The organism is Streptomyces sp. NPDC017676 (genome assembly GCF_044329325.1).
In the GTDB taxonomy this organism is placed as follows: Bacteria; Actinomycetota; Actinomycetes; order Streptomycetales; family Streptomycetaceae; genus Streptomyces.
In genome coordinates, this window is the sequence record NZ_JBIRJA010000034.1 from 1 (window position 1) to 49,494 (window position 49,494).

38 protein-coding genes, 1 tRNA gene, 1 rRNA gene and 1 pseudogene are annotated in these 49,494 nt (G+C 71.8%); 24 read left to right on the forward strand and 17 right to left on the reverse strand.

Annotated features, from left to right (window positions below; all coding sequences use genetic code 11):
- The 3 genes from rrf to ACH4LD_RS41195 all read left to right on the forward strand — a co-directional run.
- Window positions 1–86 (forward strand): 5S ribosomal RNA (gene rrf, locus ACH4LD_RS41185); the annotation flags it as partial.
- Between the two features lie 114 nt (window positions 87–200).
- Complete coding sequence (locus ACH4LD_RS41190; RefSeq protein ID WP_398059358.1) at window positions 201–863, forward strand: DegT/DnrJ/EryC1/StrS family aminotransferase; 663 nt, start codon at window positions 201–203, stop codon at window positions 861–863.
- Window positions 864–947: 84 nt separating this feature from the next.
- Window positions 948–1,023: transfer RNA gene (locus tag ACH4LD_RS41195), tRNA-Thr, on the forward strand.
- Between the two features lie 44 nt (window positions 1,024–1,067).
- Here ACH4LD_RS41195 and ACH4LD_RS41200 read toward each other — a convergent pair.
- Window positions 1,068–3,827, reverse strand: a complete 2,760-nt coding sequence (locus ACH4LD_RS41200) for a SpoIIE family protein phosphatase (protein ID WP_398059352.1) — start codon at window positions 3,825–3,827, stop codon at window positions 1,068–1,070.
- Between the two features lie 409 nt (window positions 3,828–4,236).
- On the opposite strand from ACH4LD_RS41200, the gene ACH4LD_RS41205 reads away from it, so the two are divergent.
- The 10 genes from ACH4LD_RS41205 to ACH4LD_RS41250 all read left to right on the forward strand — a co-directional run bounded on the left by ACH4LD_RS41205 (window position 4,237) and on the right by ACH4LD_RS41250 (window position 19,439).
- Window positions 4,237–9,696, forward strand: coding sequence for a HAMP domain-containing protein (locus tag ACH4LD_RS41205; RefSeq protein WP_398059350.1), 5,460 nt, complete (start codon window positions 4,237–4,239; stop codon window positions 9,694–9,696).
- A gap of 294 nt (window positions 9,697–9,990) precedes the next feature.
- Window positions 9,991–10,671 (forward strand): two-component system response regulator, encoded by a 681-nt coding sequence (locus ACH4LD_RS41210; RefSeq protein ID WP_189814158.1) that lies wholly within the window; start codon window positions 9,991–9,993, stop codon window positions 10,669–10,671.
- 139 nt (window positions 10,672–10,810) lie between these two features.
- Window positions 10,811–13,561, forward strand: a complete 2,751-nt coding sequence (locus ACH4LD_RS41215) for a DNA translocase FtsK (protein WP_398059348.1) — start codon at window positions 10,811–10,813, stop codon at window positions 13,559–13,561.
- A gap of 285 nt (window positions 13,562–13,846) precedes the next feature.
- Window positions 13,847–14,692, forward strand: a complete 846-nt coding sequence (locus tag ACH4LD_RS41220; RefSeq protein WP_398059346.1) for a helix-turn-helix domain-containing protein — start codon at window positions 13,847–13,849, stop codon at window positions 14,690–14,692.
- A 95-nt stretch (window positions 14,693–14,787) separates the two neighbouring features.
- The gene (gene rimO / locus ACH4LD_RS41225; RefSeq protein WP_103817566.1) at window positions 14,788–16,260 is read left to right on the forward strand and encodes a 30S ribosomal protein S12 methylthiotransferase RimO; all 1,473 of its coding nucleotides are present in this window, start codon (window positions 14,788–14,790) and stop codon (window positions 16,258–16,260) included.
- Window positions 16,257–17,027 (forward strand): CDP-diacylglycerol--glycerol-3-phosphate 3-phosphatidyltransferase, encoded by a 771-nt coding sequence (gene pgsA, locus ACH4LD_RS41230; protein WP_398059344.1) that lies wholly within the window; start codon window positions 16,257–16,259, stop codon window positions 17,025–17,027. Before rimO ends, pgsA begins: the two co-directional genes overlap by 4 nt.
- Complete coding sequence (locus ACH4LD_RS41235) at window positions 17,024–17,569, forward strand: CinA family protein (RefSeq protein ID WP_398059342.1); 546 nt, start codon at window positions 17,024–17,026, stop codon at window positions 17,567–17,569. The genes pgsA and ACH4LD_RS41235 overlap by 4 nt, the downstream gene beginning before the upstream one ends.
- A gap of 109 nt (window positions 17,570–17,678) precedes the next feature.
- Window positions 17,679–18,053, forward strand: coding sequence for a helix-turn-helix domain-containing protein (locus ACH4LD_RS41240; protein ID WP_014675397.1), 375 nt, complete (start codon window positions 17,679–17,681; stop codon window positions 18,051–18,053).
- 280 nt (window positions 18,054–18,333) lie between these two features.
- Window positions 18,334–18,804: a Dps family protein gene (locus ACH4LD_RS41245; RefSeq protein WP_398059340.1), complete on the forward strand. Its 471-nt coding sequence runs from the start codon at window positions 18,334–18,336 to the stop codon at window positions 18,802–18,804.
- Window positions 18,805–19,160: 356 nt separating this feature from the next.
- On the forward strand, window positions 19,161–19,439 hold the full coding sequence (locus tag ACH4LD_RS41250) for a hypothetical protein (RefSeq protein WP_398059338.1): 279 nt from the start codon (window positions 19,161–19,163) through the stop codon (window positions 19,437–19,439).
- 23 nt (window positions 19,440–19,462) lie between these two features.
- On the opposite strand, the gene ACH4LD_RS41255 is transcribed toward ACH4LD_RS41250, so the two are convergent.
- Window positions 19,463–20,308 carry a DNA-formamidopyrimidine glycosylase family protein gene (locus ACH4LD_RS41255; RefSeq protein WP_398059336.1) on the reverse strand — a complete coding sequence of 282 codons (846 nt, stop codon included), beginning with the start codon at window positions 20,306–20,308 and terminating at the stop codon, window positions 19,463–19,465.
- Window positions 20,309–20,462: 154 nt separating this feature from the next.
- The gene (locus ACH4LD_RS41260) at window positions 20,463–25,520 is read right to left on the reverse strand and encodes an ATP-dependent helicase (protein ID WP_398059334.1); all 5,058 of its coding nucleotides are present in this window, start codon (window positions 25,518–25,520) and stop codon (window positions 20,463–20,465) included.
- A gap of 426 nt (window positions 25,521–25,946) precedes the next feature.
- On the opposite strand from ACH4LD_RS41260, the gene ACH4LD_RS41265 reads away from it, so the two are divergent.
- Genes ACH4LD_RS41265 through ACH4LD_RS41275 form a run of 3 tightly spaced genes read left to right on the forward strand, consistent with a single transcriptional unit; the run spans window position 25,947 to window position 27,924 of the window.
- On the forward strand, window positions 25,947–26,840 hold the full coding sequence (locus tag ACH4LD_RS41265) for an AraC family transcriptional regulator (RefSeq protein WP_398059332.1): 894 nt from the start codon (window positions 25,947–25,949) through the stop codon (window positions 26,838–26,840).
- Between the two features lie 23 nt (window positions 26,841–26,863).
- Window positions 26,864–27,619 (forward strand): AzlC family ABC transporter permease, encoded by a 756-nt coding sequence (locus ACH4LD_RS41270; protein WP_398059330.1) that lies wholly within the window; start codon window positions 26,864–26,866, stop codon window positions 27,617–27,619.
- Complete coding sequence (locus ACH4LD_RS41275) at window positions 27,616–27,924, forward strand: AzlD domain-containing protein (RefSeq protein ID WP_398059328.1); 309 nt, start codon at window positions 27,616–27,618, stop codon at window positions 27,922–27,924. Before ACH4LD_RS41270 ends, ACH4LD_RS41275 begins: the two co-directional genes overlap by 4 nt.
- A gap of 117 nt (window positions 27,925–28,041) precedes the next feature.
- On the opposite strand, the gene ACH4LD_RS41280 is transcribed toward ACH4LD_RS41275, so the two are convergent.
- Window positions 28,042–28,986: a hypothetical protein gene (locus ACH4LD_RS41280; protein WP_398059326.1), complete on the reverse strand. Its 945-nt coding sequence runs from the start codon at window positions 28,984–28,986 to the stop codon at window positions 28,042–28,044.
- A gap of 80 nt (window positions 28,987–29,066) precedes the next feature.
- Here ACH4LD_RS41280 and ACH4LD_RS41285 point away from each other — a divergent pair, with 80 nt between their 5' ends.
- Together ACH4LD_RS41285 and ACH4LD_RS41290 are read left to right on the forward strand one after the other, a co-directional pair.
- Window positions 29,067–29,261 carry a DUF3046 domain-containing protein gene (locus tag ACH4LD_RS41285; RefSeq protein ID WP_398059324.1) on the forward strand — a complete coding sequence of 65 codons (195 nt, stop codon included), beginning with the start codon at window positions 29,067–29,069 and terminating at the stop codon, window positions 29,259–29,261.
- Between the two features lie 135 nt (window positions 29,262–29,396).
- Window positions 29,397–30,647: an AI-2E family transporter gene (locus tag ACH4LD_RS41290; protein WP_398059356.1), complete on the forward strand. Its 1,251-nt coding sequence runs from the start codon at window positions 29,397–29,399 to the stop codon at window positions 30,645–30,647.
- A gap of 277 nt (window positions 30,648–30,924) precedes the next feature.
- Here ACH4LD_RS41290 and ACH4LD_RS41295 read toward each other — a convergent pair whose 3' ends face one another.
- Window positions 30,925–31,422 carry a hypothetical protein gene (locus ACH4LD_RS41295; RefSeq protein WP_398059322.1) on the reverse strand — a complete coding sequence of 166 codons (498 nt, stop codon included), beginning with the start codon at window positions 31,420–31,422 and terminating at the stop codon, window positions 30,925–30,927.
- 281 nt (window positions 31,423–31,703) lie between these two features.
- On the opposite strand from ACH4LD_RS41295, the gene recA reads away from it, so the two are divergent.
- The 3 genes from recA (at window position 31,704) to ACH4LD_RS41310 (ending at window position 36,532) form a co-directional block, all read left to right on the forward strand.
- A complete protein-coding gene (gene recA, locus ACH4LD_RS41300) occupies window positions 31,704–32,834 on the forward strand; it encodes a recombinase RecA (RefSeq protein ID WP_132792516.1) in 1,131 nt (376 codons plus the stop codon).
- Between the two features lie 3 nt (window positions 32,835–32,837).
- The gene (gene recX, locus ACH4LD_RS41305) at window positions 32,838–33,749 is read left to right on the forward strand and encodes a recombination regulator RecX (RefSeq protein ID WP_398059320.1); all 912 of its coding nucleotides are present in this window, start codon (window positions 32,838–32,840) and stop codon (window positions 33,747–33,749) included.
- 254 nt (window positions 33,750–34,003) lie between these two features.
- Window positions 34,004–36,532: an FtsX-like permease family protein gene (locus tag ACH4LD_RS41310; RefSeq protein ID WP_398059318.1), complete on the forward strand. Its 2,529-nt coding sequence runs from the start codon at window positions 34,004–34,006 to the stop codon at window positions 36,530–36,532.
- Between the two features lie 104 nt (window positions 36,533–36,636).
- On the opposite strand, the gene ACH4LD_RS41315 is transcribed toward ACH4LD_RS41310, so the two are convergent.
- The 8 genes from ACH4LD_RS41315 to ACH4LD_RS41350 form a co-directional block, all read right to left on the reverse strand.
- Window positions 36,637–37,077 carry a rhodanese-like domain-containing protein gene (locus ACH4LD_RS41315; RefSeq protein ID WP_398059316.1) on the reverse strand — a complete coding sequence of 147 codons (441 nt, stop codon included), beginning with the start codon at window positions 37,075–37,077 and terminating at the stop codon, window positions 36,637–36,639.
- Window positions 37,074–37,625 carry a cysteine dioxygenase gene (locus ACH4LD_RS41320; RefSeq protein ID WP_398059314.1) on the reverse strand — a complete coding sequence of 184 codons (552 nt, stop codon included), beginning with the start codon at window positions 37,623–37,625 and terminating at the stop codon, window positions 37,074–37,076. Before ACH4LD_RS41320 ends, ACH4LD_RS41315 begins: the two co-directional genes overlap by 4 nt.
- A 69-nt stretch (window positions 37,626–37,694) precedes the next feature.
- Window positions 37,695–37,742, reverse strand: a complete 48-nt coding sequence (locus ACH4LD_RS41325) for a hypothetical protein (protein WP_309506048.1) — start codon at window positions 37,740–37,742, stop codon at window positions 37,695–37,697.
- Window positions 37,743–37,941: 199 nt separating this feature from the next.
- Window positions 37,942–39,600, reverse strand: a complete 1,659-nt coding sequence (locus ACH4LD_RS41330) for an FAD-dependent monooxygenase (protein WP_398059312.1) — start codon at window positions 39,598–39,600, stop codon at window positions 37,942–37,944.
- Between the two features lie 177 nt (window positions 39,601–39,777).
- Window positions 39,778–40,671 (reverse strand): amino acid ABC transporter permease, encoded by an 894-nt coding sequence (locus ACH4LD_RS41335; RefSeq protein ID WP_132792534.1) that lies wholly within the window; start codon window positions 40,669–40,671, stop codon window positions 39,778–39,780.
- Window positions 40,668–41,333 (reverse strand): amino acid ABC transporter permease, encoded by a 666-nt coding sequence (locus ACH4LD_RS41340; protein ID WP_398059310.1) that lies wholly within the window; start codon window positions 41,331–41,333, stop codon window positions 40,668–40,670. Before ACH4LD_RS41340 ends, ACH4LD_RS41335 begins: the two co-directional genes overlap by 4 nt.
- A gap of 75 nt (window positions 41,334–41,408) precedes the next feature.
- Window positions 41,409–42,248 carry a glutamate ABC transporter substrate-binding protein gene (locus tag ACH4LD_RS41345; protein WP_132792540.1) on the reverse strand — a complete coding sequence of 280 codons (840 nt, stop codon included), beginning with the start codon at window positions 42,246–42,248 and terminating at the stop codon, window positions 41,409–41,411.
- 136 nt (window positions 42,249–42,384) lie between these two features.
- Window positions 42,385–43,161: an amino acid ABC transporter ATP-binding protein gene (locus ACH4LD_RS41350; RefSeq protein ID WP_398059308.1), complete on the reverse strand. Its 777-nt coding sequence runs from the start codon at window positions 43,159–43,161 to the stop codon at window positions 42,385–42,387.
- A gap of 290 nt (window positions 43,162–43,451) precedes the next feature.
- On the opposite strand from ACH4LD_RS41350, the gene ACH4LD_RS41355 reads away from it, so the two are divergent.
- Both ACH4LD_RS41355 and ACH4LD_RS41360 read left to right on the forward strand, forming a co-directional pair.
- Window positions 43,452–44,138 (forward strand): response regulator transcription factor, encoded by a 687-nt coding sequence (locus ACH4LD_RS41355; protein WP_398059354.1) that lies wholly within the window; start codon window positions 43,452–43,454, stop codon window positions 44,136–44,138.
- 9 nt (window positions 44,139–44,147) lie between these two features.
- The gene (locus ACH4LD_RS41360) at window positions 44,148–45,578 is read left to right on the forward strand and encodes a sensor histidine kinase (protein WP_398059306.1); all 1,431 of its coding nucleotides are present in this window, start codon (window positions 44,148–44,150) and stop codon (window positions 45,576–45,578) included.
- 34 nt (window positions 45,579–45,612) lie between these two features.
- Here the strand turns inward: ACH4LD_RS41360 and ACH4LD_RS41365 are convergent, their stop codons facing one another.
- Window positions 45,613–46,611 (reverse strand): TAXI family TRAP transporter solute-binding subunit, encoded by a 999-nt coding sequence (locus ACH4LD_RS41365; protein WP_398059305.1) that lies wholly within the window; start codon window positions 46,609–46,611, stop codon window positions 45,613–45,615.
- Window positions 46,612–46,739: 128 nt separating this feature from the next.
- Here ACH4LD_RS41365 and ACH4LD_RS41370 point away from each other — a divergent pair, with 128 nt between their 5' ends.
- Window positions 46,740–47,171 carry a MazG nucleotide pyrophosphohydrolase domain-containing protein gene (locus tag ACH4LD_RS41370; protein ID WP_132792552.1) on the forward strand — a complete coding sequence of 144 codons (432 nt, stop codon included), beginning with the start codon at window positions 46,740–46,742 and terminating at the stop codon, window positions 47,169–47,171.
- Between the two features lie 182 nt (window positions 47,172–47,353).
- Here ACH4LD_RS41370 and ACH4LD_RS41375 read toward each other — a convergent pair whose 3' ends face one another.
- The 3 genes and pseudogenes from ACH4LD_RS41375 to ACH4LD_RS41385 all read right to left on the reverse strand — a co-directional run.
- Window positions 47,354–47,797, reverse strand: a complete 444-nt coding sequence (locus ACH4LD_RS41375; protein ID WP_398059303.1) for a MarR family winged helix-turn-helix transcriptional regulator — start codon at window positions 47,795–47,797, stop codon at window positions 47,354–47,356.
- A gap of 104 nt (window positions 47,798–47,901) precedes the next feature.
- Window positions 47,902–48,261, reverse strand: coding sequence for a DUF6204 family protein (locus ACH4LD_RS41380; protein ID WP_398059302.1), 360 nt, complete (start codon window positions 48,259–48,261; stop codon window positions 47,902–47,904).
- A gap of 244 nt (window positions 48,262–48,505) precedes the next feature.
- Window positions 48,506–49,494: pseudogene (locus tag ACH4LD_RS41385) on the reverse strand (RICIN domain-containing protein); the annotation flags it as partial.

Here is a 49,494-nt window from a genome sequence, read left to right on the forward strand (position 1 = left end):
GTTACATTCCGAACCCGGAAGCTAAGCCTCACAGCGCCGATGGTACTGCAGGGGGGACCCTGTGGGAGAGTAGGACACCGCCGAACAATTCTTGAAAAGGTCGGATCCTGAACTTCGGTTCGGGGTCCGGCCTTTTTCTGTTGTGCGTAACGTGTCGTTCACGTTGCGAGCCCAGCATCCCAGACATGGGAACTGCAGCAATGCTCAGGGCCGCCGGCGTAGGAGTCGGTGACGAGGTCGTCGTACCGGCCTTCGGGAACGTCGAGGTCGCGGAGGCCGTGACCCTGGCGGGCGCGCTCCCGGTGTTCGCGGACATAGATCCCGTGACCTACTGCCTCGACCCGGACGCGGTCGAGGTGGCCGTAACCGCACGTACGGCCGCGGTGGTTGTCGTCCACCGCTTCGGACGGCGGGCCGACATCGGTCGGTTGCACGCGCTCGGGCAGCGGCACGGACTGCTGGTGCTGGAGCAGGGCGAGTCGGAGGCGCCGTACGACGAGATAGCGCAGCGCAGGCAGCGGGCGGCTTATCTCGACGCCAAGTTGAAGGGCGTACGGACGCCGGACGGCGGGGACGGGCACACCTATCAGCAGTACGTTGTGCGGGTTCCGGGGAACGGCCGGCCGGACCGGGACGCTTTCGCGCGGGCCGTCCGGGCCAAGGGAGTCGAGTGCCGGGTGCCGGTGAAGACGCCCGTGCACCGGCTGCCGGAGTTCCGTCGGTGCGTGTCGTTGCCGCAGACCGAACTCGCCGCCGACGAGACGCTCGCGCTGCCCGTGGACGCCGGGCTCACCAAGCGGGAGATGCACCGCATAGTGTCCGCCTGCAACGCCCTGGGCGGTCTGCTTCAGCCCGCCTTCTGACCGGGCAGCGCACGAATTTGGGAACTCGGGCCTGCTCGGGGTACAGTTTCTTCGTCGCCGCGAGGGAAACCTCGAAAACGACAGGCCCCTATAGCTCAGTCGGCAGAGCGTCTCCATGGTAAGGAGAAGGTCAACGGTTCGATTCCGTTTGGGGGCTCCAGCAAAAAGGCCCCACCCTTCCGGGTGGGGCCTTTTCGTGTTTCCTCAGACCTCCTTGTGGATTCCCGGCACGCGCATCGCCAGAATGGCCATGTCGTCGGACGGGGCGTCGGAGGCGAAACGCTCGACCGCGCGCATGATGCGTGCCGCGACCGCGCCCGCCGTCAGACCCGTGCACGTCGTGAGGACGTCGGCGAGGCCGTCGTCACCCAGCATGCGCGAGCCCTCCCGGCGTTCGGTGACGCCGTCCGTGACGCAGAGCAGCACGTCACCCGGGTCGAGGGTGACCGTCTCCTCGTACAGCTCCAGGTCCTCGATGACGCCCAGCAGCGGCTGGGGTTCGGCCGCGGCCGTCACCGTGCCGTCCTGGCGCAGGCGCAGCGGGAGCGGGTGGCCGGCGCAGACCACCTTCAGCTCGGCGCTGCCGTCCTCCTGGGGGCGCATCTCGCCGTAGAGGAGGGTCAGGAAGCGGCTGCGGTCGCCCTCGTCGAGGATCGCGGAGTTCAGGCGCTCCAGCACGGCCGGGCCGGACAGGCCCTCGCGGGCCAGCAGGCGCAGGGCGTGCCGGGCCAGGCCGGTGACCGCCGCCGCGTTGGGGCCCGTACCGCAGACGTCGCCGATGGCGAAGCCGTACGCGTCGTCGCCGATGGGGAAGAGGTCGTAGAAGTCACCGCCGACCTCGTTGCCCTCGCCGGCCGCGCGGTAGATGACCTCGACCTCGACGCCGTCGATCTGCGGCAGGCCCGGTGGGAGCAGGCTGCGCTGGAGGGACTGGCTGATGGCCGTGCGTTCGGAGTACAGGCGGGCGTTGTCCAGGGCGAGGGCGGCCCGGCGGCTCAAGTCCTCGGCGAGTTCCAGGATTTCCTGGCGGAAGTGCTCGTCGGTCGGTTTGCCGAGGGTCAGCATGCCGATGACGCGGTTGCGGGCGACGAGCGGCAGGACGACCGTCTCCCCGCCGACCGCGGAGGCTGTCGCGAGCGTCGGGCCGATGCCGGAGGCGATCTGGTGCGTGGGGCCGCCGGCCAGGCCCAGGCTGCGCATGGAGGTGCGCAGGGCGGCCTGGTGGGCGACCTCGCCGGGGGCCGTCCACACGCGGGCGCCGGGCGTCGGCACCGGATCCGGCGGGGGGACCTTCGACAGCAGGGACTTGATGCCGTCGATGAGTTCCTCGTCCTCGTGCAGGACGTACGACAGGTACGGCTCGGAGGCCTGGTCGGCGATCGTGTAGACCGCGCACCAGGTGGCCAGCGTCGGGACCGTCATCTGCGCCATCAGGGCGAGGGTCTGGTCGCGGTCCAGGGTGCCGGCCAGCAGGTCGGAGGCCTCGACCAGGAAGCTCAGGGAGCCGCGGCGCAGCCGTTCCAGTTCGCCGAGGCGGGCCGACTCGACGGCGAGAGCGATGCGGTCGGCGGCGAACTGGAGGCGCAGCGCCTCCTCGTTGGTGTATCGGCCGGGTGCCTCCGCCGCGACGCCGAGGGAGCCGGTGAGGCGGCCCTCGACCTTGAGCGGGACGGTGACGACGGAGCGCATGCCGGTTCCGGCGAGCAGGGGTACGGCCCCGGGGACGGCGGCGAGGTCGTCGTGGACGGCGGGCATGCGGGCGGAGCCGTAGCGGCCGGGGCCCGCTTCGACGGGCACGCGCGCGAAGCGCTGCCGGGCGGAGGGCAGACCGGTGGAGGCGCGGACCTCCAGTTCCGTCTCGTCGTCGGTGGCGAGCAGGAGGAACGCGGAGTCGCCGTCGAGCATGTCGCGGGCGCGTTCCACCGTGCGCTGGAGGAGGCCGTCGAGGTCGTCCGGGGCGGGGGAGCCGATGAACACCTCGAAGGGGTCCGTGCTCTGCCCGTCGGCGGACGGGGCCGGGTCGGTGGCCGGGACGCGGGAGGGGGTCTGCAGGACGGCGCGCTCGTGGTCGCGGACTAGGAGGCAGACGGTGGAGGGTTCGCCGCCGGTGTCGCGGACCCGGAGGTGGGAGGCGTACACCTGGGCCACACGGCCGTCGGCGCCGCGGATGCCGTAGGTGCCCTCCCAGCGGGAGAGCTGGAGGGCCTCGGCGATGCCGGTGCCGGTGCCCGGGGTGTGCGGCCAGGCGGCCAGGTCGGTGAGGGGCTTGCCGATGACGTCGGACGCCGGGTAGCCGAACAGCTCCTCGGCGTCCTCGTTCCAGGCGCTGATGCCGCCCTTCCGGTCGACCTGGAGGACGGCGACGCGGACGCGGCCGTCGGCCAGCGGGAGGAGGTCGGGGGGCAGGGCCGGGCCGGCGGTGCGGGTGCCGACCGGGCGCTCGGGCAGGTTGAGCTGGAACCAGACGTTCTTGTGGGTGGGGGTGTAGTCCACGCCCCAGCGGGTGGCCAGGGCCGCGCAGAGCTGGAGGCCGCGGCCGCCTTCGCGGTCGGGGCTGCTCATGGCGACGGCGGAGCTCTGGAGGGGGACCTCGCGCTCCGGGTAGCGGTCGGAGACCTCGATGCGCACGCCGTCCTCGGTGCGCAGGCACAGCACCTCCGCGTGCGTGCCCGCGTGGACGACGGCGTTGGTCACCAGTTCGCTGGTGAGGACGACCGCGTCGTCGACGATGTCGGCGAACCCCCAGCCCTGGAGGGTGTCGCGGACGAAGGACCGGGCGGTCGCGACCGATCGTCCGACGGGCTCGAAACTGGCAGCCGCGCGCGCGGTGATCACAGAACTCCTCGGCCGGTTGTCGACATGCGGGGCTGCGTGGCCGGCCGGCTCGCTCCGCTGTTGCGGCATCAGCTCGCCCGTCGGCTGTGGCTCCGGGGGCTGCCCCCCGGGGATCAGTCCGGTGGTCATGGTGTCCGGCCGCCCCTCCGATGCCCGCTCGTACTCGTGCCACCGCCCAGACCGGTCAAACCGGTGCGGCTGGACAGCCGCATGCAAGGTTACTTACCTTCGCGGTCCTGGCGGATGCCGGTCGCCGGTGTTTACGCCCCCAGGGTGTGCGGACGATGTGCGAAGCTGCCGAACTGTTATGGCCTGGTTCGGCCGGGGTGAAACACTGGGCAGGCTTCTGACGAAGGTCGGGCCTGGCCGCGTGGGTTCCGTGCAGGGCGGGCAGCAGCTCCTGGTGTGGCCGGATCTCGTCTGGCAGGAATACGCAGCAGTAACCGGTACGCGGAAGTAACCGGTATGCCGATGACCGGCAGCCGGGCCGAAGCGGCCGAGCACAGCAGTGACGGTCTACCCCTCCGGGAGGGACACAGTGGAGTCTGGCGCGGCGACGCGAGGCACGAGGACGCGCGCGAAAGGCGAACCGTCCCTGGGCAGGAGCGGCGGCACCACCACGGTGGACACGGCTGCCCTGAACCGGCTGCTGGCGGCCCTCGTGTCGATGCGCGACGGGAACTTCCGCAAGCGGCTCACGGTCTCCGGTGACGGCGTGATGTCGGAGATCGCGGCCGTCTTCAACGAGGTGGCCGACCGGAATCTGCATCTGACCGGTGAGCTGTCGCGGGTGCGGCGCATGGTGGGGCGTGAGGGAAAACTCACGGAGCGGCTGGAGACGGGAGCCTGTGAGGGCTCGTGGGCGACGGCCATCGACAACTCCAACGCGCTGGTGGACGACCTGGTCCGGCCGGTCTCGGAGGTCAGCCGGGTGCTCACGGCGGTCGCCGAGGGTGATCTGTCGCCGCGGATGGAGCTGCGGACGCAGGCGCCGGACGGCGGTACGGGGCATCCGTTGCGGGGCGAGTTCCTGAAGGTCGGCCGGACCGTCAACAACCTGGTCGACCAGTTGTCGACGTTCACGGACGAGGTCACGCGCGTGGCCAGCGAGGTCGGCACCGAGGGCAAGCTCGGCGGCCAGGCCCGGGTGCGCGGTATGTCCGGTTCGTGGAAGGACCTGACCGAGTCCGTCAACACGATGGCGGACCGGCTGACCGCCCAGGTGCGGGACATCGCCCTGGTGACCACGGCGGTGGCCAAGGGCGACCTGTCCCGGAAGGTGACCGTCCATGTCGCCGGCGAGATGCTGGAGCTGAAGAACACCGTCAACACGATGGTGGACCAGCTCTCGGCGTTCTCCTCCGAGGTCACGCGGGTGGCCCGCGAGGTGGGCACGGAGGGCATCCTGGGCGGCCGGGCCCAGGTGCCCGAGGTGGCCGGCGTGTGGAAGGAGCTGACGGACTCCGTCAACACGATGGCGGGCAACCTGACCGCGCAGGTGCGGGGGATCTCCCAGGTGACGACCGCCGTGGCCAACGGTGATCTGTCGCAGAAGGTGACCGTCCCCGCGCGCGGGGAGGTCGCGCAGCTCGCCGAGACGATCAACCAGATGACCGAGACGCTGCGGATCTTCGCGGACGAGGTCACGCGGGTGGCGAACGAGGTCGGCGCGGAGGGGCGGCTCGGCGGGCAGGCGAACGTGCCGGGCGCGGCGGGTACGTGGAAGGACCTGACGGACTCCGTCAACACGGTGTTCCGGAACCTGACCACCCAGGTGCGGGACATCGCTGCGGTGACGACCGCGGTGGCCAGCGGTGATCTCTCGCAGAAGGTCACCGTGGACGTGGCCGGCGAGATGCTGGAGCTGAAGAACACCGTCAACGGGATGGTGGACCAGCTGTCGGCGTTCGGTGCCGAGGTGACGCGGGTCGCGCGGGAGATCGGTGTCGAGGGTGAGCTGGGCGGCCAGGCGCAGGTGCCGGGGGCGGCCGGTACGTGGAAGGACCTGACGGACTCCGTCAACACCGCGTTCCGCAACCTCACCGGGCAGGTGCGCAACATCGCCCAGGTGACCACGGCGGTGGCCAACGGCGACCTGTCGCAGAAGGTCACCGTGGACGTGTCCGGTGAGATGCTCCAGCTGAAGAACACCGTCAACACGATGGTGGACCAGCTGTCGAGCTTCGCCGACCAGGTCACGCGGATGGCCCGGGACGTGGGTACGGAGGGCCGGCTGGGCGGTCAGGCCCGGGTGGACGGCGTCTCCGGTACCTGGAAGGAGTTGACGGACTCCGTCAACTTCATGGCCGGCAACCTGACGTCCCAGGTGCGGCAGATCGCCCAGGTGACGACGGCCGTGGCGCGCGGTGACCTGTCGCAGAAGATCGACGTCGACGCGCGGGGCGAGATCCTTGAGCTGAAGAACACGATCAACACGATGGTCGATCAGCTGTCCGCCTTCGCCGACCAGGTGACCCGCGTCGCGCGGGACGTGGGTACGGAGGGCCGCCTGGGCGGGCAGGCGCAGGTGCCCGGTGTGGCCGGTGTGTGGCGGGACCTGACCGACTCCGTGAACGGCATGGCCGGCAACCTCACGGCCCAGGTGCGCAACATCGCGCAGGTCGCCACCGCCGTGGCGCGCGGTGACCTGTCCCAGAAGATCACCGTGGACGCGCGCGGGGAGATCCTGGAGCTGAAGAACACCCTGAACACGATGGTGGACCAGCTGTCGTCGTTCGCCCAGGAGGTCACGCGCGTGGCGCGTGAGGTGGGCACGGAGGGCATGCTCGGCGGTCAGGCAGAGGTGCAGGGAGTCTCCGGCACCTGGAAGGACCTCACGCAGTCCGTGAACTTCATGGCGAACAACCTGACGATCCAGGTGCGCAACATCGCCGAGGTGACGACGGCGGTCGCCAAGGGCGACCTGTCCAAGAAGATCACCGTTGACGCGAAGGGCGAGATCCTTGAGCTCGTCACGACGGTCAACACGATGGTGGACCAGCTGTCCAGCTTCGCCGAGCAGGTGACCAGGGTGGCCCGCGAGGTGGGCACCGAGGGCATCCTGGGCGGCCAGGCGCACGTACCGGGTGTCACGGGCATCTGGAAGGACCTCAGCAACAACGTCAACCTGATGGCCAACAACCTGACGATGCAGGTGCGGAACATCTCGCAGGTGGCCGCGGCCGTCGCCAACGGTGACCTGACGCGGCAGGTGACGATCGAGGCGCGCGGTGAGGTCGCGCAGCTCGCCGACACCATCAACACCATGGTGAAGACGCTGAGTTCGTTCGCCGACCAGGTCACCAAGGTGGCCCGCGAGGTGGGCACGGACGGCATCCTGGGCGGTCAGGCGCACGTGCCGGGTGTGGCCGGTACCTGGAAGGACCTCACCGAGTCCGTGAACCAGATGGCGTCCAACCTGACCGGTCAGGTACGCAACATCGCCATGGTGACCACGGCCATCGCCAAGGGTGACCTGACGAAGAAGATCGACATTGACGCCCGCGGCGAGATCCTCGAACTCAAGACGACGATCAACACGATGGTCGACCAGCTGTCCAGCTTCGCCGAGGAGGTCACCCGGGTGGCCCGTGAGGTGGGTACGGAAGGGCAGCTGGGCGGTCAGGCACGCGTGCGTGACGTCGACGGCACCTGGCGGGACCTCACCGAGTCCGTGAACGAGATGGCCGGGAACCTGACCCGGCAGGTGCGGGCCATCGCGCGCGTGGCGACCGCGGTGACCCGCGGCGACCTGAACCTGAAGATCGACGTGGACGCGTCCGGCGAGATCCAGGAGCTCCAGGACTACATCAACAAGATGATCGCCAACCTGCGTGACACCACGATCGCCAACAAGGAGCAGGACTGGCTCAAGGGCAACCTGGCCCGGATCTCGGCCCTCATGCAGGGCCGCCGGGACCTGGAGGACGTCGCCTCGCTGATCATGAGTGAGCTGACGCCGGTGGTGTCCGCGCAGCACGGCGCGTTCTTCGTGGCGATGCCGCTCATGGAGGGCAAGGGCGTCGGAAACGGCGAGGACGACTACGAGCTGCGGATGCTCGGCTCGTACGGCTACTCGATGGGCTCCATGCCGACGTCGTTCCGGCCCGGTGAGGCGCTGGTCGGCACGGCCGCGCAGGAGAAGCGCACGATCCTGGTGTCGGACGCGCCGAGCGGCTACCTGAAGATCTCCTCGGGGCTCGGCGAGGCGCCGCCCGCGCAGGTCATCGTGTTGCCGGTGCTGTTCGAGGGCAAGGTGCTCGGTGTGATCGAGCTGGCGTCCTTCACGCCGTTCACGCAGATCCAGAAGGACTTCCTCAACCAGATCGCCGAGATGATCGCGACCAGCGTCAACACCATCTCGGTCAACACCAAGACCGAACAGCTGCTCAAGCAGTCGCAGGAGCTGACCGAGCAGCTGCGGGAGCGGTCGGCCGAGCTGGAGAACCGGCAGAAGGCGCTCCAGGCCTCGAATGCCGAACTGGAGGAGAAGGCCGAGCTGCTGGCCCGGCAGAACCGGGACATCGAGGTGAAGAACACCGAGATCGAGGAGGCCCGGCAGGTCCTGGAGGAGCGTGCCGAGCAGCTCGCGGTCTCGATGCGCTACAAGAGCGAGTTCCTCGCCAACATGTCGCACGAGCTGCGCACCCCGCTCAACTCGCTGCTGATCCTGGCGAAGCTGCTCGCCGACAACGCCGAGGGCAACCTCTCGCCCAAGCAGGTGGAGTTCGCCGAGACCATCCACGGCGCCGGTTCCGATCTGCTCCAGCTGATCAACGACATCCTGGACCTGTCGAAGGTCGAGGCGGGCAAGATGGACGTCTCCCCGACGCGGATCGCGCTCGTCCAGCTGGTGGACTACGTGGAGGCCACCTTCCGGCCGCTGACCGCGGAGAAGGGCCTGGACCTGTCCGTCCGGGTCTCCCCGGAGCTGCCGGCGACCCTGCACACCGATGAGCAGCGGCTGCTCCAGGTGCTGCGCAACCTGCTGTCCAACGCGGTGAAGTTCACCGACTCCGGGTCGGTGGAGCTGGTGATCCGGCCCGCGGGCGCGAGCGTGCCGCAGTCCATCCGGGAACAGTTGCTGGAGGCCGGTTCGCTGCGCGATCCGGACGGCGAGCTGATCGCGTTCTCGGTGACGGACACCGGTATCGGCATCGCGGCCAGCAAGATGCGGGTGATCTTCGAGGCGTTCAAGCAGGCGGACGGCACCACCAGCCGCAAGTACGGCGGCACCGGCCTCGGCCTGTCGATCTCGCGGGAGATCGCGCAGCTGCTCGGCGGTGAGATCCACGCGCAGAGCGAACCGGGCCGTGGCTCGACGTTCACGCTCTACCTGCCGCTGCACCCGAGCGAACTGCCGCCGCAGGGCTACCAGCAGTCCCTGCCCGCGCTGGAGGCCGGCGATCTGGTCGCCTCCGAGGCGCACCTGTCCTCGGAGCTGTCCGCGGTGGAGATCGAGACGCCGGCCGAGGTGAAGTCGTACCAGGAGACGCAGAACGGCGCGGCCGCGCTCTTCAGGCGCCGGCGGCGGAGCCGGCCGGAGGACGGGCAGCGGCACGAGCAGTGGACGGCGGTGCCGGAGCAGGAGCGCGCGCCGCAGCAGGGCCGCGCGGTGCGGTTCGGCGGCGAGAAGGTGCTGATCGTCGACGACGACATCCGCAACGTGTTCGCGCTGACCAGCGTCCTGGAGCAGCACGGCCTGTCGGTGCTGTACGCGGAGAACGGCCGCGAGGGCATCGAGGTGCTGGAGCAGCACGACGACGTGGCGGTCGTCCTGATGGACATCATGATGCCGGAGATGGACGGCTACGCGACGACCACGGCGATCCGCAGGATGCCGCAGTTCGCGGGGCTGCCGATCATCGCGCTCACCGCCAAGGCGATGAAGGGCGACCGGGAGAAGGCGATCGAGTCGGGCGCCTCCGACTATGTCACCAAGCCGGTCGATCCTGATCACCTGCTGTCGGTGATGCGTCAGTGGATGACCGCGGAGTGACCGAGGGGTGGCCATGGTGAGCGGATCGGACGGGTGTGCGGTGAACGCCGGGGGAACCTTCGGCGGGCGCGGGGAGTTGCTGCATGATGAAGGCCGGGTACGCGGCGGAATCCCGGATTCCGGGAACCGTCCGGGGTCTCGCCGCGTTTCCGTTGTGTGCACAGTGACATCGCGGTGACAGGGTGTGGCGACGGGCGGGGTGCGGCTACGATGACCGGCACAAGGACGGGCGGCGAAAGGGAGTCGTCCCCTGGGGCGGCGCCCGGTGTACCGCCGGGGCGAGGAGGGCGGGCCATGGTGCAGAAGGCCAAGATCCTCCTGGTCGATGACCGGCCGGAGAATCTGCTGGCGCTGGAGGCCATCCTCTCTGCGCTCGATCAGACGCTGGTGCGGGCATCGAGCGGGGAGGAAGCGCTCAAAGCACTGCTCACGGACGATTTCGCGGTCATTCTGCTGGACGTCCAGATGCCGGGCATGGACGGGTTCGAGACCGCCGCGCACATCAAGCGGCGGGAGCGCACCCGGGACATCCCGATCATCTTCCTCACGGCGATCAACCACGGCCCGCACCACACCTTCCGGGGCTACGCGGCGGGCGCGGTGGACTACATCAGCAAGCCGTTCGACCCGTGGGTGCTGCGCGCGAAGGTCTCGGTCTTCGTCGAGCTGTACATGAAGAACTGCCAGCTGCGGGAGCAGGCGGCACTGCTGCGGCTCCAGTTGGAGGGCGGCGCCAAGGGCGGAGCCGCCGGCAAGGAGCCGGCCGGGCTCCTCGCCGAGCTGTCCGCGCGGCTCGCGGCCGTCGAGGAGCAGGCGGAGGCGCTGTCCAAGCAGCTGGACGACGACTCCGCGGACGCGGCCGCGGTGGCCACGGCGGCCCATCTGGAGCGCAAGCTCACCGGGTTGCGCCGTGCGCTCGACGCCCTGGAGCCGGGCGCGGGCGGCGCCGGTGCCTCGGTGCCCTCGCAGAACTGACGTACAGGCGGAACTGACGTACACCGGGACCGGGTCGCGGATGAGTGTGCGTCAGTTCCAAGCCCCGTCAGGCACGACACGAACGGGTGAAGCTGTGGGCACACGTGTCCGCTGTCGTCTCCCCCGGTAACCTCACACCATGGCCTCACGTCCCTCCGCAGCCAAGAAGCAGCCCGCCAAGAAGGCGGCGGCTCCCGCGAAGGCTCCGGCGAAGAAGGCCGCCCCGAAGAAAGCCCCGGCCAAGAAGGCGCCCGCCAGGAAGGCCCCGGCGAAGAAGGCCGCGCCCGCGAGGCCGGCACCCAGCGCGACCGGGGGGCTGTACCGGCTCGTGCGCGCCCTCTGGCTCGGCCTGGCGCACGCCGTCGGCGCCGTCTTCCGCGGCATAGGGCAGGGCGCGAAGAACCTCGACCCGGCCCACCGCAAGGACGGCGTCGCGCTGCTGCTGCTCGGCGTCGCCCTGATCGTCGCCGCCGGCACCTGGGCGGACCTGCGCGGCCCCGTCGGCGACCTCGTCGAGATCCTGGTCACCGGCGCCTTCGGCCGGCTCGACCTGCTGGTGCCGATACTGCTCGCGGTGATCGCCGTACGGTTCATCCGGCACCCGGAACAGCCGGAGGCCAACGGGCGGATCGTGATCGGCCTGTCCGCGCTCGTCGTCGGCGTCCTCGGCCAGGTCCACATCGCCTGCGGCTCGCCCGCGCGCAGCGACGGCATGCAGGGCATAAGGGACGCCGGCGGCCTCATCGGCTGGGCGGCGGCCACTCCGCTGACGTACACCATGACCGAGGTGCTCGCCGTACCGCTGCTGGTGCTGCTGACCGTCTTCGGGCTGCTCGTGGTGACCGCCACCCCGGTCAACGCCGTCCCGCAGCGGCTGCGGACGCTCGGCGTGCACCTGGGCCTGCTGCGCGACCCGGAGGAGGACCGGTTCGTGGAGGAGTACTACGACGAGCAGTGGCGCGAGGCGACGCCCGCGCGCCCCCGCCGACGCTCCGCCGCCCCGCGGGCGTACGACCCCGACAGCGCCGAGGAAGAGGCCCTCTCGCAGCGCCGCGGGCGCCCCAGGCGCTCGGCGGTGCCCCAGCCGGACCCGCAGCGGCAGATGGACGCCGTGGACGTCGCGGCGGCGGCCGCCGCCGCGCTCGACGGCGCCGTCCTGCACGGCATGCCGCCGTCCCCGCTCGTCGCCGACCTCACCCAGGGGGTGAGCGCGGGCGAACGCGAGGACACCACCCCGGTGCCCGCGCCTGCGCCCGCCGACGAGCCGGCCCCCACTCCCGCCCCCAAGCCGGTCCCGGCGGCCCGCCCCAAGCAGGAGAAGCTGACGTCCGGATCCGTCCCGGACCTGACGAAGAAGGCCCCGGAGGTGCCCCGCGAGCTGCCCGCGCGCGCGGAGCAGCTCCAGCTGTCCGGCGACATCACCTACGCGCTGCCCTCCCTGGACCTGCTCCAGCGCGGCGGCCCCGGCAAGGCCCGCAGCGCGGCCAACGACGCCGTCGTCGCCTCGCTCACCCAGGTCTTCACCGAGTTCAAGGTCGACGCGCGCGTCACCGGCTTCACCCGCGGTCCGACGGTCACCCGCTACGAGGTCGAGCTGGGCCCCGCCGTGAAGGTCGAGCGGATCACCGCGCTGACCAAGAACATCGCCTACGCGGTGGCCAGCCCGGACGTGCGGATCATCAGCCCGATCCCCGGCAAGTCCGCGGTCGGCATCGAGATCCCGAACACCGACCGGGAGATGGTCAACCTCGGCGACGTGCTGCGTCTGGCGGAGTCGGCGGAGGACGACGACCCGATGCTGGTCGCCTTCGGCAAGGACGTCGAGGGCGGGTACGTCATGCACTCGCTGGCGAAGATGCCGCACATGCTGGTCGCCGGCGCCACCGGCTCCGGCAAGTCGTCCTGCATCAACTGCCTGATCACCTCGGTCATGATGCGGGCGACCCCGGAGGACGTCCGGATGATCCTGGTCGACCCCAAGCGCGTGGAGCTGACCGCCTACGAGGGCATCCCGCACCTGATCACCCCGATCATCACCAACCCCAAGCGGGCCGCCGAGGCCCTCCAGTGGGTGGTCCGCGAGATGGACCTCAGGTACGACGACCTGGCCGCCTACGGATACCGGCACATCGACGACTTCAACCGGGCGGTGCGCGAGGGCCGGGCCAAGCCGCCCGAGGGCAGCGAGCGCGAGCTGCAGCCGTACCCGTACCTGCTGGTGATCGTGGACGAGCTGGCCGACCTCATGATGGTCGCGCCGCGGGACGTGGAGGACGCGATCGTGCGCATCACACAGCTCGCGCGCGCGGCCGGCATCCACCTGGTGCTCGCCACCCAGCGCCCGTCGGTCGACGTGGTCACCGGTCTGATCAAGGCCAACGTGCCCTCCCGGCTGGCCTTCGCCACCTCCTCGCTCGCCGACTCCCGGGTCATCCTCGACCAGCCCGGCGCCGAGAAGCTGATCGGCAAGGGCGACGGCCTGTTCCTGCCGATGGGCGCGAACAAGCCCACGCGCATGCAGGGCGCGTTCGTGACGGAGGAGGAGGTCGCGGCCGTCGTCCGGCACTGCAAGGAGCAGATGGCGCCGGTCTTCCGGGACGACGTCACCGTGGGCACCAAGCAGAAGAAGGAGATCGACGAGGACATCGGCGACGACCTCGACCTGCTGTGCCAGGCGGCCGAGCTGGTCGTCTCCACCCAGTTCGGCTCGACGTCCATGCTCCAGCGCAAGCTGCGCGTCGGCTTCGCCAAGGCCGGACGGCTCATGGACCTCATGGAGTCCCGCAACATCGTGGGGCCGAGCGAGGGCTCCAAGGCACGTGACGTTCTCGTGAAGCCCGACGAGCTGGACGGCGTGCTCGCCGTGATCCGCGGGGAGTCGGACGGGTGAGGCGCGAAGGGCCGTTCGGCGGACGTGGGTTACGCCGGGTGGCGGGGCCGCCGCCGTGACCCACCCGTTAGCGAGCGGCGGGCAACCGTTTCCCTTTGTCGTACGTCCAGTTGAGCGAAAGGACAGGTAGGCGTCCCAGCATGGGGTACCAGCCTGTCAAACCATCGGATTGTCCGGCCATTCCGATGGCGCACAAATGTCCTACCGTCCGGTTGTCCCACCCTTTCGTACCCCCCCTAGACTGAGCTTCCAGCACAGGTGGCTACACGCTCGAAAGGCGCCCCCGTGTCCATCGGCAACTCCCCTGAAGACGAGCGTCCGTTCCGAGACGAGTCCCAGGAAGCCCGACCCTCCGTGGGCCGCGCGCTGCAGCAGGCGCGGATCGCGGCCGGGCTCACCGTGGACGACGTCAGCAGTGCCACTCGTGTCCGTATCGCCATCGTGCGCGCCATCGAGGCGGACGACTTCGCGCCCTGTGGCGGCGATGTCTACGCCCGTGGGCACATCCGCACGCTGGCCAAGGCCGTCCACCTCGATCCCGAGCCGCTGATCGCCCAGTACGACGCCGAGCACGGCGGCCGGCCCGCGCCCACCCCCGCCGCACCCCTGTTCGAGGCGGAGCGGATCCGGCCCGAGCGGCGCGGCCCGAACTGGACCGCCGCGATGGTCGCCGCGATCGTCGTCGTGATCGGGTTCGTCGGGTTCACCGCGTTCAAGGGCGGCGGAGCCTCCGGTGACGCGAAGTCGCAGGTCGCCGAGGGTCAGACCAGTACGCCCGGCAAGTCCGCCTCGCCGACGCCGAAGAAGGAGGAGAAGCCCGTCGCACCGACCGGCGAGCCCTCCGACAGCGCCATCGCCGCCGCGCCCCAGGACAAGGTCACCGTCCAGGTCAGCGCGCCCAACGGACGCAGCTGGATCTCGGCCAAGGACCACAACGGCCGGATGCTCTACGACGGGCTGCTGAAGAAGGGCGAGTCCAAGACCTTCCAGGACAGCTCCAAGATCAACCTGATCCTCGGCGACGCCGGGGCGATCGAGCTGTACGTCAACGGCAAGAAGATCGAGGACACCTTCCGGCCCGGCGCGGTGGAGCGCCTCACCTACACGAAGGGCGACCCGGTCGCGGGCTGACGACGGGCCCGCGGGACGGACGTGTGACGGAGTCGGCCGCGATCGGCCAACCCCGTCGACGTGGGCCGTCAGTGAGACAAAGTAGTCTTGAGCCCATGCCTGAACGCCGTACCGTCGCACTCGTCACTCTCGGCTGCGCTCGTAACGAGGTGGATTCCGAGGAGCTCGCAGGCCGTTTGGAGGCGGACGGCTGGCAGCTCGTCGAGGACGCCGCGGACGCCGACGTCGCCGTGGTCAACACCTGTGGCTTCGTGGAGGCCGCCAAGAAGGACTCCGTCGACGCGCTGCTGGAGGCCAATGACCTCAAGAGCCATGGCAGAACCCAGGCCGTCGTGGCGGTGGGCTGCATGGCCGAGCGGTACGGCAAGGAACTGGCCGAGGCGCTGCCCGAGGCCGACGGTGTCCTCGGCTTCGACGACTACACGAACATCTCCGACCGCCTGCAGACCATCCTGTCCGGCGGCATCCACGCCGCCCACACCCCCCGCGACCGGCGCAAGCTGCTGCCGATCAGCCCCGCAGAGCGCCAGCAGTCGGCAGCGTCCGTCGCACTGCCCGGGCACGGCCCGGCCGACCTCCCGGAGGGCGTCGCGCCCGCCTCGGGCCCCCGTGCGCCGCTGCGCCGCCGTCTCGACGGCTCCCCGGTCGCCTCGGTCAAGCTCGCCTCGGGCTGCGACCGGCGCTGCTCCTTCTGCGCCATCCCCTCCTTCCGCGGCTCCTTCATCTCCCGCCGCCCCAGCGACGTCCTGAACGAGACCCGCTGGCTGGCCGAGCAGGGCGTGAAGGAGATCATGCTGGTCTCCGAGAACAACACCTCCTACGGCAAGGACCTCGGCGACATCCGCCTGCTGGAGTCCCTGCTGCCGGAGCTGGCCGAGGTCGACGGCATCGAGCGGGTCCGGGTGAGCTACCTCCAGCCGGCCGAGATGCGCCCCGGACTCATCGACGTCCTGACCTCCACGCCGAAGGTCGCCCCGTACTTCGACCTGTCCTTCCAGCACTCCGCGCCCGACGTGCTGCGCGCCATGCGCCGCTTCGGCGACACCGACCGCTTCCTGGAACTGCTCGACACCATCCGGAGCAAGGCCCCCGAGGCCGGTGTGCGTTCCAACTTCATCGTCGGCTTCCCCGGCGAGTCCGAGTCCGACCTCGCCGAACTGGAGCGCTTCCTGAACGGCGCCCGGCTGGACGCCATCGGTGTCTTCGGCTACTCGGACGAGGAGGGCACGGAAGCGGCGACGTACGACAACAAGCTGGACGAGGACGTCGTCGCCGAGCGCCTGGCCCACATCTCCCGGCTCGCCGAGGAACTCGTCTCGCAGCGCGCCGAGGAACGCGTCGGCGAGACCGTCCAGGTCCTGGTGGAGTCCGTGGACGAGGAGGAGGGCGTCCACGGCCGCGGCGCGCACCAGGCGCCGGAGACCGACGGCCAGGTGCTCCTCACGAGCGGCGCGGGTCTGAGCGTCGGACGTATGGTCGAGGCGAAGGTGGTCGGTACCGAAGGTGTCGACCTGGTGGCCGAGCCGCTGACCGGCTCGCTCGCGTGTAGTGAGGAGGCGGGCAGATGACCGGAGTCCCGGCATCCGCCGCGGGCGGCTCCTCCGGCGCGCAGGGCGCCCGGAGTTCCGCCGCCGCTGCCGACGGCGGAACTCCGTCCGAGGTCTCCGGTTCTGCTTCGGGTCCGGCCACGGCTCCCGAGGGCGGCAAGTCGCCGCGCGGCGCGAAGATCGCGGCCGCGGCCGTCAACCAGGCGAGCGTCTGGAACGTCGCCAATCTGCTGACGATGCTCCGGCTGGTCCTGGTGCCCGGCTTCGTGGCACTGATGCTCGCCGACGGCGGCTACGACCCGGCCTGGCGCTCCCTGGCCTGGGCGGCCTTCGCCATCGCCATGATCACCGACCTGTTCGACGGGCATCTGGCGCGCACCTACAACCTGGTCACCGACTTCGGGAAGATCGCCGACCCCATCGCCGACAAGGCGATCATGGGTGCGGCGCTCATCTGTCTGTCCGCCCTCGGTGATCTGCCGTGGTGGGTGACGGGCGTCATCCTCGGCCGGGAACTCGGCATCACCCTGCTGCGTTTTCTGGTCATTCGCTACGGTGTGATCCCCGCCAGCCGGGGCGGCAAGCTGAAGACGCTCACCCAGGGCGTGGCCGTCGGCATGTACGTCCTGGCCCTGACCGGGTGGCTCGCCAGCCTGCGCTTCTGGGTGATGGCCGCGGCGGTCGTCCTCACCGTCGTCACGGGCCTCGACTACATAAGACAAGCCATTGTGCTGCGCCGGCGGGGAATCGCCGAGCGCGCGGCAGCGTTGGAGGAGAAGGAAGCGTGAGTTCCCGGGCCACCGAACTGGTGCGACTACTGACCGTGAGGGGAGAGACCCTTGCCGTCGCGGAGTCGCTGACCGGTGGCCTGGTGGCGGCGGAGATCACCGGGGTACCCGGCGCGTCCCGGGTGTTCCGGGGTTCGATCACCGCGTACGCAACCGAACTGAAGCATGAGCTGCTGGGTGTCGACGCCACCCTGCTGGCCCAGTGCGGAGCGGTGGATCCGCAGGTCGCGGGCCAGATGGCAGCCGGAGTCCGCAAGGCACTGGGCGCCGACTGGGGCATCGCGACCACCGGGGTCGCCGGGCCCGATCCGCAGGACGGCAAGCCCGTCGGGACGGTCTTCGTGGCCGTCGACGGGCCCCTCACCGCGCGGCCCGGTTCTGCCGGTGGCGGAAAAGTCGAGGGTCTGCGGTTGAACGGCAGCCGTGCGGAAATTCGTATGGAGAGTGTACGGAGCGTACTCGCAGTGCTCCTGGAGCAGCTTGCGGGCGAACAGACTGGGAATGAGCGGGCACAGGATACGGAACGGAACGGGGGGTTTTGATGTTTGCAGCCCTGAGTGAACACGACATCGCTCCCCGCACGGCCGCGGCGCAAGGCGGTACGGTGGGGCGAGAAGGATGCGGCTACGCGGTCCGAGGAGGGAGCCACCGATGATTCTGCTCCGTCGCCTGCTGGGTGACGTGCTGCGTCGGCAGCGCCAACGCCAGGGCCGTACTCTGCGCGAAGTCTCCTCGTCCGCCCGAGTCTCACTCGGCTATCTCTCCGAGGTGGAGCGGGGGCAGAAGGAGGCTTCCTCCGAACTGCTCGCCGCCATCTGCGACGCGCTGGACGTACGGATGTCGGAACTCATGCGAGAGGTGAGCGACGAGCTGGCGCTCGCCGAACTGGCCCAGTCCGCCCGGGCCACCGAGCCCGTGCCCACGCCGGTCCGGCCGATGCTGGGTTCCGTGTCGGTGACCGGCGTGCCACCGGAACGGGTGACCATCAAGGCGCCCGCGGAAGCGGTGGACGTCGTCGCCGCGTGAGGTTCGCGGACGCGGTCTGACGCTCCGGGACGAGTGACGATCCGCTACCGGTGAAGCGACACGGACACGGGTGGTGTAACCGGGATGCGGGCGGAGCGACCCGGGTGCGGGTCGAGCGGTCCGATACGGCTTGAGCCCCGGCCGGCTTCTCCAGGGAGACCTGGGAAGCCGGTCGGGGCATTTTCGCGCTCTATGCCCGATGTGCGCCCGTTTGCCGGTGTTGCGGGCTGCGGTCATCGTGGGAGGGACGTGACGGCGCCCGAACCACCGGAGGAAGCGGATGTACGTCGTGAAGAGCCCGTTGGCCGACGGAGACCTGAAGACCGTGTCCGAGGCGCTCCAGAGCGCCCTCGTCGATCTCGTGGACCTCTCGCTGGTCGCCAAGCAGATCCACTGGAACGTCGTCGGCCCGCGCTTCCGCTCCGTCCACCTCCAGCTGGACGAGGTGGTCGACTCCGCCCGCACCCATATGGACGCGGTGGCCGAGCGTGCCTCGGCGCTGGGCATACCGCCCGACGGACGCGTCGGCACGGTGGCCTCCGGCAGCGGCATCAAGACCACCCCGGCCGGGTGGATCAAGGACGCGGACGCGGTCGGGACGATGGTGGACGCGCTGGGCTCGGTGATCAGCCGGATGCGGGAGCGGGTGGAGGCGACCGCGCAGCCCGACCCGGTGTCCCAGGACATGTTCATCGGGATCACCGCGGACCTGGAGAAGCACCACTGGATGTTCCAGGCGGAGAACGCGTAAGCGGTGCGGCCGGGGGCGGAGCCCTGCGGGGAAGCCTGTCGGGGCCTTTGCGGGAGCCCGGCGGGGCCTTGCGTGGAAGTCCGGCGGGGCCTTGTGGGGAAGCCCGTCGGGGCCTTCGGAGCCGGCCGTGCGCGGAAGCCGTCGGAGCCGGCCCTATGGGGAAGCCCGTCGGAGCCCTGTACGGAAAGCCCGTCGGAGCCTGCCCCGCACGGACGCCTTCGGCACCCTTCAGGGAAGCCCGCCGTGAACGCCGGACGGGCTGCTTGCGCCTCCCGGCGCTGCATCTGTGAGCCCTCGGTGCGCCTCCCGCGCGGTCGGGGCGGCGGTCTAGCGTCCGGCTGGAGGTGATGGCGGGCATGGCGGGACGGACAGTGCGCTGGGGACTGGCGCTCGGCCTGGGAGCGATGTGGTGGTGGGCCGTGCTCCGGCTCGCCGTGGGAGAGGGCTCGGGCGTGCTGGAAGGAGCCGTCGCCGCCGGCGGTTGGGGGCTGAGCCTGCTGCCGGTGCACTGTGTGCCCAAGGGGCGCGCGACCGGCGCCGTGCACCCGGGGCGCTGGGTGGCCGCCTGGCGGGCGGGGGACGTCACCAAGGCATCGCCACGCTCCCGTTCGGGCGAAGTATCCGACCCGTCATGAACGCCGGACGGTCGGGCGGTCGGTCAGCCGGTGCGGCGCGGGTACTTGTCGCGCCAGCGTTGGGGCGTGCCCGGGGCGGGCGCCGGGCCTCTCTGGCAGGTGGGGCACCAGTAGGTGGGGCGTTCCTGGGAGCCGTCGCCTTGGTCGGCCACCCGCACGGAGGTGTGGCAGCGCAGGCACGGGCGGGGTGCGCGGCCGTAGACGAACAGGTCGTACCGGTGCAGACCGGTGGTCTGCCGGACCGGGCGGTCGCGGTTGGTCTCCAGCAGTCTCTTGGCCAGCGCGGGCAGCTGCCGGGCGAGGTCCGCGGGGAGCGCCCCGGCCGGCAGCCAGGGGGTCACGCCGAGGAGGAAGCACAGCTCGCTCTTGTAGACGTTGCCGATGCCGGCCAGGTTGCGCTGGTCCAGCAGGGCCTCGCCGAGCTCGCGGGCCGGGTCCGAGAGGACGTTGGCCAGGGCGCGCTCGGGGTCCCAGTCGGGGCCGAGGAGGTCGGGGCCGAGGTGGCCGACGACCCGTTCCTCCTCGGTCGTGCGCAGCAGCTCCAGGACCTGTAGCCGGTAGCCGACGGCCGTACGGTCGGCGGTGCCGAGAACCGCCCGGATCTGGTACGCCGGTCCTCCCCGCCAGCGCTCACCCGTGCCGTACACCTTCCACGCGCCCTCCATGCGCAGGTGGGTGTGCAGGGTGAGGCCGCCTTCGAACCGGGTGAGGATGTGCTTGCCGCGCGGGATGGTGTTCAGCACCCCGCGGCCGGACAGGTCGACCGTCGCGTACTTCGGCACGCGGAAGTCGCTGCGGGTCAGCGCCTTGCCCGCGAGGGCCTCATGCAGCCGCCGCGCAGCCTGCCAGACCGTGTCACCTTCGGGCATGGGTCAAGGGTGCCATGGTGGGGTGAGAGGGGGTGGCGGCGCGGGCTGATGGGGGTTCGGGTCGGCGGGAGTGCGGGTCGGCGGGAGTGCGGGGCCACGGGATCAGGACCGGCCCCGTGTCGGCGCCGGTCCTCGCCGCCCGGCCTACTGGATCTCACGCTCTCAGGCGCAGGCCGCGCGGTGTCGCCACGAATCCCGCCGCCTCCAGGAGGGTGCCGATGGGGGAGGTCAGGGCCTGGGTGCCGTTGATCCGTTCGACCGTGACCGTGCCGAGCGAGCCAGCGCGGGCTGCCCCGGCCAGCGCCTCGGCGGCCGTGCGCAGACGGGGGTCGTCCGTCGCGGCCGTGTCGGAGGCGCTCGGCCAGGCCAGCAGCGTCTTGCCGCCGCGCTCCATGTACAGCGTCAGCTCGCCCTCCACCAGGACGACCAGCGACCCCGCCTTGCGGCCCGGCTTGTGCCCGGCTCCGGTCGGCGGTTCCGGCCAGGGCAGCGCGGAGCCGTAGGCGTTCGCGGGGTCGGCCGCGGCGAGGACCACGGCGCGGGGATCGGGCGTGGCGGTGCCCGAGCGACCGGTGCCGTAGCCGCGGTACGGGGCCGCGCCGTAGGCGGTCGAGCCGTAGTGGGTGGGGCCGCCGCCGCGGGGGCCGCCGTAGCCGGGGGAGGCGAACGGGTCGGCGAGGTCGCGGGCTGCCGTGGGGCCGCCGTCGCCGCCGGACGGGTCCTCCGGGGGCCAGGTGAAGTCGCCGTCCAGGCCGGGGTGGCCCAAACCGCCCTCGGCTCCGTCGAAGGCACCGGGGGGCGTATGGCCGTGCGGGGTGCCGGTGGCGGCTGAAGGACCGTCGGGACCGTCGAACGGGTTCGGGAAGTCCGGCCCCGCGAAGCCGTTCACGGCACCCGGGGAGCCGAAGCCGTCCGCACCACCAGGGAAGCCGGAGCCCGGTGGGTGGGCAGGGGACGGCAGGCCCTCCGCCCGCTCGCGGGCGTTCGCCACCGCGCGGAGGCGGTCCACCGCGCCGTCCATGGCGAACTGGGCCGCGCCCAGTCCCTCGACCACGTAACCGCGCCGGGCCTGACCGCTCTCCTCGAACGCCGACAGCACCCGGTACACCGCTGAGAAGCCACCCTCGACGCCCTCGGCGGCGACCGCGCCCCGGGTGACCACACCGTGCCGGTCCAGGAGTGTGCGGGCCAGCGCGTGCGCGCGCACGGTGGCGTCCGGCTCGGCGGCGGGCAGCAGTGACCAGCGGCCGGCGACCGTCGGCGGGCCGGAGCGGGAGGCGGTGCGCGCGGCGGCGGTCGGGGAGCCGTAGCGCCCGCGCGGGACGGCACGCTTGGCACGATGGGCGGTCGAGCCGGCCGTACGACCCGAGCCCAGCAGGGAGCGCATCGGCGCCAGGGTGTCGTTGGTGAGCCGGCCCGACCAGGCCAGGTCCCACAGCGCGTCGGCCAGCTGCGGATCGGTGACGTCGGGGTGCGTGGTGGCGCGGACCTGGTCGGCTATCTGCCGGAAGAACAGGCCGTAGCCACCGGAGAGGGCGTCGAGAACCGACTGGTGGAGCGCGGTCAGCTCCAGCGGGTGCGGTGCCGGGAGCAGCACCGGGGCCGCGTCCGCGAGGTAGAGGGAGACCCAGCCGTCCTTGCCGGGCAGAGCGCCCGCCCCGGCCCACACCACCTCGCCCGCGGCGGTCAGCTCGTCCAGCATCGAGGGCGTGTAGTTCGCCACGCGGGAGGGCAGGACCAGCTTCTCCAGCGCGGAGGCCGGCACGGAGGCACCCTGCAACTGCTCGACGGCCCGCACCAGTCCGTCGATGCCCCGCAGACCATGGCCCTTGCCGATGTGCTGCCACTGTGGCAGGAACTGGGCCAGCGCGGCGGGCGGCACGGGCTCCAGCTCATGCCGCAGGGCCGCGAGGGAACGGCGACGCAGCCGGCGCAGCACGGCCGCGTCGCACCACTCCTGACCGATGCCCGCCGGGTGGAACTCGCCCTGCACGATCCGGCCCGCCGCGGCCAGCCGCTGCAGCGCGCCCTCGGTGACCGCCACCCCCAGGCCGAACCGGGCCGCCGCGGTGGCCGAGGTGAACGGGCCGTGGGTACGGGCGTAGCGCGCGAGGAGGTCGCCCAGGGGGTCCTTGACCGGCTCGGTGAACGCCTCGGGGACACCGACCGGCAGCGCTGTGCCGAGCGCGTCGCGCAACCTGCCCGCGTCCTCGACGGCCGCCCAGTGCTCGGCGCCCGCGATCCGCACCTTGATCGCCCGGCGGGCCCCGGCCAGCTCCCGAGCCCACTGCGGGTCCGCGCCGCGCGCGACCAGTTCCACGTCGGTCAGCGGGCCGAGCAGCCGGAGCACGTCGGCGACGCCCTCGACGTCCTTGACCCGGCGGTCCTCGGTGAGCCACTGGAGCTCGCGCTCCAGCTCGGTCAGCACCTCGGCGTCGAGCAGTTCGCGCAGCTCCGCCTGGCCCAGCAGCTCGGCCAGCAGCCGGGAGTCCAGCGACAGCGCGGCGGCGCGCCGCTCGGCCAGGGGGGAGTCGCCCTCGTACAGGAACTGGGCGACATACCCGAACAGCAGGGAGCGGGCGAACGGGGACGGCTCCGGGGTGGTGACCTCGACCAGGCGCACCTTGCGGGACTCGATGTCGCCCATCAGCTCGACCAGCCCGGGCACGTCGAAGACGTCCTGGAGGCATTCGCGGATCGCCTCCAGGACGATCGGGAAGGAGCCGAACTCGCTCGCCACCTGGAGCAGCTGCGCCGCCCGCTGGCGCTGCTGCCACAGCGGGGTGCGCTTGCCGGGATTGCGGCGCGGCAGCAGCAGGGCGCGGGCTGCGCATTCGCGGAACCTGGAGGCGAACAGCGCCGAGCCGCCGACCTGGTCGGTGACGATCTGGTTGACCTCGCCCTTGTCGAAGGCGACGTCGGCCGCGCCGACCGGGGCCTGGTCGCTGTCGTACTCGGTGCCGGCCTTCACGGGCTCCTGGTCCAGCAGGTCCAGGCCCATCAGGTCGGCGTCGGGCAGGCGTAGCACGATGCCGTCGTCGGCGTGCATGACCTGCGCGTCCATGCCGTACCGCTCGGACAGGCGGGCGCCGAGGGCGAGGGCCCAGGGGGCGTGGACCTGGGCGCCGAACGGCGAGTGGACGACGACCCGCCAGTCGCCCAGCTCGTCACGGAACCGCTCCACGACGATCGTGCGGTCGTCCGGGATGTGGCCGCAGGCCTCGCGCTGCTCGTCCAGGTACGACAGCACGTTGTCCGCCGCCCACGCGTCCAGGCCCGCCGACAGCAGCCGCAGCCGGGCGTCGTCCTTGGCCAGCGAGCCGACCTCGCGCAGGAACGCGCCCACCGCGCGGCCCAGCTCCAGCGGCCGGCCCAGCTGGTCGCCCTTCCAGAAGGGCAGCCGGCCCGGCACGCCCGGCGCGGGCGAGACGAGGACCCGGTCGCGCGTGATGTCCTCGATCCGCCAGGAACTCGTGCCCAGCGTGAAGACGTCCCCCACCCGGGACTCGTAGACCATCTCCTCGTCCAGCTCGCCGACCCGGCCGCCGCCCTTCTTGGGATCGGAACCGGCGAGGAAGACGCCGAACAGGCCGCGGTCCGGGATCGTGCCGCCGGAGGTGACGGCGAGGCGCTGGGCGCCCGGGCGACCGGTGATGTCCCCGGTGACGCGGTCCCACACCACGCGCGGGCGCAGCTCCGCGAACGCGTCCGACGGATAGCGGCCCGCCAGCATGTCCAGCGTCGCCGTGAACGCCGACTCGGGCAGCGAGGCGAACGGGGCCGCCCGGCGGACCACGGTGAGCAGGTCGTCGAACTGCCAGGTGTCCAGCGCCGTCATGGCGACCAGCTGCTGCGCGAGCACGTCCAGCGGGTTCGCGGGCACCTTCAGCGACTCGATCGCGCCCGTGCGCATCCGCTCGGTGACCACGGCGGCCTGGACCAGGTCGCCCCGGTACTTCGGGAAGACGACACCGGTGGAGACGGCGCCGACCTGGTGTCCCGCGCGGCCCACCCGCTGCAGACCGGAGGCGACCGACGGCGGGGACTCGACCTGCACCACCAGGTCCACGGCGCCCATGTCGATGCCGAGTTCTAGGCTGGAGGTGGCCACCACCGCGGGCAGCCGCCCGGCCTTGAGGTCCTCCTCTACGAGGGCGCGCTGCTCCTTGGAGACCGAGCCGTGGTGCGCGCGGGCGATCACCGGCGGCGCGCCCTGGGCCGCGCCGGAGCCGCCCATCAATTGGGCGGGGGAGTGGTGCTCCTCCAGGGTCTCGCCGGTGGCGCGCTCGTACGCGATCTCGTTGAGCCGGTTGCACAACCGCTCCGCCAGACGGCGGGAGTTGGCGAAGACGATCGTGGACCGGTGGGCCTGCACCAGGTCGGCGATCCGCTCCTCCACGTGCGGCCAGATCGACGGCCGCTCCCCGCCCTCGGAGGCGTCGGCGGCCGGGGCGCCCGCCAGCTCGCCCATGTCCTCGACCGGGACGACCACGGAGAGGTCGAACTCCTTGCCCGACTCGGGCTGGACGATCTCCACCTTGCGGCGCGGGGACAGATAACGGGCCACCTCGTCCACCGGACGCACGGTCGCCGACAGGCCGATCCGGCGGGCGGGCTTGGGCAGCAGCTCGTCCAGCCGCTCCAGGGAGAGCGCGAGGTGCGCGCCGCGCTTGGTGCCCGCGACCGCGTGCACCTCGTCCAGGATCACCGTCTCCACGCCCGTGAGCGCGTCGCGCGTGGCCGACGTCAGCATCAGGAACAGCGACTCGGGGGTGGTGATCAGGATGTCCGGCGGGCGTGTGGACAGGGCGCGGCGCTCGGCGGCCGGGGTGTCGCCGGAGCGGATGCCGACCCTGACCTCGGGCTCGGGCAGGCCCAGCCGCACGGACTCCTGGCGGATACCGGTCAGCGGGCTGCGCAGATTGCGCTCGACGTCGACCGCCAGGGCTTTCAACGGGGACACGTACAGCACCCGGCAGCGCTTCCTGGGATCGGCCGGGGGCGGGGTCGAGGCCAGTTGGTCCAGGGCCGCGAGGAACGCGGCCAGCGTCTTGCCGGAGCCGGTCGGGGCGACCACCAGCACGTCCGAGCCCTCCCGGATGGCCTGCCACGCGCCCGCCTGGGCCGCGGTGGGCGCGGAGAAGGCCCCCGTGAACCAGCCGCGGGTCGCGGGGGAGAAGCCGTTGAGGGCTCGGTGTGCGGAGCTGACCATGCGTCCATCCTGCACCCACCCACTGACAATCGCCCTGACCTGGGCAAACGGGGCACGTACGGGGCGGTGAGGTGAGGCGCCGAGGGGTGTGGGCCGGTTGCGCGGACGGTGAGGGGGCCGCGGGGGCTGTGGGCGTTCGGGATCGGGCGGGGCAGCGGGGCGACTCGGGCGCGATGGTCGGTTGTGACTGTGGCCGAACCGAGCGTGCGGTGGGGCCCGGGGTCGGCCGGGCCCTGCGCAGTCGGTGGAGCGGGGCGGGGCGGGGCGTGCGGAGTGGGGCTGGGGCGTACGGAGCCGGGGCGAGGGGTACGGAGTGGGGCTCGGACGGGTGGAGCTGGCGGGGCGTGCGGAGTGGTGCTGGGGCGTACGGAGCCGACCCGGAGCGGTGGAGTCGGCGGGCTGGTGGGTGGGGCGGACAATGGGTCCATGGCGGGTTCAGGGGAGCGGGCACGGCACTGGCGGTACGCGGAGCTGCCCGGGGTCGACCTGCTTCGGGCCCGGTACATACGTAAGACCTTCATCCGGCACACCCACGAAAACTTCGTGATCGCGGCCATCGCCGACGGCGTCGAGGTCTTCCACCACCGCGGCTCCGACGTCTCCGCCGGTGCGGGAGCGCTCGCCCTCGTCAACCCGGACACGCCGCACACCGGCCGGGCCGGGGTCCCCGAGGGCTGGCGGTACGGCGCCCTGTACCCGTCGCCGGACGTCGTCGCCGCGATCGCGGCCGAGACCACGACCCTCCGGGGCACGCCGGGCTTCGTCAGTCCCGTCCTCGACGACCCGTACGCCGCCCGCCTGGTCCACCAGGTGCTGCGCGCCACCGATGAGGGCAACGCGCTGGCCGCCGACACGCTCCTGCGGGTCGCCGTGACCAGGCTGCTGCGGCTGAACGGCGGCTCCCTGCCCCAGCGGCGGCTCCGGACGGCCGGCGCGCGGATCGCCGCACGCGCGCGTGCGGTGCTGGAGGAGCGGATGGCCGAGCCGCCGACCCTGGAACAGCTGGCCACCGACCTCGGGACCAGCTCGTTCGCCCTGCTGCGGGCGTTCCGTAGCACCTACGGCATGCCGCCGCACACCTGGCTGACCGACGCCCGTGTGCGCCGCGCGCGGCTGCTGCTGGACGCGGGGACGCCCCCCGTCGAGGCGGCCGTCGCCGTCGGTTTCACGGACCAGCCCCACCTCAACCGGCACTTCACCCGGATCGTCGGCGTGCCCCCGGGCGCGTACCAGCGCGAGCGCGCCGGCCTGGGGGAGCGCACGGAGCTGGGGGAGCGCACCGGGCCGGGAGAGCGCAAGAACGTACAAGACGCGGGCTGACGGCCGCCCGTACCGTCCGGGGCGTGGCACAGCACATAGCACTCACGAACCAGACCGCCGACGGCGCGGACAAGCCGGACGCGGCCGTCGTACGGGACGCCCTCGGGGTCGGCGTCGCCGTGGGCCTGTCCGGCTTCGCCTTCGGAGTGACCTCGGCCGGCAGCGGACTCGGGCTGCTCCAGACCTGCGCGCTCAGCCTCCTGGTGTTCACCGGCGCCTCCCAGTTCGCGCTGGTCGGGGCGCTCGTCGCCGGCGGCAACCCGTTCACGGCCGCCGCGGGCGCCCTCTTCCTGGGCGTGCGCAACGCCTTCTACGGACTGCGGCTCTCCCAGCTTCTCGCCCTCCCGCGCGCGGTACGGCCGTTCGCGGCGCAGTGGGTGATCGACGAGACCACGGCGGTGACCCTGGCCCAGCCGACCCGGCGGGCCGCGCGGCTCGGCTTCACCGTCACCGGGCTCAGCCTGTACGTGCTGTGGAACCTGACCACGCTGCTCGGCGCCCTGGGTGCCCGGGCGATCGGCGACACGCGCGCGTGGGGCCTGGACGCGGCGGGACCGGCCGTGTTCCTGGCGTTGCTCGCCCCGATGCTGAGGACGGCCACCGAGCGCGCGGTCGCGGGCCTCGCCGTCCTGCTGGGCCTCGGTCTGCTGCCCGTCCTGCCGGCCGGCGTGCCGGTGCTGGTGGCGGCACTGGCGGCTCCGCTGGCGCTCTTCGTCGAAGGCCGGCGCGGGGGCCGTACCCGACGGGAAGCTCTGGACGTCTCGGAGGAGAACCGGTGAACACCTGGATCGCGATCGGCGTGACCGCCCTCGGCTGCTACGCCGTCAAGCTCGCCGGCCTGCTGGTCCCGGCGCACGCCGTCGAGCGGCCGTACGTGCGACGGCTCGCCGCCCTCCTGCCGGTCGCCCTGCTCGCCGCTCTCACGGCCCAGCAGACGTTCGGCGACGGGCACGCGCTGGCGCTGGACGCCCGGGCCGCCGGGCTCGGCGCGGCGGCCGTCGCACTCCTGCTGCGCGCACCGTTCCTGCTGGTCGTCGCGGCGGCCGTGGTGGTCACGGCGGGGATACGGGCCGTCGGCGGGTGAGACGCAAGGTCGGCCCGGGGCAGCGGGGGGCGGGCGGCGCGTGAGAAGGCCGTCGGTGGCCGAGCGGGCCCCGTGACGGGCGGACCTGGGCCGTGGACAGGACCGGTCAGTGACCGGTCAGCCCACGAAACGCCCGTAGGCCCGCAGGGTGCGCAGGGCTTCGATCGTCACCAGGGAGCGCGCCTCCAGGGCGGGCGCGGGGGCCCACCGGCGCCACCGGACCGGCCAGCCGCCGTCCTCCTCCTGCCCGGCTGCCAGGTGGTCCAGCGAGCGCGTCATCTCGTCGTCCGTGAACCACGCGCGCGCGAGCGACTCCGGAGTCCGGGCGAAGTCGTGCGGGAAGTGGTGCTCGCCCGGGGCATAGCCGGACGCGACCGGGAACGCGTCGAGCCGCTCCGGGTCCAGAGCCGCGAGCCGCTGCTCCCGCACCAGGCGGCCCAGCCGGTCGGCGGCGGCCTCCGCGCGCGGGCGGTCGGGAGCGGAGTCCAGGAAGGTCACGGCGGCCTGCACCTCGTAGGGGTGGGACTTCTCCAGGGACTCCACCGCCTGCCAGCAGAAGTCGGTGGCCCGGAACAGCCAGGCGTGCCACACCTCGTTGCGGTGCAGCAGCCCGACCACCGGCCCGGTGGCCAGCAGGTCGCTGGGCGGATCGTCGACGACCGGGACGAACGGCGCCGTCGGATAGCCGCGCTGACCGGGGTGGATCGCCGGCAGGGCGCCGTCCGGGGTGGACACGGAGGTCAGGTAGCGGCAGACACGCTCCACCCGCTGGCCGCCGCAGCGCCCGATGGCGTCCAGCACGCGCAGGGCGTGCGCCGTGTGCAGGGGCTGGCTGATCGGTCCGCGCAGATCGGGCTCCAGCGCGTGTCCGTAACCCCCGTCCTCGTTGCGGTAGGCGTCCAGTGCCGCTTCCACCGCCTCCGGGCTGCCGCGCAGGAAGTGGTACGCGAAGAGGTGCTGCTCCAGCACGCGCGCGGTGAGCCACACGAACTGTTCGGCGCGGAAGAGCGGGGAGCGCGCCGGGGGCGTGGAGGGGAGTGGGGAAGCTCCTGTTTCGGCCATGCGTCAGACCGTAGGACGGAAAGCGGTCTCGGCAGGCGCTCCCGGGCAGGGCCCACCCCCAGGGGCGGGATACTGGAGTCATGCGGTTGACGGTCTTCTGGCAGCGGATGGCGGAACACTTCGGTCCGGGGTACGCCGACACCTTCGCGCGCGATCACGTGATGTCGGAACTGGGCGGACGCACGGTGAACCAGGCTCTGGACGCCGGCTGGGAGGCGAAGGACGTGTGGCGCGTGGTGTGCACGGTGATGGACGTGCCTGGTGAGAAGCGCTGAGGCGTCGGCCGAAATGCCGGGTTTGCCGGTGAAGAAGTCGACAGTACGGCACTGATCTGTCACGAAGATCGCCGCGGGGCGCCGGTTGTCGGTGGCGTGGGCGAGACTGGGCGCGTGGCACCCAACGAGGACCCCCTGGCATCCACTCCCGAGGACGGCGAGCCGTCCCCCGGGCACGCAGCACCGGCCGCTACGACCCCGCCCGGCCGGCCCCCGGCCTCCGGCGCCGTCGCTCCGGCCGTCCGGATGCCGCGCTGGCTGCCGCGCGCCATGGTGCTCGCGCTCGCGCTGATCGCGGCGTTCCAGCTCGGCAGCTGGGCCTTCCACCAGCTGACCGGACTCCTGATCAACATATTGATCGCGTTCTTCCTCGCCCTGGCGATCGAGCCCGCGGTGAGCCGGATGGCGGCCCGTGGCATGCGCAGGGGGCTCGCCACCTTCCTGGTCTTCCTGGGGTTGACCGTCTTCGCCGCCGGGTTCGTCACCCTGCTCGGGTCCATGCTGGCCGGCCAGATCATCAAGATGATCGAGGGCTTCCCGGGCTACCTCGACTCGCTCATCCACTGGATCAACCAGACCTTCCGCACCGACCTCAGACGGGTGGACATCCAGGAGGGCCTGCTCCACTCCGACTGGCTGCGCAAGTACGTGCAGAACAGCGCGGCAGGAGTCCTGGACGTCTCCGCCCAGGTGCTCGGCGGGCTCTTCCAGCTGCTGACGATCGCGCTGTTCTCCTTCTACTTCGCCGCCGACGGCCCCCGGCTGCGCCGTGCCCTGTGCTCCGTCCTGCCGCCCGCACGCCAGGCCGAGGTGCTGCGGGCCTGGGAGATCGCCGTCGACAAGACGGGCGGCTATCTGTACTCGCGCGGCCTCATGGCGCTCATCTCCGGCATCGCCCACTACATCCTGCTGGAGGCGCTCGGCGTGCCGTACGCGCCCGTGCTCGGCGTCTGGGTGGGCCTGGTCTCGCAGTTCATCCCCACCATCGGCACGTACCTCGCGGGCGCGCTGCCGATGCTGATCGCGTTCACCGTCAACCCCTGGTACGCGCTCTGGGTGCTGATCTTCGTCGTGATCTACCAGCAGTTCGAGAACTACATGCTCCAGCCCAAGCTGACCGCCAGGACGGTCGACATCCACCCGGCGGTGGCCTTCGGCTCGGTCGTAGCGGGCACCGCGCTGCTGGGCGCGGTCGGCGCACTGATCGCCATCCCGGCGGTGGCCACGCTCCAGGCGTTCCTCGGGGCGTACGTGAAGCGGTACGCCGTCACGGACGACCCCCGGGTGCACGGGCGCCGCGGCAGCGGCCCGGGCGGCCCCGGGATGCTCACGCGCGTGCGCCGGCTCTGGGCCGGCCGCCGCTCGGGCGGGGCGCAGCGGCCGTAGCCCGCCCGCACGCGACCGCGCCGCCTCACCAGGTCCGAGGGCACCCGGCGCCCTGCCTGAAGGGTGATGCCGCTCACCTCCACCACGCAGTAGGCGGTGAGGACCAGCAGCACGAGGAGCGGCCCCGTCACGTGGCACAGGCGGCCGGCGGCGGCACGCGGGTTCTTCATGGGCCCGCGGCTTCCCGGCGCGGCCCGCGCGGACTTCGTCCGGCCGGAGACACCTGTGGCACGCCACCGGGAGCAGGCCGGACCGTGTCACAGGTGGCCCGACCGTGTCACAGGTGGTCGAAGAACCGGGTCCACCAGGTCGCGTGGCCCTCGTCGACGAGCCAGGTCACGCCGTCGTACGGACGGTGGAGCAGCCGAGCGGCGACCAGCCGGTAGCCCAGGTCGGACAGGGCGGCCGTGACCCGGTCGCGGTCCGCTTCCGACAGCGCTCCGTCGCGCACGGCGTCGTCCAGGTCGTCGTGGCTGCCGGGCGCCGGCGTGGTGACCGCCGCCAGATCGCCGTAGTTGCTCAGCCGTACGGCGATGAGGAACCCGGCCCCGGTCGCCTCGGCCGGGATGTCCACGGAGAAGGAGAAGCTCGCGTCCTGGATGTCCTCGTCGAGCCGGCAGGGCCGGCCGAAGTCCTGGGTGAGCCGGTCCCGCAGCCTCGCCGCCCGGAGGCGGGCCCCGGCGTGGTCGAAGCCGTCGGGGTGCTCCAGGTGATGGGGTGCGGGCAGCCTGTCCAGGGCGTGGAGCAGCGCCGACGTCCGGTCGTCGTCGTTCATCTCCGCCCACCTTACGCAGGCCCCGGCCCCTGCCCTGCGGGAGCCGGGGCCCGCCCCACGGCAAGCCCCGGCCCGTGCCGGGTGGCGCGCTTGACACAAAAATCGAACATCCATTCTTATGGAGGCTCAGGCGAAGCTTTCGGTTGGGGATTTCGTCCCGATTCGCGGGTAGATGTTCCTCGGTTATCCACAGGCTGGGCCTGCGTCGGGGCGCATTGTCAGTGGCAGGCGTTAGCGTCTTTGACGTGAAGCGATCGACTCAAGCAAACCGGGTGGAACCCATGGCAGGAACCGACCGCGAGAAGGCGCTCGACGCCGCGCTCGCGCAGATTGAACGGCAATTCGGCAAGGGCGCGGTCATGCGCATGGGCGAGCGGTCGAAGGAGCCCATCGAGGTCATCCCGACCGGATCGACCGCCCTCGACGTCGCCCTCGGCGTCGGCGGCCTGCCGCGCGGCCGTGTCGTGGAGATCTACGGACCGGAGTCCTCCGGTAAGACGACCCTGACCCTGCACGCCGTGGCGAACGCACAGAAGGCCGGCGGCCAGGTCGCCTTCGTGGACGCCGAGCACGCCCTCGACCCCGAGTACGCGCGCAAGCTCGGCGTCGACATCGACAACCTCATCCTGTCCCAGCCGGACAACGGCGAGCAGGCCCTGGAGATCGTGGACATGCTGGTCCGCTCCGGTGCCCTGGACCTCATCGTCATCGACTCCGTCGCCGCGCTCGTCCCGCGCGCGGAGATCGAGGGCGAGATGGGCGACAGCCACGTGGGTCTGCAGGCCCGCCTGATGAGCCAGGCACTGCGGAAGATCACCAGCGCGCTCAACCAGTCCAAGACCACCGCGATCTTCATCAACCAGCTCCGCGAGAAGATCGGCGTGATGTTCGGCTCCCCGGAGACCACGACCGGTGGCCGGGCGCTGAAGTTCTACGCCTCGGTGCGTATCGACATCCGCCGCATCGAGACCCTGAAGGACGGCACGGAGGCGGTCGGCAACCGCACGCGCTGCAAGGTCGTCAAGAACAAGGTCGCGCCGCCCTTCAAGCAGGCCGAGTTCGACATCCTCTACGGCCAGGGCATCAGCCGCGAGGGCGGTCTGATCGACATGGGCGTGGAGCACGGTTTCGTGCGCAAGGCCGGCGCCTGGTACACGTACGAGGGCGACCAGCTCGGCCAGGGCAAGGAGAACGCGCGCAACTTCCTCAAGGACAACCCCGACCTGGCCAACGAGATCGAGAAGAAGATCAAGGAGAAGCTGGGCGTGGGAGTCCGGCCGGAGGAGCCCGCCGCCGAGCCGGGCGCCGACGCGGCGGTCGCCACCGCGGCGGCCGACGACCCCGCCAAGTCGGTGCCCGCCCCGGCAGCCGCCAAGGCCACCAAGCCCAAGGCCGCCGCAGCCAAGAGCTGACCGGTGACACGACGAACCGACTGGGCCGAGTACGAGTACGCCACCCCCGGTGCCCCACGGGGGAGGGGAACCGGTGGCCACCCGGACTCCGCCCCGGACGGTGACGGCGGACATTGGGGCGGAGGACACGGGGGCGGTGGACACGGGGACGACGGCTTCGGCGCGTACGGCGGACATGACGCGTACCACGGGGCCGGCGGCCACGACGGTGACGGCGGTGCCGCGGACCCGGGAGACGAGGGCGGCGAGCCGTACGGGGGTGGTTCCCTCGGCGGTCGTGGGTCCGGGCGGTCCGGGGGAGCGCGCGGCGGTCGCCGGGGGCGTGGCCGGCGGCGCGGGTTCGGCGACGCGTCCGGGCCCGATGGGGACGAAGGCGGCCCTCCCTCGGCGAGGGACGAGCGGGGGGAGTCTTCAGGGGACCCGGTCGAGCGGGCCCGGGCGATCTGCCTGCGCCTGCTCACCGGGACCCCGCGCACCCGCAAGCAGCTCGCGGACGCCCTGCACAAGCGGGAGATCCCCGAGGACGTGGCCGAGGAGGTGCTGTCGCGGTTCGAGGAGGTCGGGCTCATCGACGACGGCGCCTTCGCGGACGCGTGGGTGGAGTCCCGGCACCATGGCCGGGGGCTCGCCCGGCGCGCGCTCGCCCGGGAACTGCGTACCAAGGGGGTCGACTCGGCATTGATCGAGGACGCGGTCGCCCAGCTCGACTCAGAGCAGGAGGAGGCGACCGCCCGCGAACTCGTCGCCCGCAAACTGCGGGCCACCCGTGGCCTCGACCGGGACAAGCGACTTCGCCGGCTCGCTGGCATGCTCGCCCGCAAGGGCTACCCCGAGGGCATGGCCCTCAGAGTCGTCCGCCAGGCCCTGGAGGAAGAGGGCGAGGACACGGAGTTCCTCGGGGAAGGGGACTTCTGACGGCCCGGGACGGGGCTTCCGACTGCTCGTCGGGACGGGGACTCTGGCTGCTTCTCAGAGAGGAAGGACGAGAGGCGGGAGGCTGGTGACGGGCACCCAGGGGTGGGGACAACCCCCGCCGTGAACGGTCGGGTTGGCCCCCGTCGCAAGACGCCGGGCCACCGCAGTGCTCTCCAACCCCCGCACCGGCGAGTCTGTACGCGCGCCCAGCGCACGACACAGCCGATGCGTACAACAGAAGAGAGCCCGTCCCCATGATGCTGCGTTATGCCCTGCAGTCGGTCCGCGCCCGCAAGGCGGGGTTTCTCGGCGCCTTCCTCGCCCTGATGTGCGCGGCCGCTCTGATCACCGCTTGCGGCACCCTCCTGGACACCGGCCTGCGCGGCACCATCCGTACCGAGCGCTACGCCGCCGCTCCCGTCGTGGTCTCCGCCGATCAGTACGTGCACCGGACCACCGTCAAGCACAAGAAGGGCAAGACCAAGGTCAAGCACAAGGCGAAGCCCGTCGCCGAGCGCGCCTGGCTGCCCGAGCGCCTGCGCGGCACCCTCGCCCACACCCCCGGCGTGGCCCGGGTCGTCCCCGAACTCACCTTCCCCGCCCAGCCGTTGACCCCGGCCGGCACCGGCGGCCGTACCGCCTACGGCCATGCCTGGGACTCCGCCGCGCTGACCCCGTACCGGCTGACAGCGGGCCGTTCTCCTCGGGCCGCCGGTGACGTCGTCCTCGACGGCGACCTCGCCGCGCGGGCCCGGCTGCGGCCCGGCGACCGGCTCACCGTGCAGTCCACCCAGGCCCCGCGCACCTACCGGATCACCGGTATCGCCACCCCGGCCACCGCCGTACGCCACCAGACGTCCCTGTTCTTCTCCGCCGGCGAGGCCCGCAGGCTGGCCGCGCACCCCGGGCAGGTCACCGCGTTCGGTGTACTGCCCGCCAAGGGGGCGGACCCCGAGCGGGTGCGCCGGGCCTTGGTGCGGGCACTGCACGGCACCACGGCCCAGGTCAGCACCGGGGACGCCCGCGGGCCCGTGGAGTTCCTGGACGCGGCTGCGGCCCGTACCCGGCTGGTCAGCATGGGCGGGGCCATGGGCGGCACCTCGCTGCTGGTGGCGGTGCTCGTGGTCGTCGGCACCTTCGCGCTCACCGTCCAGCAGCGCCACCGCGAACTCGCCCTGCTGCGGGCCGTCGCCGCCACGTCCGGGCAGATCCGCAAGCTGCTCGGCCGGGAGGCACTGATCGTCGGCGCGGCGGCGGGCACGGCCGGCGCACTGCTCGGGCTGCCGCTCGGCGGCTGGCTGCACGGCAGGTTCGTCGCCCTGGGCGCCGTACCCGACACGCTCGACCACACCGTCGGTGTCTTCCCACCGCTCGCCGCTCTCGCCGCCACCCTCCTCGGGGCCTGGGCGGCGGCCCGGATCGCCTCCCGCAGGATCGCCCGGATCCGCCCGGCCGAGGCCCTGGCCGAAGCCAGGACCGAGCGCACCCGGCCCACCTGGGGCCGCATCGCCGCCGGGCTGCTGCTCCTCGCCGGCGGAGTCGTCCTCGTCGTCGTCCTCACCTCCCTGCGCACCGAGCCCGCCTCGACTCCCGTGACCTTCCTCGCCGTCGTCGTCCTGTCCGCCTCCGTCGCCCTGCTCGGTCCCCTCCTGGTCAAAGCCGCGGCGCTGCTGCTCGCCGGCCCGCTCCGGCTCACCGGTCACAGTGGCAGGCTCGCCACCGCCAACCTGCGCGGCAACGCCGCCCGCCTGGCCTCCGTCGTCACCCCCCTCACCCTGCTCGTCGGCATGACCTGCACCGTCCTGTTCGTCCAGGACACCCTCGGCAACGCCGCCCGCACCCAACTCCGTGAGGGTGTCCGGGCCGACTGGGTCGTCGCCGCCCAGGGGCCGGGCGTCCCCGGCCAGGCCGCCGAGCGGCTGCGCGCACGGCAGGACACCGTCACCGAGGTGGTCCGTACGACCGTCCGTGTCGGCCTCGACAAGTACCCCGCGCAGGGCGTCACCCCGGCGGGTCTGACCCGCACCTGGGACCCGGAGGTGACGGCCGGCTCCCTCGACCGGCTCGGCCCCGGCACCGTAGCCGTCAGCGAACTGGCCGCCGACCAGCAGCATCTGAAGCCGGGAAGCACCCTGAAACTCACGCTCGGCGACGGCACGCCCGCCACGCTGACCGTCGCCGCCGTCTACGCCCGGGGTCTCGGCTTCGGCGACCTCACCCTCGCCCACGACCTCGTGGCCCACCACGTGGACAACCCGCTCGCCTCCTCCGTCCTTGTCCGTACGACCCGTACACAGACACAACTCGCGACTACGCTCCGTGAGTTCCCGGGACTGAGAATTCTTTCGCCGACCGCCGCCGACGCGCTCCAGGTCGCTCGGCAGCAGACGAACGCCGAGGTCAACTACCTGGCCATGGGGCTCGTTCTGGCCTTCACCGCCATCGCCGTCGTCAACACGCTCGCGATGTCGGTCGCCGAGCGTGTCCGGGAGTTCGCACTGCTCCGCCTCGCCGGCGCGACCCGCCGTCAGGTGCTGCGCATGCTGCGTACCGAGGCGCTGTCCGTCCTGTTCCTCGCCACGTCGGTCGGCACCGGTATCGCCCTCGCTGTGCTCACCGCGTTCAGCGTCGGCATGACGGGCCGGGCCGCCCCGACGGTCACCCCGCTGCTCTACGTCGGCGTCGTCGCGGTGGCCGGCCTCCTCGCAGTCGTCGCCAGTGCCGTACCCGGGCGCGCGGCGCTCCGGGTGCGGGCGGTGACCGTGGCCACGGCGAAGGAGTAGCCGGCCGCTCGGGCGTGCGGGGTCCAGGTCAGGGCACCCAGTGCTGTTTCAGGTGCCCGGTGCCGGGTCGGGCGCCCCACACCGATTCGGGTGCCCTGTGCCGGTCAGGGCGTCGCCGGGCTCACCGGCAGGCCCGCCGCACGCCATGCCTGGAAGCCGCCCACCAGGTCCGTGGCCCGGTGCAGGCCCAGCTGGTGGAGGGAGGCGGCGGCGAGGCTGGAGGCGTAGCCCTCGTTGCAGATCACCACGATCCGCAGGTCGTGTCCGGTGGCCTCGGGGAGGTGGTGGCTGCCCTGGGGGTCGAGTCGCCACTCCAGTTCGTTGCGCTCGACCACGACGGCGCCGGGGATGAGCCCGTCCCGGTCGCGCAGGGCGGCGTACCGGATGTCGACCAGGAGCGCGTCACCGGACTGCGCCGCCTCATGCGCCTCCTGTGCCTCGACGCGCCGGTAGCCGGCTCGCACTCGCTCCAGCAACTCGTCGATGCCGAGCGGCCGTGCCGCCGTCGCACCCTTGGTCCCCGGCTGCTCGATCGTGCCGCTCACTGCCAGTCCTCCGGGCGTTCGACCTGCTCCAGGCGGAGCACCTGGCCCGTGCGACTGTAGCGGCGGATCCGGGGCAGCGGCGGGTAGTAGGCGTGGACGGAGATCGCGTGTCGCTCGCGGGACTCGTTGAACACCTCGTGCACATGGTGGCGGCCGAAGGCGCGGCCCTGTCCGGCGGGCAGCCGGCGTACGCGGTCCACGCCCTCGGTGAGCTCCAGGGTCTTCCAGCCGTCGGTGGGCAGCCGGGCGGCGAGGGAGTTCTCGGTGAGCTCGCCCGAGGCGGTGAGGAAGGCGCCGACCGAGTCGGCGTGGTCGTGCCAGCCGGTGCCGGTGCCGGGCGGCCAGCCGATCAGCCAGGCCTCGCTGCCGCCGGGACCCTCCAGCCGTACCCAGGTACGGCCCTCCGGATCGAGGGGTAGCGAGGCGATCAGCCCGGCGTCGGCCGCCGTACGCCGGACGAAGTCCAGGAGGTCCGCCTGGGTGGGCGCCGGGCCGGCGGCGGGGGAGACGGACGCGGGCAGGGAAGGCGAGGGGGAGGGGACAGACACGTACACCGTCCTGAGGAGCGTTCGCGGAACGGGCGCGCGACGGCGCCCGGAAAGGGGAGGGATGCGAATTCAGCAGGACGGGCGACACACGCAGCCCGCATAGCGGACGAGGTCCATATGGACCCTCCGCCACAGGCGCACACAGGTGTCGGTCACGATCCGGAGTACAGCATTGCCCTCGCACCGCGGTCAACCGGGTGTCACCTTGTGGACAGGGGTGCGTGGGGGCGGCCGGCGCGTACGGGAGCCCTCTGTGGAGCACGGTCGGCGCGCGAGCCGTCACCGGCGGCTGCGGCCGGTGTACGAGCGGCCCCCGTCAGCGTGCGCCCGAGCCGGCCTCCGCCGCCTTGTGATCCTTCTCCCCGTCCCCCTCCCTCTCCTCCTCCGTCTGTTCCGTCTCCCGCGTCTGTTCCGCGCCCCCCACCGTGGCCTCGGCCGCCGCGTACAGGTCGGCCGGGCGGACCCCGCTCAGCGCGGTGACCAGGTGGCCGTCGGGGCGGACGAGCAGCACGCTGTGTGCCGGCGCTCCCGGGTAGCTCTCGGCCACCAGGAGTTCGGCGGGGTGCGGCAGCGCGGTCACGGCCGCCGCGAGCCGGGGCATGACCCCGGCGGACCTCCAGTGCTTGCGGTCCCAGACGCCCGTACCGGGCGCGATGAGCACGACGAGCAGCGCGCCGCGGCCGAGCCGGTCGTGCAGCTGGACGAAGGACCCGTCCTCCGCCGTGACCCGGACGTCGGTGACGGGGGCGCCGGGCGGGGTGCCGACCGGGATCTCCCCTTCCGGTCGCCGGGGGGCGAGCGGCGACTCGGCGTACGTGCCGGACGCGCCCAGCGGGCCGCGGCCCAGATGACCGTCGGTGAACAGCGCGTCGTGGTTGCGGGCCGAGCCGGGGACGATGTGGCGCAGCCCGCTCCCGCCGCGCAGGACCGGCAGCGCCTGGTCGGCGGCCCGCAGCCGGGCGGCGACCAGCGCGCGCCGCTCGGTCTGGTAGCTGTCCAGCAGAGCCTCGTGCGGGCCGTGGTGCCAGGCCGCGGCCAGCTTCCAGGCGAGGTTGTCGGCGTCCCTGAGGCCCTCGTCGAGCCCCTGGGTGCCGAGCGCGCCGAGCAGGTGGGCCGCGTCCCCGGCGAGGAAGACCCGGCCGGCGCGCCACCGGCGGGCGAGGCGGTGGTGCACCGTGTGGACGCCGGTGTCGAGCAGCTCGTACACCGGTGTGGCGCCGGCCGTCCAGCCCGTGAGGGTCTCATGGATCCGGGCCAGCAGGATCTCGGGTGTGACCAGGTCCTTGCCCGGCGGCAGCAGCCAGTCCAGGCGCCACACGCCGTCCGGGAGGGGGCGGGCGGTCACCTCCCCGGCCGAGGGCCCGGACGACCGCCACGGCGGCATCCGATGGAGCAACGCACGACCCTCCCAGGGAAGTTCCGTGCGCAGCGCGGCGACCGCGTGCCGCTCCACCGCCGTACGGCCCGGGAAGCGGATGTCCTGGAGCTTGCGCACGGTCGAGCGGGCACCGTCGCAGCCCACCAGGTAACTGCCTCGCCACCAGGTGCCCTTCGGGCCGCGGGTGCGCGCGGTGACGCCGAAACGCTCCTGCTCGATCGCGTCCAGGCGGCTCTCCACCGCCGTCTTCACCAGGGGCTCCATGGCGATGGCCCCGCGCAGCAGGCCCGTGAGCACGTGCTGCGCGATGTGCAGCGGCGCGGGTTCGGTCCCGGCGAAGGTGATCTCGCTCATCACCTGCTTGCGCCTGACGGACCGCCAGCCGGCCCAGCGCACGCCGTGCTGCGCGAGCGCGACCCCGGTCAGCCGTTCCAGCAGGGCGGCCGTGTCCTCGCGCAGGACGACGGTGCGCGCCGGACGGGGCTCCTCCTTGCCGACCCCCTCGTCCAGCACGATGGACGGCACCTGCTGACGCGCCAGCGCCAGGGCGAGCGTGAGCCCGACGGGCCCCGCTCCGACGATGATCACCGGGTCCACGGTGTGGCGCCCCCTGCTCGCGGCGATGCCTTGACGGAGACAAGTGAACAGGAAGGTGAAGCGGGGTGCACGATCACACAACGTATGCAACCCATTGGCAGAGTTTGCGTCAAGCGACCGGAGGCAGTGGCGATCATGCCACTGCCCCCGGGTGACTCGTTCGGGTCTGATCCGGCGTCAGGCCGCGGTGCCCGTACCCGCGTGGCCGGGGATGTCCACGGTCTCGTCGGCGCCGAGCACCGCCCCGGTCGACTTCTTGCCGCGCCGCAGCCGGCCCTCCAGCCAGCTCGCGAACGAGGTCAGCGAGAAGTTGATGATCACGAAGATGACGGCCACCACCGTGAAGGAGGCGATGGTGTTGGCGCCGTAGTAGCCGCTCATGGTGTTCGCCGAGGCGAGCAGTTCGGGGAAGGTGAGCACGGCGCCGCCGAGCGCGGTGTCCTTCACGATGACCACGAGCTGGCTGACGATCGCCGGGAGCATCGCGGTGACCGCCTGCGGCAGCAGGATGAGGCGCATCACCTGGTTCTTGCGCATGCCGATCGCCATGGCCGCCTCGGACTGGCCCTTCGGCAGGGCGAGAATGCCCGCGCGGACGATCTCGGCGAGCACCGACGCGTTGTACAGCACCAGGCCGGTCACGACCGCGTACAGCGGGCGGTCGTCGGAACTGACGTCGGTGTACTGGCTGTACAGCTCGTTGCCGAAGATCATCAGGACCAGGACGGGGATCGCCCGGAAGAACTCGACCACGACCGTGGCCGGGACCCGCACCCATATGTGGTCCGAGAGCCGGGCGATGCCGAGGACGGCACCCAGCGGCAGCGCGATGACCATCGACAGGGCCGCCGCCTTCAGGGTGTTCTGCAGGCCGGGCCATATGTAGGTCGAGTACGCCTCGGAGCCGCTGAAGAACGGCTTCCACAGCGCCCAGTCCAGCTGGTGCTTCTCGTCCAGGGACGAGTACACCCACCAGAGGACGGCCGCGAGCGCGACGACGAAGAGCGCCGTGTAGAGGATGTTGCGCCGTTTGGCGCGCGGTCCCTGGGCGTCGTAGAGGACCGAGCTCATCGCTTCACCGCCACCTTCTTGCCCACCCAGCCGAGGATCAGACCGGTCGGCAGGGTCAGGCAGCAGAATCCGAAGGCGATGATCGCGGAGATCAGCAGCAGCTGGGCCTCCTTCTCGACCATGTCCTTCATGAGCAGGGCCGCCTCGGCGACGCCGATCGCGGCCGCCACGGTCGTGTTCTTCGTCAAGGCGATCAGGACGTTGGTGAGCGGGCCGACGGCCGCCCGGAAGGCCTGCGGCAGCACCACCAGGAACAGCACCTGGGAGAAGCTCAGGCCGATGGCCCGCGCGGCCTCCGCCTGGCCGACCGGCACCGTGTTGATGCCGGACCGGATCGCCTCGCACACGAAGGCCGACGTGTAGACGATCAGACCCAGCACGGCGAGCCGGAAGTTGATCGTGTCGGTGTCCTTCGCGGCGAGGGTGATGTTCAGCGTCTGGTAGAGGCCGAGAGAGGAGAACAGGATGATCACCGTGAGCGGGATGTTCCGCACGATGTTCACGTAGGCGGTGCCGAAACCGCGCATCAGCGGTACCGGACCCACCCGCATGGCGGCCAGCAGAGTGCCCCAGACCAGGGAGCCCACGGCGGACAGCAGCGTCAGCTGCACGGTCGTCCAGAAGGCGCCCAGTACGTCGTAACCGTCAAGAAAGTCGAACACGATCTCCCGCGCTTTCGCGTGTAGGGATGCCCGGATGCGCCGCCCTCACGGACGGCGCATCCAGCGGGCGTTGCCTCAGCTCTTGATGTCGCCGATCTTCGGGGCCGGCTCGTTCTTGTAGCCGGCCGGGCCGAAGTTCTTCTTCACGGCCGCGTCCCAGGAACCGTCGGAGACCATGGACTCCAGCGCCTTGTTGATCTTGTCCTTGAGGTCGCTGCCCTTCTTGACGCCGATGCCGTAGTTCTCGTTGGTCATCTTCAGACCGCCGAGCTTGAACTTGCCCTTGAACTGGGACTGGGCGGCGTAGCCGGCGAGGATCGAGTCGTCCGTGGTCAGGGCGTCGATCACCTTGTTCTGCAGGCCGGTCAGGCACGCGGAGTACGTCGGGTACTGCTGGAGCTGCGCCTTCGGGGCGAGCTTGTCCTTGACGTTCTGCGCCGAGGTGGAACCGGTGACCGAACACAGCTTCTTGTTGTTCAGGTCGGCCGGCGACTTGATGCTGCTGTCGTCCGCGCGGACCAGCACGTCCTGGTGGGCCAGCAGGTACGGTCCGGCGAAGTCGACCAGCTTCTGGCGCTCCGGGGTGATCGAGTAGGAGGCGGCGATGAAGTCGACGTCACCGCGCTTCAGCATGGTCTCGCGGTCGGCGCTCTTCGACTCCTTCCACTCGATCTGGTCGGCGTTGTAACCGAGCTTCTTGGCGACATAGGTGGCCACGTCGACGTCGAAGCCCGAGTAACCCTGCGGGGTCTTCTGGCCGATGCCCGGCTGGTCGTACTTGATGCCGATGGTGATCTTCTTGTCGCCGCCGGAGGAACCGGCGGCGTCGTCCTTCTTGTCGCCGCCGCAGGCGGTGGCGGTCACGGAGAGCGCGAGGAGGACGGCCGAGGCGGCGGTGACCTTGCGGAGCTTCATGGTGAACATCCTTCTGAGTGGTGAGGAACGAGCCCCTGAGGCAGGGGTGACGCGGACCCGGGCGGGCGTGCGGTCGGTCGGCCGGTGCGGCTGGGCGGAGCGTCGGCCGGGCGGTGCGGGCGGCCCGGCCACGCCGTCAGTGGTGCAGGATCTTGGACAGGAAGTCCTTGGCCCGGTCGCTGCGCGGGTTGCTGAAGAACTGGTCGGGCGTGGCCTGTTCGACGATCCGGCCGTCCGCCATGAAGACCACCCGGTTCGCGGCCGACCGCGCGAAGCCCATCTCGTGGGTGACCACGATCATCGTCATGCCCTCGCGCGCGAGCTGCTGCATGACCTCCAGGACCTCGTTGATCATCTCGGGGTCGAGGGCGGAGGTCGGCTCGTCGAACAGCATGACCTTCGGGCCCATCGCCAGCGCCCGCGCGATCGCGACCCGCTGCTGCTGGCCGCCGGAGAGCTGGGCGGGGTACTTGTCGGCCTGCGTGCCCACGCCGACCCGGTCCAGCAGGGCCCGGGCCTTCTCCTCGGCCTGCTTCTTGTCCGCCTTGCGGACCTTGACCTGTCCCAGCATCACGTTCTGGAGCACCGTCTTGTGCGCGAAGAGGTTGAACGACTGGAACACCATGCCCACGTCCGCCCGCAGCCGGGCCAGCTCGCGGCCCTCGTGCGGCAGAGGCTTGCCGTCGATGGTGATCGTGCCCGAGTCGATCGTCTCCAGGCGGTTGATGGTGCGGCACAGGGTCGACTTCCCGGACCCGGAGGGCCCGATGACCACGACGACCTCGCCGCGGGCGATCGTCAGGTCTATGTCCTGGAGCACGTGCAACGCGCCGAAGTGCTTGTTGACGCTCCTCAGGACGACCAGTTCGTCGGACGTGGCCACATCTTCCTTGGCCACCGATACATTGGTCATCGCTCTCAGGCTCCGTCCTCCTCGGGTTTCCGAGGACAGTAGTGAGGGGCTGTGACCTGCGTCATCACATCTGAGGGAGATCTGAGCATCACGATCCGATAGCAATCGGACACATGTCGTAGCACTTGTCGCCGCTGCGCGTATCGGCCGGATAACGGAAGCGACGGGCAACCCGAAGCCTCTTGACGCCGTCCTTGTACATCAGCGTCACTGCCATGGTGCACGCGCGCGTGATCTACACGCCCGACGCGAACCAAGACCGTACGACCGCTGAACCGGAGGGGGACGGGATGAGACTGCTCCTCGTCGAGGACGACAACCACGTCGCCGCGGCGCTGTCGGCCGTCCTCGCGAAGCACGGCTTCCAGGTCACCCACGCGCGCAGCGGCGAGGAAGCGCTCCAGGCGCTCGTCCCCGAGGGCAACGGCTTCGGTGTCGTCCTGCTCGACCTCGGTCTGCCCGACCAGGACGGCTACGAGGTCTGCGGCAAGATCCGCAAGCGCACCAGTACCCCGGTCATCATGGTCACCGCGCGCTCCGACGTCCGCTCCCGCATCCACGGACTCAACCTGGGCGCCGACGACTACGTCGTGAAGCCGTACGACACCGGGGAACTGCTCGCCCGGATCCACGCCGTCAGCCGGCGTACCGCCCACGAGGACCCGGCGACCGGCGGCGAGAGCGTCCTGCTCCTCGGCCCGGTCCGGATCGAACTGCCCACCCGCCAGGTCAGCGTGGACGGTTCGGTCGTCCAACTGACCCGCAAGGAGTTCGATCTGCTCGCCCTGCTCGCCCAGCGGCCCGGCGTGGTCTTCCGGCGCGAACAGATCATCAGCGAGGTCTGGCGCACCAGCTGGGAGGGAACCGGCCGCACCCTGGAGGTGCACGTCGCCTCCCTGCGCGCCAAGCTGCGGATGCCCGCGCTGATCGAGACCGTACGCGGCGTCGGCTACCGGCTCGTCGCCCCGGCCGCCTAGCGGGGACGGGTGCGCACACGCCTCCTCCCGCTGCTCATCGTCCTGCTGGCGGCCGTCCTGCTCGCGCTCGGCATCCCGCTCGCCGGCAGCGTGGCCGCCGCGCAGCAGCAGCGGGTCGTCGTCGACCGGATAGACGACACGGCACGCTTCGCGGCGCTCGCGCAGTTCGTCACCGACGGGCCCAGCGGACCCCACCGCACCGCCACGGACGAGCGCGGTGAGACCCTGCGCAGCGAACTGGAGAGCTACTACGGCGTCTACGGCATCCGCGCCGGTGTCTTCTACCGCAACGGCTCCGCCATGGCCAACGCGCCCGGCGACTGGTTCGTACCGCGGACGGGGGAGGTGCGCAGGGCGTTCGACGAGGCGCTGCTCAGCAGGCGCAGCCATGACCCGCGGCAGGTGTGGCCCTGGCAGCACGGTTGGCTCGTCGTCGCCTCGCCGGTGATACGGGACGGGGACGTCGTCGCGGTCGTGGTCACCTACTCGCCCACCGGGCAGCTTCGTTCGCGGATCCTGCGCGGCTGGCTGTTCATCGGGGCCGGCGAGATCGCGGCCATGCTGCTCGCCGTCGGCGCCGCGCTCAGGCTGACCGGCTGGGTGCTCAGGCCGGTGCGCATCCTGGACGCCACCACCCACGACATCGCCACCGGGCGCCTGAAGTCCCGGGTCGCGGTCGCCGGCGGACCGCCGGAACTCAGACGGCTGGCCCGCTCGTTCAACGAGATGGCGGACAACGTCGAGGCGGTGCTGGAGCAGCAGCGCGCCTTCGTCGCCGACGCCTCGCACCAGCTGCGCAACCCGCTCGCGGCGCTGCTGCTGCGCATCGAACTGCTCGCCCTGGAACTGCCGGAGGGAAACGAGGAGATCGCCTCGGTCCGCACCGAGGGCAAGCGTCTCGCACAGGTCCTCGACGACCTGCTCGACCTGGCGCTGGCCGAGCACGCCGAGGCCGACCTCGTGCTGACCGACATCGGCGCGCTGGCCGGGGAAAGGGTGGCCGCCTGGGCGCCGGCCGCCCGCACCAAGGGCGTCCGGCTGACCGGCGACTGCCCGCCCACCACCGGCTGGGCCGACCCCATCGCCCTGTCCAGCGCCCTGGACGCGGTGATCGACAACGCCGTGAAGTTCACCCCCGAAGGGGGCACGGTCGAGGTCACCGTGGCCGCCGACGGCGACACCACCACCGTCGTCGTCACGGACACCGGCCCCGGCCTCACCGACGAGGAACTCGCGCGCGTGGGCGACCGTTTCTGGCGCAGCGGCCGGCACCAGAACGTGAAGGGCTCGGGCCTCGGCCTGTCCATCACCCGTGCGCTGCTCGGGGCGGGCGGCGGCTCGATCGACTACGCCCACCACGAGCCGCGGGGGCTGCGGGTGACGGTCCGGGTGCCCCGGCACGCGGAGACCGGCGTGGGCACGGCGGACGCTTCCGCCTAGGCTCCCGCCAAGACCGGCGGCGGCTGCGGAATCCCTACGGCTTGACCGACCGGTAGTACCGCCGGGCACCCGCCTGCAGAGGCAGTGGGTCGGTGTAGATGGCGGTGCGCAGATCGACGAGCTGGGCGGAGTGGACGTGGGCGCCGATGCCGTCCCGGCTCTTGATCACCGTACGGGTCACCCACTCGGTCAGCCGGGGGTCCACGTCCGCGCGGGTCATCAGCACGTTGGACACGGCGATCGTCGGAACCTGCACCCCCTGCTGCACGTTGGGGTAGGCCGACTCCGGGATGTTGGTGGTCCGGTAGTAGCGCGCGCCCTCGCCCTGGCCGTGCAGCCGGGCGACGAGGGCGTCATCGATCGGCAGGAACCGGAACCCGCCCTGCTGCGCCAGCGCGACCAGCCCCTTCGTCGGCAGGCCGCCGGACCAGAAGAAGGCGTCGATCTTCCCGTCCCGCAGCCGCGCGGGCCCGGTGTCGATGCCGTCCGCGACCGGCTTGATGTCCTTGCGCGGGTCGATACCCGCGGCCCGCAGCACCCGGTCGGCTATCAGCCGCACCCCGGAATCGGGCAGTCCGGTCGCCACCCGCTTGTGCCGCAGGTCAGCGATGCTGCGGACGTTCGAGTCGCGGGGGACGATGAGGTGCACGTAGTCGTCGTAGAGCCGGGCCACACCGCGCAGCCGCCCGGCGCCGCTGCCGTGCCGCAGCTTGTACGTCGCCACCGCGTCGGCCGCCGCGATGGTGAAGTCGGCGCGCCCGGTCGCCACCCGCTGCACGTTCTCCTGGGAGCCGGCGCTGCTCAGCAGCTTCACCTTCAGGCCCGGCATGTCCCTGCCCAGCTCGGTACGCAGCCGCTCGCCGTACTCCTGGTAGACCCCGCGGGAGGTACCGGTGCTGAACACGATCGTCCCGCTCGGCGGCCTCTCTCCCAGGGGCAGCAGCCACCACAGCAGCAGCGCGAGGGCGACGGCACCGACGGCCGCGCCCTGCAACGCCCGGCGCCTGCCGAGCCGGGGGAACACCTTGGACATGCCGCGATCCTGCCAGGCGACGCGCGGCACTGACCAGGGCCGGGGGCACTCCGGAGGCCGGGAGCGGACGCCGCGGGGGTCCGCGCGGGCCGAGGGGCGTTGTCAGTGGCCGCCGTTAGAGTCGCCGTATGACCACTTCGCCCGCCGACCGCACGAGCACGTCGCCCGCCCGCCTCGTCCGTGAGTTCCACCACGCCTTCGGTCTCGACGCCCGCAGCACGCCGACGGAGGTGGACCCGCGGCTGGCCGCTCACCGCGGTGAACTGCTCGCCGAGGAGGCCGCGGAGGTGGCCGAGGTCGCGGTGGAGGGGCCGCTGGACCGGCTCGCGCACGAGCTGGCCGACGTGGTGTACGTGGCCTACGGCACGGCCCTGGTGCACGGCATCGATCTCGACGAGGTGATCGCCGAGATCCACCGCGCCAACATGAGCAAGAGAGGCCCGGACGGGACGGTCGCCCGCCGGGCCGACGGCAAGGTGCTCAAGGGGGAGCACTACCGGGCGCCGGACGTGGCGGCCGTACTGCGCCGCCAGGGCTGGATACCGGGCGGCGCGGCCTGACGTGGTGCCCGAGAGCCGGAGGCGCAGGGTGCCGGACCGTCCCGCGCGGCGGTGGGCCGCGGACCGGTCGGCAAGTCGGGGGCGGCCAGGGGCAGACAGCCCCGTGCGCAGCCGGCGCGCGACCGGCTACCCCTCGATGTGAGCCGTACCGATGGGAGTTGAGGCAGCGGGGCGGCGCCCGCTCAGCGCCCCGTCAGGCCCGTGCCGCCGAGACGGGTCAGCAGGTCCGCGAGGCGGGCGATGTCCGCCGTGGACCACGCCGGGCCGGCGAAGACCTCGGTGGCGGTCTCCTCCGCCGTGGCCCGCATCTCCGTCAGCCGGCGCCGGCCCGTCCCGGTCAGCGCCGCGTACGCCACACGCGCGTCCCGGGCGTCGGCCTCCCGGGTCACCAGCCCGATCCGCTCCAGCGGAGCGAGCCCGCGCGTCACGCCCGAGGCGGTCAGCCCCAGCGCCTCGGCGAGGTCCACCCGGCGCATCCGGCCGCCGGGCGCCTGCCCCAGCCGCAGCAGCAGGGTGAAGTCTGCCAGGCTGACGCCGTGCAGGCCGCCGAGCCGGGCGTCGAAGCGCCGTACGAGCGCCGACTGGGCCCGCACCAGGCGCAGCACCGCGTCCAGGCCCTCACTCACGGCCCCAGCTCCTCTCGCATCCCTTGCCTCCGCATCCCTTGCCTCGACATCCCTTGCCTCCGCATACTTGCCTTTTCTTTGAGTACTCAAGTTCATGGCAGACGTCAGAGACCGGTCGTACGGGCGGCGCGGCGCTGTCGCTTGCCCAGGGGGGTCTGGGAGAGGTCCTCGGCGGTCGTCCGCAGGTGCTTGAAGCCGTAGCCGCGCGCTGTCAGCCAGGACTTCGCCGACTCCTCGGCCCGTTCCGTCGCCTCCAGAACGTCCTCCTCCTTCTCTCCCGTCGCGGAGAAGCGGAAGACGAAGGCGGGCCGGGCGGCGATGTCGTAGGTGAGGGTGCCCTCGGGGGTGAAGGCGGCGCGCAGGACGTCGTGTTCGGCGGCGTCGGCCAGCAGGGCGGCGCGCTGGGCGTCGGTGAGGGCGTCGAAGGCACCGCGGACGGTGATCCGGAAGGTTCGTGTACTCATTCCGCGACCTTAGGCACAGTCCGGGTGACTCCTCCACCGGGTTTCCCGGTCCGTGCGGCGCCGTACGTCAAGGCTCCGACGCCGGATGCCCGACCGGTCGCGCGGCGCCAAGCCGGGAAGTCCGGGAACGGGAGACGTCGAGCGCGTCGAGCGCGTCGAGCGCGCCGATCGCCTCCCGTGAGGTCACCGCGGGAGCCCCGGGCCGTCCTGGCGGTGTGCGCCGTCGGTCCCGGGGCCGGGCCGGTCAGCCGGTGTAGCCGGCGAAGACCCGCGTGTAGTCCCAGGCGGACTGGCCGACGCCGGAGCAGCTGTCGGCGGGCCCGCCGGTGCAGGGACGGTCCCGGTTGGCGGACCAGAAGGTCAGCCGGGCCAGGTGGTGCTGCTGGGCGTAGCCGAGGATGGTGCGGAAGTCGGCCACCGTGACGGTCTCGTTCTGGTCGGTGATGCCGTTCATGGACGAGATGCCCATGTCCCGGTAGGCCTGGTCGTCGCTGTAGTGGTAGGCGTTCTTCAGGGCGTTCTTCAGGCCCTCGGCCGCCTGCACCGTCAGGTTGCCCATGTTCTGGCCGGCGCCGCCGAAGTCGAACGGCATGATGGCCCAGGCGTCGGCGGTCAGCCCGGAGGCGGCGGCACGGTTGATGAGGCTGGTGTCGGGGCCGCTCTGCCCGGTGCCGATGGTGATGTACACCTTCAGACCGGGGTTGTTGGCCTTCACGGTCTTCAGCGCGTCGACCGTGCGCTGCTGGACGGTGCCGTTGCTGTAGGCGTCGGCTCCAGGTCGATGTCGATCGCCTTCAGACCGTAGGCGTTGATGACCTTCTGGTAGGCGGCGGCGAGCTCGCCGGCGCTGGAGCAGGAACTCTCCAGCTTGTTGCCGCTGTAGCCACCGAAGGAGGGGATGACGTCACCGCCGTTCGCCCGCACGGTGTTGACCGTCTGCTGGTCCACTCCGCCGGTCAGCGGACGGCTGCCGTCCCACTGCGGGTTGCAGTAGCCGTTGCTCAGCACGAAGGCGAGCGTGAACCACTTGACGCCCGTGGCCTGCGTGATGGTGGTCGGGTCGGGCGGGCTGCCCCAGCCGTTGTACAGGTACGGCGCCACCGCCATCGGTGCCGAGGGGGTGCCGCCGCCGGCCGCGGGCGCGTTCCACTTCTGGTTGGCGGCGCCGGTGCAGCTCCAGATCTGTGTCCGGGTGCCGTTGGCGGAGTTGTTGTCGGTGACGTCCAGGCACTT

Coding starts and splice junctions, on each gene's coding strand:
- ACH4LD_RS41190 (WP_398059358.1), top strand. CDS start 201: ATGCTCAGGGCCGCCGGCGTAGGAGTCGGTGACGAGGTCGTCGTACCG.
- ACH4LD_RS41200 (WP_398059352.1), bottom strand. CDS start 3,827: ATGACCACCGGACTGATCCCCGGGGGGCAGCCCCCGGAGCCACAGCCG.
- ACH4LD_RS41210 (WP_189814158.1), top strand. CDS start 9,991: ATGGTGCAGAAGGCCAAGATCCTCCTGGTCGATGACCGGCCGGAGAAT.
- ACH4LD_RS41215 (WP_398059348.1), top strand. CDS start 10,811: ATGGCCTCACGTCCCTCCGCAGCCAAGAAGCAGCCCGCCAAGAAGGCG.
- rimO (WP_103817566.1), top strand. CDS start 14,788: ATGCCTGAACGCCGTACCGTCGCACTCGTCACTCTCGGCTGCGCTCGT.
- pgsA (WP_398059344.1), top strand. CDS start 16,257: ATGACCGGAGTCCCGGCATCCGCCGCGGGCGGCTCCTCCGGCGCGCAG.
- ACH4LD_RS41240 (WP_014675397.1), top strand. CDS start 17,679: ATGATTCTGCTCCGTCGCCTGCTGGGTGACGTGCTGCGTCGGCAGCGC.
- ACH4LD_RS41245 (WP_398059340.1), top strand. CDS start 18,334: ATGTACGTCGTGAAGAGCCCGTTGGCCGACGGAGACCTGAAGACCGTG.
- ACH4LD_RS41250 (WP_398059338.1), top strand. CDS start 19,161: ATGGCGGGACGGACAGTGCGCTGGGGACTGGCGCTCGGCCTGGGAGCG.
- ACH4LD_RS41255 (WP_398059336.1), bottom strand. CDS start 20,308: ATGCCCGAAGGTGACACGGTCTGGCAGGCTGCGCGGCGGCTGCATGAG.
- ACH4LD_RS41260 (WP_398059334.1), bottom strand. CDS start 25,520: ATGGTCAGCTCCGCACACCGAGCCCTCAACGGCTTCTCCCCCGCGACC.
- ACH4LD_RS41265 (WP_398059332.1), top strand. CDS start 25,947: ATGGCGGGTTCAGGGGAGCGGGCACGGCACTGGCGGTACGCGGAGCTG.
- ACH4LD_RS41280 (WP_398059326.1), bottom strand. CDS start 28,986: ATGGCCGAAACAGGAGCTTCCCCACTCCCCTCCACGCCCCCGGCGCGC.
- ACH4LD_RS41285 (WP_398059324.1), top strand. CDS start 29,067: ATGCGGTTGACGGTCTTCTGGCAGCGGATGGCGGAACACTTCGGTCCG.
- ACH4LD_RS41295 (WP_398059322.1), bottom strand. CDS start 31,422: ATGAACGACGACGACCGGACGTCGGCGCTGCTCCACGCCCTGGACAGG.
- recA (WP_132792516.1), top strand. CDS start 31,704: ATGGCAGGAACCGACCGCGAGAAGGCGCTCGACGCCGCGCTCGCGCAG.
- ACH4LD_RS41310 (WP_398059318.1), top strand. CDS start 34,004: ATGATGCTGCGTTATGCCCTGCAGTCGGTCCGCGCCCGCAAGGCGGGG.
- ACH4LD_RS41335 (WP_132792534.1), bottom strand. CDS start 40,671: ATGAGCTCGGTCCTCTACGACGCCCAGGGACCGCGCGCCAAACGGCGC.
- ACH4LD_RS41345 (WP_132792540.1), bottom strand. CDS start 42,248: ATGAAGCTCCGCAAGGTCACCGCCGCCTCGGCCGTCCTCCTCGCGCTC.
- ACH4LD_RS41350 (WP_398059308.1), bottom strand. CDS start 43,161: ATGACCAATGTATCGGTGGCCAAGGAAGATGTGGCCACGTCCGACGAA.
- ACH4LD_RS41355 (WP_398059354.1), top strand. CDS start 43,452: ATGAGACTGCTCCTCGTCGAGGACGACAACCACGTCGCCGCGGCGCTG.
- ACH4LD_RS41365 (WP_398059305.1), bottom strand. CDS start 46,611: ATGTCCAAGGTGTTCCCCCGGCTCGGCAGGCGCCGGGCGTTGCAGGGC.
- ACH4LD_RS41370 (WP_132792552.1), top strand. CDS start 46,740: ATGACCACTTCGCCCGCCGACCGCACGAGCACGTCGCCCGCCCGCCTC.
- ACH4LD_RS41380 (WP_398059302.1), bottom strand. CDS start 48,261: ATGAGTACACGAACCTTCCGGATCACCGTCCGCGGTGCCTTCGACGCC.